General features: G+C 71.4%; 50 protein-coding genes, 1 tRNA gene and 3 pseudogenes (2 of these 54 cut by a window edge). 34 read left to right on the top strand and 20 right to left on the bottom strand.

Features of this window, described 5'->3' with window-relative positions:
* Positions 1-190, bottom strand: the 5' end (the start) of a protein-coding gene (gene frc / locus IE153_RS03885) for a formyl-CoA transferase (protein ID WP_189588333.1). The gene continues 1,046 nt to the left of window position 1, outside the view; the window shows 190 of its 1,236 coding nt (coding positions 1-190); it begins with the start codon at positions 188-190; the stop codon falls past the left edge of the window.
* Between the two features lie 10 nt (positions 191-200).
* Positions 201-1,883, bottom strand: coding sequence for a thiamine pyrophosphate-binding protein (locus IE153_RS03880; RefSeq protein WP_189588332.1), 1,683 nt, complete (start codon positions 1,881-1,883; stop codon positions 201-203).
* A gap of 176 nt (positions 1,884-2,059) precedes the next feature.
* Here IE153_RS03880 and sucC point away from each other — a divergent pair, with 176 nt between their 5' ends.
* From sucC to IE153_RS03865, 3 genes are all read left to right on the top strand, one after another.
* The gene (gene sucC, locus IE153_RS03875; protein ID WP_189588331.1) at positions 2,060-3,190 is read left to right on the top strand and encodes an ADP-forming succinate--CoA ligase subunit beta; all 1,131 of its coding nucleotides are present in this window, start codon (positions 2,060-2,062) and stop codon (positions 3,188-3,190) included.
* Between the two features lie 14 nt (positions 3,191-3,204).
* A complete protein-coding gene (gene sucD / locus IE153_RS03870) occupies positions 3,205-4,086 on the top strand; it encodes a succinate--CoA ligase subunit alpha (protein ID WP_189588330.1) in 882 nt (293 codons plus the stop codon).
* 230 nt (positions 4,087-4,316) lie between these two features.
* On the top strand, positions 4,317-5,858 hold the full coding sequence (locus IE153_RS03865; RefSeq protein WP_189588329.1) for an aldehyde dehydrogenase family protein: 1,542 nt from the start codon (positions 4,317-4,319) through the stop codon (positions 5,856-5,858).
* Between the two features lie 263 nt (positions 5,859-6,121).
* Here the strand turns inward: IE153_RS03865 and IE153_RS03860 are convergent, their stop codons facing one another.
* Positions 6,122-7,453, bottom strand: coding sequence for a DUF2254 domain-containing protein (locus IE153_RS03860; RefSeq protein WP_189588328.1), 1,332 nt, complete (start codon positions 7,451-7,453; stop codon positions 6,122-6,124).
* Positions 7,454-7,595: 142 nt separating this feature from the next.
* Between IE153_RS03860 and IE153_RS03855 the strand changes: the two genes are divergently transcribed.
* A tRNA-Leu gene (locus IE153_RS03855) sits at positions 7,596-7,680 on the top strand.
* A 99-nt stretch (positions 7,681-7,779) separates the two neighbouring features.
* Here IE153_RS03855 and IE153_RS03850 read toward each other — a convergent pair.
* Positions 7,780-9,498 carry a sigma-54-dependent Fis family transcriptional regulator gene (locus IE153_RS03850; RefSeq protein ID WP_229828707.1) on the bottom strand — a complete coding sequence of 573 codons (1,719 nt, stop codon included), beginning with the start codon at positions 9,496-9,498 and terminating at the stop codon, positions 7,780-7,782.
* 317 nt (positions 9,499-9,815) lie between these two features.
* On the opposite strand from IE153_RS03850, the gene IE153_RS03845 reads away from it, so the two are divergent.
* The 5 genes from IE153_RS03845 (at position 9,816) to IE153_RS03825 (ending at position 15,587) form a co-directional block, all read left to right on the top strand.
* Positions 9,816-11,564 (top strand): FAD-dependent oxidoreductase, encoded by a 1,749-nt coding sequence (locus tag IE153_RS03845; RefSeq protein ID WP_189588327.1) that lies wholly within the window; start codon positions 9,816-9,818, stop codon positions 11,562-11,564.
* Positions 11,565-11,709: 145 nt separating this feature from the next.
* Complete coding sequence (locus IE153_RS03840) at positions 11,710-12,579, top strand: intradiol ring-cleavage dioxygenase (protein ID WP_189588326.1); 870 nt, start codon at positions 11,710-11,712, stop codon at positions 12,577-12,579.
* Complete coding sequence (locus IE153_RS03835; protein ID WP_189588325.1) at positions 12,576-13,682, top strand: maleylacetate reductase; 1,107 nt, start codon at positions 12,576-12,578, stop codon at positions 13,680-13,682. The genes IE153_RS03840 and IE153_RS03835 overlap by 4 nt, the downstream gene beginning before the upstream one ends.
* Before the next feature lie 9 nt (positions 13,683-13,691).
* Entirely contained in the window at positions 13,692-14,534 is an 843-nt protein-coding gene (locus IE153_RS03830; RefSeq protein WP_189588324.1) for an NmrA family NAD(P)-binding protein, read from the top strand.
* Between the two features lie 138 nt (positions 14,535-14,672).
* The gene (locus IE153_RS03825; RefSeq protein WP_189588323.1) at positions 14,673-15,587 is read left to right on the top strand and encodes a YceI family protein; all 915 of its coding nucleotides are present in this window, start codon (positions 14,673-14,675) and stop codon (positions 15,585-15,587) included.
* Positions 15,588-15,663: 76 nt separating this feature from the next.
* Here the strand turns inward: IE153_RS03825 and IE153_RS03820 are convergent, their stop codons facing one another.
* Complete coding sequence (locus tag IE153_RS03820) at positions 15,664-16,047, bottom strand: DUF6083 domain-containing protein (RefSeq protein WP_189588322.1); 384 nt, start codon at positions 16,045-16,047, stop codon at positions 15,664-15,666.
* Positions 16,048-16,555: 508 nt separating this feature from the next.
* On the opposite strand from IE153_RS03820, the gene fusA reads away from it, so the two are divergent.
* A complete protein-coding gene (gene fusA / locus IE153_RS03815; RefSeq protein WP_189588321.1) occupies positions 16,556-18,598 on the top strand; it encodes an elongation factor G in 2,043 nt (680 codons plus the stop codon).
* Positions 18,599-18,668: 70 nt separating this feature from the next.
* Here fusA and IE153_RS03810 read toward each other — a convergent pair whose 3' ends face one another.
* On the bottom strand, positions 18,669-20,471 hold the full coding sequence (locus tag IE153_RS03810) for a pectate lyase-like domain-containing protein (protein WP_189588320.1): 1,803 nt from the start codon (positions 20,469-20,471) through the stop codon (positions 18,669-18,671).
* Between the two features lie 255 nt (positions 20,472-20,726).
* Between IE153_RS03810 and IE153_RS03805 the strand changes: the two genes are divergently transcribed.
* From IE153_RS03805 to IE153_RS03785, 5 genes are all read left to right on the top strand, one after another.
* Positions 20,727-22,043, top strand: a complete 1,317-nt coding sequence (locus IE153_RS03805) for an ABC transporter substrate-binding protein (protein ID WP_189588319.1) — start codon at positions 20,727-20,729, stop codon at positions 22,041-22,043.
* 5 nt (positions 22,044-22,048) lie between these two features.
* Positions 22,049-23,038, top strand: a complete 990-nt coding sequence (locus IE153_RS03800) for a carbohydrate ABC transporter permease (RefSeq protein WP_189588318.1) — start codon at positions 22,049-22,051, stop codon at positions 23,036-23,038.
* An 11-nt stretch (positions 23,039-23,049) separates the two neighbouring features.
* Positions 23,050-23,889, top strand: coding sequence for a carbohydrate ABC transporter permease (locus IE153_RS03795; protein ID WP_189588550.1), 840 nt, complete (start codon positions 23,050-23,052; stop codon positions 23,887-23,889).
* 29 nt (positions 23,890-23,918) lie between these two features.
* Positions 23,919-25,277 carry a GH1 family beta-glucosidase gene (locus tag IE153_RS03790; protein ID WP_189588317.1) on the top strand — a complete coding sequence of 453 codons (1,359 nt, stop codon included), beginning with the start codon at positions 23,919-23,921 and terminating at the stop codon, positions 25,275-25,277.
* A 302-nt stretch (positions 25,278-25,579) separates the two neighbouring features.
* Positions 25,580-26,461 carry a DUF262 domain-containing protein gene (locus IE153_RS03785; RefSeq protein WP_308432134.1) on the top strand — a complete coding sequence of 294 codons (882 nt, stop codon included), beginning with the start codon at positions 25,580-25,582 and terminating at the stop codon, positions 26,459-26,461.
* Positions 26,462-26,559: 98 nt separating this feature from the next.
* Here IE153_RS03785 and IE153_RS03780 read toward each other — a convergent pair whose 3' ends face one another.
* From IE153_RS03780 to IE153_RS03765, 3 genes are all read right to left on the bottom strand, one after another.
* A complete protein-coding gene (locus tag IE153_RS03780) occupies positions 26,560-27,093 on the bottom strand; it encodes an SMI1/KNR4 family protein (RefSeq protein WP_189588316.1) in 534 nt (177 codons plus the stop codon).
* Complete coding sequence (locus IE153_RS03775) at positions 27,090-27,542, bottom strand: SseB family protein (protein ID WP_229828701.1); 453 nt, start codon at positions 27,540-27,542, stop codon at positions 27,090-27,092. Before IE153_RS03775 ends, IE153_RS03780 begins: the two co-directional genes overlap by 4 nt.
* Before the next feature lie 562 nt (positions 27,543-28,104).
* Positions 28,105-28,776 carry an SMI1/KNR4 family protein gene (locus IE153_RS03765; protein WP_229828699.1) on the bottom strand — a complete coding sequence of 224 codons (672 nt, stop codon included), beginning with the start codon at positions 28,774-28,776 and terminating at the stop codon, positions 28,105-28,107.
* Between the two features lie 104 nt (positions 28,777-28,880).
* Here IE153_RS03765 and IE153_RS42545 point away from each other — a divergent pair.
* Positions 28,881-29,000: pseudogene (locus tag IE153_RS42545) on the top strand (LLM class flavin-dependent oxidoreductase); the annotation flags it as partial.
* A 244-nt stretch (positions 29,001-29,244) separates the two neighbouring features.
* On the opposite strand, the gene IE153_RS42540 reads toward IE153_RS42545, so the two are convergent.
* Complete coding sequence (locus tag IE153_RS42540; RefSeq protein WP_308432121.1) at positions 29,245-29,907, bottom strand: ATP-binding protein; 663 nt, start codon at positions 29,905-29,907, stop codon at positions 29,245-29,247.
* Between the two features lie 542 nt (positions 29,908-30,449).
* On the opposite strand from IE153_RS42540, the gene IE153_RS03755 reads away from it, so the two are divergent.
* The 3 genes from IE153_RS03755 (at position 30,450) to IE153_RS03745 (ending at position 34,283) form a co-directional block, all read left to right on the top strand.
* Positions 30,450-31,304 (top strand): hypothetical protein, encoded by an 855-nt coding sequence (locus IE153_RS03755; protein ID WP_229828695.1) that lies wholly within the window; start codon positions 30,450-30,452, stop codon positions 31,302-31,304.
* On the top strand, positions 31,289-32,506 hold the full coding sequence (locus IE153_RS03750; protein ID WP_229828692.1) for a hypothetical protein: 1,218 nt from the start codon (positions 31,289-31,291) through the stop codon (positions 32,504-32,506). Before IE153_RS03755 ends, IE153_RS03750 begins: the two co-directional genes overlap by 16 nt.
* 250 nt (positions 32,507-32,756) lie before the next feature.
* Positions 32,757-34,283 (top strand): hypothetical protein, encoded by a 1,527-nt coding sequence (locus tag IE153_RS03745; RefSeq protein WP_189588314.1) that lies wholly within the window; start codon positions 32,757-32,759, stop codon positions 34,281-34,283.
* 220 nt (positions 34,284-34,503) lie between these two features.
* Here the strand turns inward: IE153_RS03745 and IE153_RS03740 are convergent, their stop codons facing one another.
* From IE153_RS03740 to IE153_RS03730, 3 genes are all read right to left on the bottom strand, one after another.
* Positions 34,504-36,084, bottom strand: a complete 1,581-nt coding sequence (locus IE153_RS03740) for a hypothetical protein (protein ID WP_189588313.1) — start codon at positions 36,082-36,084, stop codon at positions 34,504-34,506.
* Positions 36,085-36,339: 255 nt separating this feature from the next.
* Complete coding sequence (locus tag IE153_RS03735) at positions 36,340-37,077, bottom strand: LppU/SCO3897 family protein (protein WP_189588312.1); 738 nt, start codon at positions 37,075-37,077, stop codon at positions 36,340-36,342.
* A 166-nt stretch (positions 37,078-37,243) separates the two neighbouring features.
* Positions 37,244-38,074 (bottom strand): SAM-dependent methyltransferase, encoded by an 831-nt coding sequence (locus IE153_RS03730; RefSeq protein ID WP_189588311.1) that lies wholly within the window; start codon positions 38,072-38,074, stop codon positions 37,244-37,246.
* Between IE153_RS03730 and IE153_RS03725 the strand changes: the two genes are divergently transcribed.
* Both IE153_RS03725 and IE153_RS03720 read left to right on the top strand, forming a co-directional pair.
* Positions 38,064-38,459: a hypothetical protein gene (locus IE153_RS03725; protein WP_189588310.1), complete on the top strand. Its 396-nt coding sequence runs from the start codon at positions 38,064-38,066 to the stop codon at positions 38,457-38,459. The two genes, IE153_RS03730 and IE153_RS03725, sit on opposite strands and share 11 nt — an antisense overlap.
* Before the next feature lie 65 nt (positions 38,460-38,524).
* A pseudogene (locus tag IE153_RS03720) lies at positions 38,525-38,868 on the top strand (hypothetical protein); the annotation flags it as partial.
* 78 nt (positions 38,869-38,946) lie between these two features.
* Here IE153_RS03720 and IE153_RS03715 read toward each other — a convergent pair.
* Positions 38,947-39,570, bottom strand: coding sequence for an HD domain-containing protein (locus tag IE153_RS03715; RefSeq protein ID WP_189588309.1), 624 nt, complete (start codon positions 39,568-39,570; stop codon positions 38,947-38,949).
* Between the two features lie 171 nt (positions 39,571-39,741).
* Between IE153_RS03715 and IE153_RS03710 the strand changes: the two genes are divergently transcribed.
* Together IE153_RS03710 and IE153_RS03705 are read left to right on the top strand one after the other, a co-directional pair.
* The gene (locus IE153_RS03710) at positions 39,742-40,284 is read left to right on the top strand and encodes a hypothetical protein (RefSeq protein ID WP_189588308.1); all 543 of its coding nucleotides are present in this window, start codon (positions 39,742-39,744) and stop codon (positions 40,282-40,284) included.
* A 76-nt stretch (positions 40,285-40,360) separates the two neighbouring features.
* Positions 40,361-41,227, top strand: a complete 867-nt coding sequence (locus IE153_RS03705) for an alpha/beta fold hydrolase (RefSeq protein ID WP_189588307.1) — start codon at positions 40,361-40,363, stop codon at positions 41,225-41,227.
* Here IE153_RS03705 and IE153_RS03700 read toward each other — a convergent pair.
* Positions 41,197-42,156 carry an ATP-binding protein gene (locus tag IE153_RS03700; protein WP_189588306.1) on the bottom strand — a complete coding sequence of 320 codons (960 nt, stop codon included), beginning with the start codon at positions 42,154-42,156 and terminating at the stop codon, positions 41,197-41,199. The two genes, IE153_RS03705 and IE153_RS03700, sit on opposite strands and share 31 nt — an antisense overlap.
* Before the next feature lie 151 nt (positions 42,157-42,307).
* On the opposite strand from IE153_RS03700, the gene IE153_RS03695 reads away from it, so the two are divergent.
* The gene (locus IE153_RS03695; protein WP_189588305.1) at positions 42,308-43,834 is read left to right on the top strand and encodes an ABC transporter substrate-binding protein; all 1,527 of its coding nucleotides are present in this window, start codon (positions 42,308-42,310) and stop codon (positions 43,832-43,834) included.
* A 9-nt stretch (positions 43,835-43,843) separates the two neighbouring features.
* On the opposite strand, the gene IE153_RS03690 is transcribed toward IE153_RS03695, so the two are convergent.
* Positions 43,844-44,245, bottom strand: coding sequence for a Rid family hydrolase (locus tag IE153_RS03690; protein ID WP_189588304.1), 402 nt, complete (start codon positions 44,243-44,245; stop codon positions 43,844-43,846).
* 127 nt (positions 44,246-44,372) lie between these two features.
* On the opposite strand from IE153_RS03690, the gene IE153_RS03685 reads away from it, so the two are divergent.
* Positions 44,373-44,753: a winged helix-turn-helix transcriptional regulator gene (locus IE153_RS03685; RefSeq protein ID WP_097221919.1), complete on the top strand. Its 381-nt coding sequence runs from the start codon at positions 44,373-44,375 to the stop codon at positions 44,751-44,753.
* A gap of 20 nt (positions 44,754-44,773) precedes the next feature.
* On the opposite strand, the gene IE153_RS03680 is transcribed toward IE153_RS03685, so the two are convergent.
* Positions 44,774-45,535: a CDP-alcohol phosphatidyltransferase family protein gene (locus tag IE153_RS03680; RefSeq protein WP_189588303.1), complete on the bottom strand. Its 762-nt coding sequence runs from the start codon at positions 45,533-45,535 to the stop codon at positions 44,774-44,776.
* Between the two features lie 108 nt (positions 45,536-45,643).
* On the opposite strand from IE153_RS03680, the gene IE153_RS03675 reads away from it, so the two are divergent.
* The 5 genes and pseudogenes from IE153_RS03675 to IE153_RS41430 form a co-directional block, all read left to right on the top strand.
* Entirely contained in the window at positions 45,644-46,624 is a 981-nt protein-coding gene (locus IE153_RS03675; RefSeq protein ID WP_189588302.1) for a zinc-dependent alcohol dehydrogenase, read from the top strand.
* A gap of 170 nt (positions 46,625-46,794) precedes the next feature.
* A complete protein-coding gene (locus IE153_RS03670) occupies positions 46,795-47,193 on the top strand; it encodes a 6-pyruvoyl trahydropterin synthase family protein (protein ID WP_030843501.1) in 399 nt (132 codons plus the stop codon).
* Complete coding sequence (locus IE153_RS03665) at positions 47,190-48,395, top strand: glycosyltransferase family 4 protein (protein WP_189588301.1); 1,206 nt, start codon at positions 47,190-47,192, stop codon at positions 48,393-48,395. Before IE153_RS03670 ends, IE153_RS03665 begins: the two co-directional genes overlap by 4 nt.
* Positions 48,392-49,564: a class I SAM-dependent methyltransferase gene (locus IE153_RS03660; RefSeq protein WP_229828690.1), complete on the top strand. Its 1,173-nt coding sequence runs from the start codon at positions 48,392-48,394 to the stop codon at positions 49,562-49,564. The genes IE153_RS03665 and IE153_RS03660 overlap by 4 nt, the downstream gene beginning before the upstream one ends.
* Positions 49,561-50,637, top strand: a pseudogene (locus IE153_RS41430) (lysylphosphatidylglycerol synthase transmembrane domain-containing protein); the annotation flags it as partial. The gene IE153_RS03660 and the pseudogene IE153_RS41430, both read left to right, overlap by 4 nt.
* A 152-nt stretch (positions 50,638-50,789) precedes the next feature.
* On the opposite strand, the gene IE153_RS03655 reads toward IE153_RS41430, so the two are convergent.
* Positions 50,790-51,518 carry a creatininase family protein gene (locus IE153_RS03655; RefSeq protein WP_189588300.1) on the bottom strand — a complete coding sequence of 243 codons (729 nt, stop codon included), beginning with the start codon at positions 51,516-51,518 and terminating at the stop codon, positions 50,790-50,792.
* A 41-nt stretch (positions 51,519-51,559) separates the two neighbouring features.
* Between IE153_RS03655 and ribA the strand changes: the two genes are divergently transcribed.
* From ribA to IE153_RS03640, 3 genes are all read left to right on the top strand, one after another.
* Positions 51,560-52,219, top strand: coding sequence for a GTP cyclohydrolase II (ribA, locus tag IE153_RS03650; RefSeq protein WP_184907658.1), 660 nt, complete (start codon positions 51,560-51,562; stop codon positions 52,217-52,219).
* A 142-nt stretch (positions 52,220-52,361) separates the two neighbouring features.
* Positions 52,362-53,423 carry a saccharopine dehydrogenase gene (locus IE153_RS03645; protein WP_189588299.1) on the top strand — a complete coding sequence of 354 codons (1,062 nt, stop codon included), beginning with the start codon at positions 52,362-52,364 and terminating at the stop codon, positions 53,421-53,423.
* The gene (locus IE153_RS03640; protein ID WP_189588298.1) at positions 53,413-54,567 is read left to right on the top strand and encodes a saccharopine dehydrogenase family protein; all 1,155 of its coding nucleotides are present in this window, start codon (positions 53,413-53,415) and stop codon (positions 54,565-54,567) included. Before IE153_RS03645 ends, IE153_RS03640 begins: the two co-directional genes overlap by 11 nt.
* Positions 54,568-54,573: 6 nt before the next feature.
* Here IE153_RS03640 and IE153_RS03635 read toward each other — a convergent pair whose 3' ends face one another.
* Complete coding sequence (locus IE153_RS03635) at positions 54,574-55,803, bottom strand: serine hydrolase domain-containing protein (RefSeq protein ID WP_189588297.1); 1,230 nt, start codon at positions 55,801-55,803, stop codon at positions 54,574-54,576.
* A gap of 221 nt (positions 55,804-56,024) precedes the next feature.
* Between IE153_RS03635 and IE153_RS03630 the strand changes: the two genes are divergently transcribed.
* Positions 56,025-56,435 (top strand): VOC family protein, encoded by a 411-nt coding sequence (locus tag IE153_RS03630; RefSeq protein ID WP_189588296.1) that lies wholly within the window; start codon positions 56,025-56,027, stop codon positions 56,433-56,435.
* Positions 56,436-56,566: 131 nt separating this feature from the next.
* Here IE153_RS03630 and IE153_RS03625 read toward each other — a convergent pair whose 3' ends face one another.
* Positions 56,567-56,834: the end of an MFS transporter gene (locus IE153_RS03625; protein ID WP_189588295.1), read on the bottom strand. It continues 1,091 nt past the right edge of the window; only the last 268 of its 1,359 coding nucleotides appear in the window; the start codon falls outside the window, past its right edge; the stop codon is at positions 56,567-56,569.

Here is a 56,834-nt window from a genome sequence, read left to right as displayed (position 1 = left end):
GCATCGTGAAGTAGAGGGAGTCGACGTCCGGCAGATCACGCAGCTGTTTGCGCGTGATGTCGCCGGTCGGAGCCTCCAGCTTGACGACGTCCGCGCCGAGCCAGGCGAGCAGCTGGGTCGCCGACGGCCCGGACTGGACGTGGGTCATGTCCAGGACGCGGATGCCTTCGAGGGCCTTGGTTCCTGTCATCGGGGGCACCTCACTTGTACATGGTCTGGTTCATGGTTCCGGGGGCGTACGCGTCCGGGTCGACCCAGACGTTGATGAGCGACGGTTTGCCGGACTCGCGGGCGCGCCGCAGGGCCGGGCCGATGTCGGCGGGGTCGCGGACCTCCTCGCCGTAACCGCCCAGCATCTGGGCGAACTTGTCGTAGTGGACGTCGCCGAGGGTGTTGCCGACCCGGTCGCGGTCCTTGCCGTACTTGGCGGCCTGGCCGTAGCGGATCTGGTTCATCGAGGAGTTGTTGCCGACGATGCCGACGAAGGGGAGGTTGTAGCGGACGAGGGTCTCGAAGTCCCAGCCGGTCAGGGAGAACGCGCCGTCGCCGAAGAGCGCCACGACCTCCTTGTCGGGCCGCGCCTGCTTGGCCGCGAGCACGAAGGGGACGCCGACGCCGAGCGTGCCGAGGGGCCCGGGGTCCATCCAGTGTCCGGGCGACTTGGGCTGCACGACCTGCCCGGAGAAGGTGACGATGTCGCCGCCGTCGCCGATGTAGATCGAGTCCTCGGTGAGGAAGTCGTTGATCTCGCTGACCAGGCGGTAGGGGTGGATGGGCGAGGCGTCGGACTTCAGATTCGGCAGCCGCTTCTCCAGAGCGGTCTGCTCGGCCGCCCGCAGCTCGTCCAGCCACTCCTTGCGCTTGGACGCACCGCCGTTGACGCGCCCGGAGGCCGCCTCGGTCACCGACTTCAGCACCAGCCCGGCGTCGCCCACGATGCCGAGGTCGATGTCGCGGTTCTTGCCGACGGTGCGGTAGTCGAGGTCGATCTGCACGACGGTCGCGTCCGGGGAGAGCCGCTTGCCGTAGCCCATGCGGAAGTCGAAGGGCGTCCCGACGATGACGATGACGTCGGCGCCTGAGAAGGCGTACCGGCGTGAGAGCTGGAAGTGGTGCGGGTCGCCGGGTGGGAGGGTGCCGCGTCCCGCGCCGTTCATGTAGGCGGGGATGTTGAGGGTCCTGACGAGCTCGATGGCCGACTCGGTGCCCCGGGTCGTCCAAACCTGGCTGCCGAGCAGGATGGCCGGCTTCTCGGCGTGCACCAGCAGGTCGGCGAGCTTCTCGATCGCCTCGGGGTCGCCGGCCGAGCGGGTCGAGGCACGGTAGGCGCCCTCCTGCGGCACGCGCGCCTTGGACGCGGGCACCTTGGCGTCCAGCACGTCGCGCGGGATCTCCAGGAAGGAGGGGCCGGGCGCGCCGTGGAAGCACTCGCGGAACGCCATGGACACCATGTCCGCCGCGCGCGCCGTGTCGGGCACGGTCGCCGCGAACTTGGTGATGGGGTTCATCATGTCGACGTGCGGCAGGTCCTGGAGGGAACCCATCTTGTGCTGGGTGAGGGCCCCCTGACCGCCGATCAGCAGCATCGGGGACTCCGCGCGGAAGGCGTTGGCGACACCGGTGACGGCGTCGGTCGTCCCGGGTCCCGCGGTGACCACCGCGCAGCCGGGCTTGCCGGTGATGCGGGCGTAACCGTCGGCGGCGTGGGCGGCGACCTGCTCGTGGCGTACGTCGACGACCTCGATGCCCTCGTCGACGCAGCCGTCGTAGATGTCGATGATGTGGCCGCCGCACAGCGTGTAGATGCGGTCGACCCCCTCGGCCTTCAGCGCCTTGGCTACGAGATGACCACCGGAAATCAAGTCCTGGGTGTCGTCGGGCATGGCGAAGTCCTGTCCCTTCGTAGGGGGTTGGAGCGGCTCGCAGTACATTGCATACAGTCGACGAATACTGTATGAAGCTTGTTATCCCGCATCCGGTGGGTGGTGTCCAGGGGGCGTGCGGCATTTTCGGGGGACTGGGGGTCGCTCCCCAGAAGACACGGCAGTCAGGAGCCGAAATGGACCTGTACGAACACCAGGCAAGGGAACTCTTCGAAGAACACGGCATCTTGGTGCCGCGGGCCGAGGTGACCGACTCGCCCAAGGAAGCGCGCGAGATCGCGCGCCGGCTCGGTGGCCGAGTCGTGGTGAAAGCCCAGGTGAAGACCGGTGGGCGCGGCAAGGCCGGCGGTGTGAGGCTGGTCGCCGACCCGGCCGCGGCGGAGCTGACCGCACGCCAGATCCTCGGCATGGACATCAAGGGCCACACGGTCGGCAAGGTCATGCTGGCCCAACCCGAGGACATCGAGAACGAGTTCTACGTGTCCTACGTGCTCGACCGGGCGGCCGGCCGCTTCCTGGCGATCGCCTCGGCCGAGGGTGGCATGGAGATCGAGAAGGTCGCCGCCACGAGGCCGGAGGCGGTCGCGCGCATCCCCGTCGACCCGGCCGAGGGCGTGACCTCGGCCAAGGCCACGGAGATCGCCGACGCGGCCGGGTTGCCGTCCCAGGCCGTCGAGGTCCTCGTGCGTCTGTGGGAGGTCCTGGTCCGCGAGGACGCCGTCCTCGTGGAGGTCAACCCGCTCGTCCGCACCAAGGAGGGCCGGATCCTGGCTCTCGACGGCAAGGTCACCCTCGACGACAACGCCCGCTTCCGGCAGGCGCGCTGGGGCGCGGACGACACCGAGCACGACGACCCGCTGGAGGCGGCCGCCGCCGCGAAGGGCCTCAACTACGTCAAGCTGGACGGCGAGGTCGGCATCATCGGCAACGGCGCGGGGCTCGTCATGTCGACGCTCGACGTGGTCGCGGGGTGCGGTGCGCGACCCGCCAACTTCCTCGACATCGGCGGCGGAGCGAGCGCCCAGGTCATGGCGGACGGACTGTCGGTCATTCTCTCCGACCCGGCCGTGAAATCCGTCTTCGTCAACGTCTTCGGCGGCATCACCGCCTGCGACGCGGTCGCCGACGGCATCGTGCGGGCCCTGGAGACCGTCCGGTTGACCAAACCGCTCGTCGTGCGCCTCGACGGCAACAACGCGGCCCGGGGCCGGGCCATCCTCGACGAGCACGCGCATCCGCTGGTCCAGCAGGTCACCACCATGGACGGCGCAGCCGCCCGTGCCGCCGAACTCGCCACCACGGCCTGAAAAGAGGGAACGCCATGGCCATCTACCTCACCACGGAGAGCAAGGTCCTCGTCCAGGGCATGACCGGCGGCGAGGGCATGAAGCACACGCGGCGGATGCTCGCGGCGGGCACCAACGTCGTCGGCGGTGTCAACCCGCGCAAGGCCGACCGCACCGTCGACTTCGACGACCGGGCCGTGCCCGTCTTCGGCTCGGTCGCCGAGGGGATGCGCGCCACCGGAGCCGATGTCACCGTCGTCTTCGTGCCGCCCGCCTTCGCCAAGGCGGCCGTCGTCGAGGCCGCCGACGCCGGCATCGGCCTGGCCGTCGTCATCACCGAGGGCATCCCCGTCCACGACTCCGTCGCGTTCACCGCGTACGCCAAGGACAAAGGCACCCGCATCGTCGGCCCCAACTGCCCGGGCCTCATCACGCCCGGCCAGTCCAACGCCGGCATCATCCCGGCCGACATCACCAAACCGGGCCGCATCGGCCTGGTCTCCAAGTCCGGCACGCTGACGTACCAGCTCATGTACGAGCTGCGCGACATCGGTTTCTCCACCTGCGTCGGCATCGGCGGCGACCCCGTCGTGGGCACCACGCACATCGACTGCCTCGCCGCCTTCCAGGACGACCCCGACACCGAACTGATCGTCCTCATCGGGGAGATCGGCGGCGACGCGGAGGAACGCGCGGCGGCGTACATCCGCGAGCACGTCACCAAGCCGGTCGTCGGCTACATCGCCGGGTTCACCGCACCCGAGGGCAAGACCATGGGGCACGCCGGCGCGATCGTGTCCGGCTCCTCGGGCACGGCCGCCGCGAAGAAGGAGGCCCTGGAGGCGGTCGGGGTGAGTGTGGGCAGCACACCGACCGAGACGGCGAAACTGGTGCTCGCGCGACTCGAAGGCCGCTAGCGGGCCACTCACGCCGAGTCCTTGGCCGACTGCCGGCCCCCCCCCGCGTCGATTCCTCGGCCGACTGCCGGCCCATCCGCGTCGATTCGTTGGCCGACTGCCGGCCCACCCGCACCGAGTCCCTGGCCGATTGCCGGGGTGGGCCATCCCATGCCTTCCCCGGCCGGTCAACGGGCCACCCCACACCGCATTCCCCGCCCCCGACCGTGCACCGAGAGCGGAGCAATCCCATGGCACCCACCCTCACCCTCAAGTCCGGCACGTCCTGGCCCGACGCGTGGCGGCGCTGCCTCGCCGTCGCCCCCGAGGCCTTCCGCCACGACCGGGTCCTCAACCTCTGGAACGGCGCCTGGCAGGAGGACGGCCGGGCCCTGCCCGCCGTCAGTCCCGTCGACGGCAGCCCGATCGCCGGGCCGCCCCGCCTCGACGGAACCACAGCCCACCGGGCCGTGTGCGCCGCCCTCGACCAGCACCGTGCCTGGCGTCACCTCCCCCTGGAGGAGCGCCGGGCCCGGGTCGCGGCCACCCTCGACGCCCTCGCCGAACACCGCGGCCTGCTCGCGCTGCTGCTCGTCTGGGAGATCGGCAAGCCCTGGCGGCTCGCCCAGGCGGACGTCGACCGGGCCATCGACGGGGTCCGCTGGTACGTCGACGGCGTCGAACCGATGCTCGCCGGCCGCTCCCCGCTGGACGGCCCGGTGTCCAACATCGCCAGCTGGAACTACCCGATGAGCGTGCTCGTTCACGCATTGCTGGTCCAGGCACTGGCAGGCAACGCGGTCATCGCCAAGACCCCGACCGACGGCGGTGTCGCCTGTCTGACCCTGGCCTGTGCCCTCGCCGCCCGCGAGGGAGTTCCCGTCACCCTCGTCAGCGGCAGCGGAGGCGAGCTGTCGCAGGCGCTGGTGCGGGCGCCCGAGATCGGCTGCGTCTCCTTCGTCGGCGGCCGCGACACCGGAGCCGCCGTCGCCACGGCCGTCGCCGACCTCGGCAAACGACACGTACTCGAACAGGAAGGACTGAACACCTGGGGCATCTGGAACTACTCGGACTGGGACACGCTCACCGCGGTGATCCCCAAGCTCTTCGACTACGGCAAGCAGCGCTGCACGGCCTACCCGCGCTTCGTCGTCCAGCGACACCTGTTCGACGCGTTCCTGGCGGCGTACCTCCCGGCGGTGCGCACGCTCAGGGTCGGGCATCCGCTCGCTGTGGAGCAGCCTGACGACCCGTACCCGGAGCTGGACTTCGGGCCGGTGATCAACGCGGCCAAGGCGAAGGAGCTGCAGGACCAGGTCGCCGAGGCGATCGAGCGCGGCGCCGTACCCCTGCACCGCGCCCTGCCCGACGACGCCCGCTTCCTGCCCGGCCAGGACACCTCCGCCTACGTCCAGCCGGTCACGCTCCTCAACCCGCCCTCGTCCTCTCCGCTGCACCACGCGGAGCCGTTCGGCCCGGTCGACACGATCGTCCTGGTCGACACGGAGGCGGAGCTGCTGGCCGCGATGAACGCCTCCAACGGCGCGCTGGTCGCCACGCTGTCCACGGACGACCGGGCGACGTACGACCGGCTCGCCCCGCAGATCCGCGCGTTCAAGGTCGGCCACGGCGCGCCCCGCTCCCGCGGCGACCGTGACGAGCTGTTCGGCGGACTCGGCGCGTCCTGGCGCGGTGCGTTCGTCGGCGGCGACCTGCTCGTGCGCGCGGTGACGCGAGGACCGCAGGGGGAGCGGCTGCCGGGCAACTTCCCGGAGTACCAGCTGCTGCCCTGACGCAGGGGGCGCGTCCGACGCCGGTTCCCGCGGGGTTCGCGATGAGGGGGCCGGCGTCGGACGCCGTGGCGGTCCGACGGCCGGCAGCGGGCCGGCACGTGGGCGGCAGCAGGCCGGCACGTGGGCGCGGTGTGCCGTGTCCGTGTGGTGCGCGGTGTCTGTGCGGTGCGCGGTGTCTGTGCGGTGCGCGGTGTCTGTGCGGTGCGCCGGTCCGCGCGGTCCGACGTGGCGCGGCCCGGCGCCTCGCAACGTCGCGACGTCGCTCAGCCGATGCCCTGCCGGTCCGGGCGCAGGGCGAAGTCGCGGTCCGACGCGGTCTGTGCGGCCTGGTCGACGGCCTGCCGGAGCAGTTCGCGATGGCGCAGCAGCGGCTCGCGGCGTTCCGGCGGTGCGAGCAGGAGGAGGTCGTCGAGACCGGCCAGCATGCGTCGGGAGACCTGCGGGCTCCCGACGGCGCAGCCCCGTACCTCGGTGAACCCGAGATCCACCAGCTCGGTCCAGTCCGGCACGGGCTGTACCAGCCGCACCGCACCGGTCCGGTCCCGGTGCAGGGCGGCGTCCAACGGACGCCGGCTCAGCGCGGCCAGGAACTGGACGACGCGGTCCAGCGCCTGGACGGCGGTCGTCGGATCGTTGATCGCGGGGGACAGGGCGCGCAGCGCGATGTCGGACAACTGCCGCAGCCCGAAACCGAGATCCTGGTGGTAGGTCCGCTCCACCCCGACCGAGATCGCGTAGTGCAGAGCCCTGCGCGGTGGGACGGGCCCGCCGTGCACCGCCAGCACCGGCATGCCGGGCACCACGAAGTCCCCGATCCGCGGGATCAGCCGCAGCACCACCCCGTGTTTGCGCGCCACCCGCACCAGTCGCGCGATGTGCACGTCCCGCAGCACACCCGCCCGGCCGTCGTGCGGCACCCACGCGGTCTCCGTGCCGTGGGCGGGAGCCGCCTGCCCGCTCACCGGGACGGGCATCGAGGCGGGCACCCGGAACGACTCCGAGGCGATCCGCGCGATCACATGGCTGATCCGCATCAGCCGCAGGGTCGCGTTCACGTACAGGACGAAGAGCAGCAGGCTCAGCCCGACCATGCAGAGCGTGAGGACGGACTGCACCAGGGGCACCGTCGTGACGGCCCGGGGGTCGTCGACGCTGTCGAAGCTCGTCAGCACCAGCAGGGTCAGTACGAAGGTCGCCAGGAACACCGCGAAGGTCGCCTTGGTGATCCGGCTCCGGACGAAGAGCCGCACCACGCGCGGGGTGAACTGCCCGCTCGCCATCTGCACGGCCACCAGCGAGATGCTGAAGACCACACCGATGAAGGTCATCATCGCCGAGCCGACCGCGCTCACCACGGCCTTCGCGTCCTCCGCGAACCGCAGCAACTCGTCGAGCGTCTCGTAGTCCTTCTCCCGCTGGAGCGCGTCGACGATGGCCGTGTCGAGCGCCTCCGCCCCCACCCAGACCACGAAGACGCCCACCATCGCCGCAGTGGGGGCGAACCAGAACGTGTCCCGCAGATGCTCCCTGAGCGGTGACAGCGCACGCGGACGACGTCCCGCCGAAGAGCTCTGCGTAACCATCCAGTCACTCATGGTGTGACCCTAGAGGTATCGGGCCGCGAGGTCCCGGACCCCCGCCAGGCGGACGGAAACGCAGGTGAAAGGCACTCCGAAAGCTTGGTATTGTTGTCCATGTCGCCGCGGGGAACACCCCTGGCAAGGCGACAGACACCTGGTCCGGGTGGCGGAATGGCAGACGCGCTAGCTTGAGGTGCTAGTGCCCTTTATCGGGCGTGGGGGTTCAAGTCCCCCCTCGGACACAGAACAGATCAGCTCGGGCGGGTCGAGATCTTCTCGACCCGCCCGAGCTGTTGTGCGTCATCCCACCCGCGCCGCAGCCCTGAGTCTCAGCCTTCGCCTCAGCGCCGGTACTCCCGCAGCTTGCGGTACAGCGTCGCCCGGCCGATCCCGAGTGCGACCGCCGTACGTGCCTTGTTGCCGCCGTGGCGGCGCAGCGCCTCAAGGATCGCGGCACGCTCGGCGTGCTCCATCGGGCTGAGCGGGCGGGCGGCCGGTCCTTCCCGGACGGCGTCCGGCAGCTCCGCGCGACGGACCGGCCCGGACACCCGCCGGTGCTCCGCGAGGGCCCGTACGGCATGGGCCAGCTCGGTGACGTTCCCGGGCCACGGGTACGCCTCGAGCGCGCGCAGGGCGTCCAGGGTCCAGGTCAGTGGCGGTTGCCCGGGCGCCGGGCGGGGGGTGAGCGCGGGCAGGAGTTCCCGGATGTCCTCGGTGCGTTCCCGCAGGGGCGGCAGGGTCACCGAGCGGGCCGACAGCTTGTCCAGCAGGCGCTGGAGGCAGGGGCCGACCGGCACGCCGGGTGTGTAGGTGACCAGCAGTCGGGAGTCCGGGTGCTGTTCGAGCAGGGAGTTGAGCGCGGCCACCCCGGACTGCGCGAGTCGCTCGGCGTGACGCAGCAGGAGGAGCCGGTCGGGCTGCCACGCGGACAGCGCCTGGTCGAGGCCGGCGTCCTGTGCCGCGTCGGCCACCTGGACGGGGTCCGGGCCGAACAGCTCCCGCGCCAGTGCGGCCTTGCCGGTTCCGCGTTCGCCGGTCAGCAGCAGGGGCTCCCCGGAGCGGACCAGCTCGACTGCACGCCCGACGGCGTGCCGCCAGGAGACCGAGGAGCCGGTCAGGGCGACCGGTGGGGGCGGGGCCGGCGCAGCGGGCGCCGGATCGTCGAGCGGTTCCAGGGCGGCCACGATCCCGATGGTTGTGCCGTCCAGCCGTACCGGGGTGACGTGCGCCGTACACCCGGCTCCCTCCGGCAATCGCGCGACTCCCGTGACATCCCGGTGCCGCGCGTCGGCCGCCGTGCGTTCCAGCACCTCGAGCACCTCGGGCGTCAGCAGCCGCTGCGCCGCGTCGCTGACCAGCCGGTTGCGGCCGTCGAGTGCCGCCACGGCCCGGTCCGGCCCGCGCGCCGCGCGCACGTAGGCGTCCAGCAGCGCCCGCTCGCCCCGCCCGGCCCGGGCCCGCAGCTCCGTCTCGACCGCCGCGACCGTCGCCTCGGCGAAGGCCGCCTGAGGATGCGGCGGTCCGGCGGCGCACAGCCGTGACGCGACCGTCAGGGTGCCCAGCACCCGTCCGCTCTCCGGCCCGAGCACCGGGACGCTGACCGCGGAGACGTCCTGCCACCGGTCGAGGAAGTGCTCGGGTCCGTGCACCTCGGCCCGGCCCCGCATTCGCAGGGCGAGAGCCGCGCTGTTGTGGCCGACCTCCTGCTCCGACAGACCGCTGCACGCGCCGAAGCCGGGTACGCTCCCGGCCGTCCACAGCACGCGCAGCCGCTCGTCGGTCAGGACGAGCAGCGACCCGCCCGCGCCCAGGGCGGGGACGATCCGGTCGAGGACCGGACGGGCGGCGCCGAGCAGAGCCGACTCCCCGGGGAGCGGAGAACGCGCCACCGGCTCCTCCAAGTCGTGTGGCACGCCGAAGAACCGGGCCCGCCGCCACGCGGCGACGACCTCCTCCGGCACGCTCTGGGGCAGCGGACGCCCCGACAGGAACCGCTCGCGGGCGACGCGCAGTGAGGGCCGGGCGGTGGTGGCTGTGGGGGAGGGGTCTGTGGTGGTCACGGCACAGCCCACCGTAGCGGGTTCAGTTGAACAGGAAACAACCGCGGGTCCCGCTGCCGCGCTTCGCCGACCATCCGGTGTGTCGTAACGGGGTGCCCGAGGCCGCCGCTCGCCGACCATCCGGCGTTGCGCCATGAGGCACCCCGAGTTCGCCGACCATCCGGCGTTGCGCCATGAGGCACCCCGAGACCCCGCCCACCCGCCCTTCGCCTACACCCCCGTGTCTCGTAATGAGACACCCGCGCGCAGTGGAAGACCTCCATGATCATGCACGTCCCGCGTCCCGCCGCCCGAACCCCCTTCCGCAGGAGCGCCCCGTGTCCACCGTCGTCGAGACCGACGTCCTGATCGTGGGCAGCGGCCCGGCCGGTGCCTCGGCCGCGCTGGCCCTGAGCACCTACGGCGTCCCCACCATCGTGGTGACCCGCTACGCGAGCCTCGCCGACACCCCCCGCGCGCACATCACCAACCAGCGCACCATGGAGGTGCTGCGCGACCTCGGCGTGGAGCAGGAGGTCGTCGCGCAGGCCACCCCGCAGCACCTGATGGGCAACACGACGTTCTGCACGAGCCTCGCGGGCGAGGAACTGGGCCGGGTGCGCTCCTGGGGGAACGACCCGCTCGTGCAGGCCGAGCACGAACTCGCCAGCCCCACGCGCATGTGCGACATGCCGCAGCACCTCTTGGAGCCGGTCCTCGTGAACGCGGCCGTCGCCCGCGGCACCCAACTCCGCTTCCAGAACGAGTACCTGTCCCACACCCAGGACGCCGACGGCGTCACCGCCACCGTCCGCGACCGGCTGCGCGGGGACACCTACGAGATCCGGGCCAAGTACCTGATCGGCGCCGACGGCGGACGGTCGAAGGTCGCCGCGGACGCCGGACTGCCGATGGGTGGCCAGATGGGTGTGGCCGGCAGCATCAACATCGTCTTCGAGGCGGACCTGAGCCGGTACACCGCCCACCGCCCGTCCACCCTCTACTGGGTCCTCGCCCCGGGCGCGACGGTCGGCGGCATCGGCGCCGGCCTGGTGCGCTGTGTGCGCCCCTGGAACGAATGGCTGATCGTCTGGGGCTACGACGTGAACGCCGGCGCGCCCGACCTGACCACCGAGTACGCGGAGTCGATCGTCCGGGCGCTCGTCGGTGACGACGACATCCCCGTGACCGTCAAGTCGTCCTCGGCGTGGACCGTCAACGAGATGTACGCCGAGACGTACGCCACCGGCCGGGTCTTCTGCGCCGGCGACGCCGTGCACCGGCATCCGCCGTCCAACGGCCTCGGCTCCAACACCTCGATCCAGGACGCCTACAACCTCGCCTGGAAGCTCAAACTGGTCCTCGACGGCACCGCCCACCCCAGGCTGCTCGACAGCTACACCGCCGAGCGTGCCCCGGTCGGCCGGCAGATCGTCACCCGCGCCAACCGGTCCATCCGCGAGACCGCCCCGGTCTTCGAGGCTCTCGACGGGCTCTCCCCGCAGACCCCCGAGCAGCTGTGGGCCAACATTGCCGCCCGCAAGGACGCCACCGAGGCCGCCGAGAAGCAGCGGGCCGCACTGCGCGAGGCGATCGCCTTCAAGGTCTACGAGTTCAACGCCCACGGCGTCGACCTCAACCAGCGCTACGACGCCGGGGACTGCGCCGCGATCGTCCCGGACGCCACGCCCGACCCCGGCTTCGCCCGCGACCCCGAGCTGCACCACCAGCCGTCCTCCCGCCCCGGCGCCCGGCTCCCGCACGCCTGGATCACCTCCGGCACCCGTACGCTCTCGACCCTCGACACCATCGGCCGGGGCCGCTTCACCCTGCTGACCGGCATCGGGGGAGAGGCCTGGGTGCGGGCGGCCGAGGCACAGGAGGTGGAGATCGCCACGGTGGTGATCGGCCCGGGGCAGCAGTACGAGGACCCGTACGGAGACTGGGCGCGGCTGCGTGAGATCCCGGACGCGGGCGCCCTCCTGGTACGCCCGGACGGTTTCGTGGCCTTCCGGCACGCCTCCGCCGGCCCGGACGCCGAAGAACTGCTCACGGACGCGCTGCGGCGAATCCTCGGGCACGCCTGACCCGCGCCATCATGGAAGCAGCGGAAGCAGCGGAAGCAGCGGATGCAGCGGAAGAGCTGTAGGAACCGGAGGATCTGGAAGCAGCGGAAGAGCTGTAGAAGCCGAAAGATCTGGAAGAAGCGGACGTAGACGACGAGGAGCCGGGATGACCACCGATGCGACCAGGGCCGGCGTCACCGAGCAGGCCCTCGCCGGCCTGCGCGGGACCGCCGACCCGCGGCTGCGTGAACTGCTCACCGGCCTCGTCCGCCATCTGCACGACTTCGCGCGCGAGACCCGTCTCACCCAGGAGGAGTGGGAGCGGGCGATCGCCTTCCTGACCGCGACCGGGCAGATGTGCACCGACACCCGGCAGGAGTTCATCCTCCTGTCGGACGTGCTGGGCCTGTCCATGCTGGTGGAGACGCTGAGCGGCGATCGCGCGGCGGGCGCCACCGAGTCGACCGTGCTGGGCCCCTTCCACATGACCGAGTCGCCGGTCCGTGCGCTCGGCGACGACATCGACCTGGTCGGCGGCGGCGAGAAGTGCGTCGTCAGCGGACGGGTGCGGTCCGCCGACGGCACCCCGCTGCCCGGCGCCGTCGTCGACGTCTGGCAGGCCGACGACAAGGGCTTCTACGACGTCCAGCAGCCCGGCGTCCAGCCCGCGGGCAACGGACGCGGGCTGTTCACCGCCGACGCCCAGGGCTGCTTCTGGTTCCGCACCTGCGTCCCGGCGGCGTATCCCATCCCCACCGACGGTCCCGTGGGCGGGCTGCTGCGCGCGACCGGACGGCACCCCTACCGCCCCGCGCACATCCACTTCATCGCCACGGCCGAGGGCCACACGCCCGTCACCACGCACATCTTCGTGGCCGGCGGCGACTACCTCGACTCCGACGCGGTGTTCGCCGTGAAGCGGAGCCTGGTCCAGGACTTCGCCGAGACCGACGACCCGTCCCTGGCCCGGGAGTTCGGCGTCGAGAACCCCTTCCGGCACGCCCGCTTCGACCTCGTCCTGGAGCAGGCCGTATGACGTTCCAGGAGGAGTTCACGTACGAGACCCGGCCCGTGCGGGTCGTGTTCCGGCCCGGCGCGGCCGTCACCGCGACTCCGGACGAGGCGGCGCGCCTGGGCCTGAGGCGGCTGCTCGTCGTGTGCGGCAGCCGGGGCGAGCGCGTGGCCCGGGCGGTCGCGGACGCGCTCGGCGACAGTTGTGCGGGAGTGCACGCCGAAGCCCGGATGCACGTGCCCGTCGAGGACGCCGACCGGGCCGTCGCGGCCGTCCGGGCGGCCGGGGCGGACGGCTGTGTCGCGGTCGGCGGCGGCTCCGCGATCGGGCTCGGCAAGGCGATCGCCCTGCGCACCGGACTTCCGCTGATCGCCGTGCCGTCGACCTACTCGGGTTCCGAGATGACCCCGGTCTGGGGCCTGACCGAGGACGGCACCAAACGCACCGGTCGCGACCCGGTCGTCCAGCCCCGCAGCGTCGTCTACGACCCCCGGCTCACCCTCTCCCTGCCCGTCGCGCTGACCGTCACCAGCGGGATCAACGCGCTCGCGCACGCCGTCGAGGCGCTGTACGCCCCCGACGTCTCACCGCTGGTGTCGGTCATGGCCGAGGAGGGCGTCCGGGCCATGGCCGAAGCTCTGCCGCGACTGGCCGTCGACCCGGACGACCTCGACGCGCGCAGCCGGGCGCTGTACGCGGCATGGCTGTGCGGGGCGTGCCTCGGCGCGACCACCATGGGGCTGCACCACAAGCTGTGCCATGTCCTCGGCGGCACCTACGGCCTGCCCCACGCCGAGACCCACACCGTGGTGCTGCCCCACGCCCTCGCCCACAATGCCCCCGCGGCCCCGCAGGCGTTGACCGTCCTGCGCCGCGCCCTCGGCACCGACGACGTGCCCCGCGCCCTGTGGGACCTGGCCGGCCGTCTCGGCGCCCCGCGTTCCCTGGCCGAACTCGGCCTCACGGAGGCCGACGTGACCCCGGCGGCGGAACGGGCCGCGGGCGAGCCGTACACCAACCCGCGCGAGGTGACGGCGGAGGGGGTACGGGGCGTACTGCTCGCGGCGTTCGAAGGAAGCCCGCCGGGCTCCGGCTCGCGGACAGAAGGTGACCGCAAGCCTTCCTAGGGTCGGGGCATGACTCAGACGCAGAGGATTCTTGTCACCGGCGCCACCGGCACCGTCGGCCGGCAGGTCGTCGCCGCGCTGCTCGACCGGGGGCACGAGGTGCGTGCCCTGACCCGCGACGCCGCGAAGGCCGCCTTCCCGGCCGGGGTCGATGTCGTCGAGGGTGACCTGACCGAGCCGGACGGCCTGGTCCCGGCCCTGGAGGGCGTCACCGGTCTCCACCTGATCACCTTCGGCGGTGCCGCCTTCAGCCCGCTGGAGACCGGCCCCCGGATCCTGGAACTCGCCGAGTCCTCCGGTGTCCGCCGCGTCACCGTGCTCCACGGCGGTGGCCCCACCTCGCTGGAGGACGCGGTACGGGCCGCCCACGGTGTGGACTGGACGGTGCTCATGCCGGTCGAGTTCATGGCCAACGCTCTGGAGTGGGCGGACGGAATCGTGACCGCGGGGGAGGTGCGGGAGCCTTTCGTGGACCGGCTGAGTGCCATGGTCCACGAGGCGGACATCGGCGCCGTCGCGGCCGTCGCGCTCACGGAGGAGGGGCACGCCGGCCAGGAGTACGTGATCACCGGTCCCGACGTGCTCACCGTCGGCGACAAGGTGAAGACGATCGCAGCCGCCGTCGGCCGGGACATCACCCTGGTCGAGCTGACCGAGGAGCAGGCTCTCGCACAGTGGCGGGCGGCGGGTCTCCCGGAGGACACCATCGACTTCCTGTTCATGGCGTACGGAGACACCCCCGAGGTGGGCCGTACGGTCTCCGGCACCGTCGAGAAGGTCACCGGGCACCCGGCACGCACCTTCGCCCGGTGGGCGGCCGAACACGCGGACGCCTTCACGGAACAGTCCTGACTGTCTCGTATTGAGACACCCGGCCCGGAATCCGGTCCGTCAAGATCGACAAGGGGGTGTGACCGCAGCAAGGTGCGGCCGTCGGCATGCGCTGAATCGCCGACCGCACGGCCGCACACCCGAAGAAAGGTGACCACCATGGCCCTCGCACTGCTCCGGCGCCGGTGGCTCAGGAACACCTCCGCCGCAGCGGCGGGCCTCGCCCTCCCCCTCCCCGACGGCGCGGGCGCGGTGGCCCGCGAGGTCGTCGACCCGATGGGCTCGCCCCTGGCGGCCGCGGACGTCACCGTCACCGCCCTGGACACCCACCGCGTCGCCGCCCGCGGCACGACCGACCCCTACGGCTACTTCCTCGCGACACTGCCGCCCGGCCGCTACAGCCTGCTCATCTCGGCGGAGGGCCTGCGGCCGCACCGCGAGACGATCGAGACGGGCCCGGGCACCCCGACGGCCACCGAGCGCGTCTGGCTGCAACCCGCCGAGGCGCTCCAGCTTCCGACGCCCGGCACCTGGCTCTTCGACCCGCCGCACACGGCGATCCGGTTCATCGCCAAGCACGTCGGCATGGCCCATGTCCACGGCCGCTTCGAACGCTTCGAAGGCGGCATCCGCATCGCCCCGGACATGGCCGACTCCCGCGTGCACGTCAGGATCGACGCCTCCAGCATCACCACCGGCAACACCACCCGCGACAACCACCTGCGATCCGCCGACTTCCTCGACGTCGAACGCTTCCCGTACATCGACTTCACGAGCGCGCGCTTCGCCTACCGCGGCGGCTCCAAGTGGACGCTCCAGGGCTCCCTCACCATGCACGGCGTCAGCCGCTCGGTGTCCCTGGACACGACGTACCTCGGCACCGTGAACGGCGGCTACGGCCAGGAACTGCGCTGCGCGGCCCTGGCGACGGCGGAACTCCACCGCGAGGACTACACGTTGAACTGGCGTTCCATGCTGGCCCGCGGCATCGCGGTGGTCGGCCCCACGGTCCAACTGGAACTCGACGTCCAGGCGATGTACCGCACCCACGACACGCCCACCCCGCCGGAGTAGTGATCCGACCTGGGCTTCCACAGGAGGCCCAGGTCAGGCTCCGTCGCATCGGCCGCGTCATACGGACGAGTTGCGCCTACCCGGCGTCCGGCCACACCTCCGGCGGGCGGGGTGGTTCCGGGTCGGTTCGCCGCTCCGCCGCCCGCGCGTTCTCCCGCCGCAGGGCCGTCAGCCACGGCCAGAGATCCGGCAATGGCTGTGCCGAGCACGCCAGCCGGTGCTCGATCCGGCAGCGCTGCGATCCGTCCGGCGGGCACACGCCGTACAGCGCGACCCGGCCGTCCGACAGAGTGATCCAACGGTGCTGCGAGGGCACGAGATGCGCCGGCACCTCCACCCCCGGCTCCAACAGAATCCAGTCCTGCTCCAGCGTCGCCACCCGATCCTGCGGCAACCGGCAGAGCGGACACGCATATGGGCCGACCTGTAATCGGCGCAGCCCGTCATCAACAGCCCCCATAAGGCCAGAGTGGGCAGTCACCGGCACAGCGGACAGGGCGCGAACCGGACGAGACGCCTGAGCCACGTTGCCGCCATCGGGGCGCAGGGAGACTCGGCAGGTTCGACCGGCAACCATCGCTGGATCCTCCGGCGGCCGGGATGCGACGAAACCGCGACCAACCGCGCCCGAGGTACACCGCCAAAAATCCCTCGCTTCGTTCCCCTCGGCCTCCCTACACTCACCCCCATACCCGCGCCGCCCACGATCCCGGCGGTGCACCGATGTGACGAACGAAGGGAGACCGCCATGCGTGACCACACCGCTGTCGCCGTCTCCCTGCCGCAGCACGAGGTGATCCTGGTGTCTTCGTCGCCCCGGTGTCCGCTGCGCGGCGGCACCGGCTGACCGGGACGAACACCCGGCGATCCCCGGCAATCTGATGTGACGTCAGGTTTCGGAGGCTCCTGCCTGTTCCGCCCGGGAATCGCGCTGCCCCTTTTCTGATCGCATCGAAAGGCCCTGGGCCGTGCGCACCCACCTCAACCCGCTCGCCGTCGTCCGCAACCTCGGCATCCTCGCCCACGTCGACGCCGGCAAGACCACCGTCACCGAACGGATCCTGTTCGCCACCGGCACCACGCACAAGCGCGGCGAGGTCCACGACGGCACCACCGTCACCGACTTCGACCCGCAGGAGCGCGACCGCGGCATCACCATCTTCGCCGCGGCGGTGAGCTGCGCCTGGGACGGTCACCGGATCAACCTCATCGACACTCCCGGGCACGTCGACTTCGCCGACGAGGTGGAGCGTGCGCTGCGGGTGCTCGACGGGGCGGTGGCCGTGTTCGACGCGGTCGCCGGGGTGGAGCCGCAGAGCGAGTCGGTGTGGCGGCAGGCCGACCGGCACGGCGTGCCGAGGGTCGCGTTCGTCAACAAGATGGACCGCGCCGGGGCCGACCTCGACGCGGCCGTGGCGTCGATCCGGGAGCGACTCCACCCGGCGCCCCTGGTCGTGCAGTTGCCGATCGGCACGGAGGACACCTTCACCGGCGTCGTCGACCTGGTGCGCATGCGGGCACTGCTGTGGGACGACGGCGGATCCGTCGAGGAGACGCCGGTGCCGGAAGGCATGCGGGACGAAGCCGCCGCTCGCCGCCGGGCGTTGGAGGAGGCCGTGGCGGAGCTGCACCCGGGCGCGCTGGAGGAGTTCTGCGACACGGGCACGCTCTCCGAGGGCACCCTTTCCTCGGCGTTGCGCGGGGTGACCCGGGACGGTGACGGCGTGGTCGTGCTGTGCGGCTCCGCGTACCGCAACCGCGGTGTCGAGCCGCTACTCGACGCGGTCGTGGCCTATCTGCCGTCGCCCCTGGACGTGCCGCCGGTCCGCGGTACGCACGAGGGCGAGGAGCAGGCGCGGCCCGCCGATCCCGCGGCACCGGCCGCCGCTCTGGCGTTCAAGGTGCACGCCACCCCGACGGGACGGCTGACCTATCTGCGGATCTACTCGGGCACGATCGAGAAGGGAGACACCCTGTGGGACGCGACCGCGCGGCGCACGGAGCGGATCGGACGGATCCTGCGCGTCCAGGCCGACCGGCACGCCCCGCTGGACCGGGCCGTCGCCGGGGACATCGTCGCCGTGGTCGGGCTGAAGTCCGCCCGCGCCGGCTCGACCCTGTGCGCACCGGGCGCGCCCCTCGTCCTGGAGCCGCCCGGCGTGCCCGAGCCGGTCGTGTCGGTCGCGGTGGAGTCCCGCCGCGCCGGTGAGACGGACCGGCTGGCGTCGGGGCTCGCCCGGCTGACCGAGGAGGATCCCTCGCTGGTCGTGCGAACCGACCCGGAGACCGGGCAGACCGTGCTGTCCGGCATGGGTGAGCTGCACCTGGAGGTGGCGGTGGAGAAGCTCCGGCGCGAGCTGGGGCTCGAGGTCAACGTCGGCCGTCCCCGGGTCAGTTACCGCGAGACCGTCGGCCGGGGCGTGTCCGGTCTGGTGTTCCGGCACGTCAAACAGGACGGCGGGGCCGGGCAGTTCGCCCATGTCGTCCTCGACGTGGAGCCGCATGAGGAGGGAGGTTTCGAGTTCCGCTCCGCGGTCGTCGGCGGGCGGGTGCCGCAGGAGTACGTCCGGGCGGTCGAGGCGGGCTGCCGGGACGCCCTCGCCGAGGGGCCGCTCGGCGGGCATCCGGTGACGGGCCTGCGCGTCACGCTCACCGATGGGGCGACCCATGTGAAGGACTCCTCGGACACGGCGTTCCGCACGGCCGGCCGCCTCGGTCTCCGTGAGGCCCTGCGCGCCTGTGCGATGGTCCTGCTGGAGCCGGTCGTCGAGGTCACGGTCACCGTGCCCGAGGACGCGGTCGGCGGTGTGCTCGGCGATCTCGCCGCCCGGCGCGGCCGGGTGACCGGCTCGGTCACCCGCGCGGGCGCGGCGGTCGTCACCGCCACCGTGCCGCTGGCCGAACTGTTCGGCTACGCGACCCGGTTGCGCAGCCGCACGCAGGGCCGCGGCACCTTCACGGCCCGTCCCACCGGCTACGCGCCGGCGCCGGTCGCGACGCAGGTGCGGTAGCGCACGGGGCGGCGGCCCCTCCCTTCCTCACCCGAAGGGAGGGGCCCGCCGGTCCGCCCCGTCCTGAGAGCTACGGGTACGACACCACCGTCGACGGCACCGTGGACGTCCCCGACGTCGGCGACCCCGTGTCGTTGATGACCCGCTCGTACTGCCCGTTGCCGCCCAGCGAGACCACGAGCAGGTCGTGGAAGCGCACCCCCGGCCGGTTCGGCGCGGCGAAGCCGTGGTGCTGCACGATGCCCGGGTCGACGTTGTAGTAGCAGTAGCTGCCCAGGCCCCAGCCCTCGTGGGTGGTGACGGCGTCCCCGACCCGGTAGGCGGCGTAGCCCTTGATCGAGCCGTTCTGGATCGCGGCCTGGTTCGGGGCGTCGTAGGCCTTCTCGTTCTGGTAGAAGATCGTGCGGCCGCGCTCGCCGAACCACTGCACGTCGTACTTGTTGAAGTGCTCCACGAACAGCCCGGTCGCCAGCACGTCGTGGCCGTTGACGACGACCCCGTAGTCCGCGCGGTTGGTCTCCCAGCCGACCCCGTCGCCGTGGTCGGCGCGCCAGACCCAGGTGTGGTCGACGATGGTGTGCCGGCTGTTGACGACCATGCTGGTGGTGGCCTTGCCCGGGCCCGCCCCGCCGATGCGGACGAACACGTCCTGGACGGTCGTCGGGTTGGCGGAGTGGTCTCGCCAGGCGCCGCGCGGGCCGATCTCCAGCAGGGTGGCGGAGTTGACCGGCCCGGCGTCGACGAGGAACCCGGCCAGGCGTACGCCGTCGACGTCGGCGACCTTCAGCGCGGTGACGCCGTCGTCGGGGATGAGCGTGGCATATCCCAGACCCAGCACCACCGTGCCGGCCCGGTCGACCCGCACCGGCTGGTCGAGGTGGTAGATCCCCGGCGTCAGCAGCAGGTGGAGTCCCTCGGCGAGGGCCTGGTTGAGCGTGGCCGCCGAGACGCCGGGCTTGGCGACGTAGAAGCGCGACAGGGGCAGCGAGGTGCCCCGCGGGGTGCCGTTGCCCCAGGTGACGCCCCGGGCGTTGGTCCGCTTCTCGGGCAGGAAGACCCGGTACTCGCTGCCGCTGAGGTACAGGAACGGCTTCTCGCGGGAGACCGGCGTCGTGGCCAGGGTGGTGTACGGCGGGTTCGGGAAGCCCTGCGCGGGGGCGCCCTCGACACCGGAGAACACCATGTTCCACACGCCGTTGAGCCAGCCGCCGATCGCGCTGTCCCGGGTGTACCACTGCTGCTGGGAGTAGGGCTGCACCTGGCCGTCGATCCGGCTGTCGGCGATGTAGCCGCCGCTGGACCAGCCGTAGCCGGTCGGGGCGAGGTTGAGGTTGCCGCGGATGTGCATCCGCCGGAACGGGGCCGCCTGCGAGACCGCCCAGCGGTTGGTGCCGTTCACGGGGACGACCGCGAGGTTCTCGGCCGAACGCCAGAAGTTCTGCGTGGCGTTGCCGTTGAACCAGCCCGCGTCGACCGTGATGTCGCCGTTGATGGTGGTGTCGTCGGGGGAGAGGCCGAGACCGGAGATCGAGGTGTAGAAGCCGATCTGCGCGTTGAGGCCGTGATAGGTGCCGGGTTTGAACAGCAGCTGGTAGCGGCCGGTGCCGAACTGGGCCGACTCCTGCTGCCGGAAGATCTCGTCGAGTCTGCCCTGGATGTTCGGGGTGGCCGGGTCGAAGACCAGCACGTTCGGGCCGAGGTCACCACCGCCGGGCAGGGCGCGCGGCTTCCTGCGCACGGGCGTCTTCCGTGTGTCGGGGGCGGCCGAGGCGGTGCCGGGCAGCGCGGCGAGCGCGGACGCGGCCGCGGCGGCGCCGAGGACGGCCCGGCGGCCGGGCGCGGGCAGGCGGGATGACGGGGAGTCAGGGTGCATGGGGCGGCTCTCCTGGTTCAGGAAGTGAACGGAGTGGGGTGCGGGGAGCGCTCTCTCGCCGCTGAATGGTTCATCCGTGGAACAGATGCGTCAAGGGGTGCGGCGAGACTTCCAAGAGTGTGTCCAGCCCCTTGACGGGACTGCCTTCCGAGGATTAACTCACGTCCTAAATTAAGCCATGACGGCTTCCCTCTCGCCCAGGCTCTCGCCCCGGCGGAAGGGGGCCGTACTCCCGGAAGAGAGCCAGGAGCAGCCATGCGCAGCATCCGAGCCGCGGCGGCAGGCGCCGTCACACTGTCACTCGCCCTCGCGGCCACGGCCTGCGGAGGAGGCTCCGCCACCGGCGGCGGATCGAACGATTCACCGAAGACGCTCACCTACTGGGCGTCCAACCAGGGCGCCAGCATCGAGGTCGACAAGAAGGTCCTCCAGCCCGAACTCGACAAGTTCGAGAAGCAGACCGGGATCAAGGTGAAGCTGGAGGTCGTCCCCTGGTCGGACCTGCTGAACCGCATCCTCACCGCCACCACCTCCGGCCAGGGCCCGGACGTGCTGAACATAGGCAACACCTGGAGCGCCTCGCTCCAGGCCACGGGCGCGCTGCTGCCGTGGGACGCCGAGAACTTCGGCAAGATCGGCGGCCGGGACCGGTTCGTCGACTCGGCACTCGGCTCCACGGGCGCGCAGGGCAAGGACCCGGCGGCGGTGCCGCTGTACTCGATGTCCTACGCGCTCTACTACAACAAGAAGCTGTTCGCCGACGCGGGCATCTCCAAGCCCCCGGCCACCTGGGACGAGCTCGTCGCCGACGGCAAGAAGCTGTCCAAGGACGGCAAGTGGGGCCTGGGCATGGAGGGTTCGAACCCGTCGGAGAACATCCACCACGCCTTCGTCTTCGCCAAGCAGCACGGCGCCGACTTCTTCACCGCCGACGGCAAGGCCGACTTCACCGGGGACGGGACGGTCGCCGCGGTCAAGCAGTACGTCGACCTGATGGCCAAGGACAAGGTCATCGCGCCGGGCAACGCCGAGTACGCGCAGAACCAGTCCGTCAGCGACTTCGCCAAGGGCAAGACGGCGATGCTGCTGTGGCAGTCCGCGTCCGCCAACCTCGAGTCGCAGGGCATGAGCAAGGACGACTACGGCATCGCCCCCGTGCCCGTCCAGTCCGGCACCCCCGGCACCGGCAAGCAGGTCAACTCGATGGTCGCCGGCATCAACCTGGCCGTCTTCAAGAACACCGACAACACCGACGGCGCCGCCAAGTTCGTGAAGTTCATGACGAGCGATGCCGAGCAGAAGATCCTCAACAAGGCCTACAGCACGATCCCGCCCGTCAGGTCGGCCCAGGCGGACGCCGCCTTCGCCACCCCGGCCAACGGCGTCCTGAAGGACACCCTGGCGAAGAGCGCCGTGGCCCTGCCGCAGGTCGCCGACGAGTCCCAGTTCGAGACGGCGGTCGGCACCGCCATCAAGGGCCTGTTCGCCGACGCGGCCGCCGGCCGCCCGGTCACCACCGGCTCGGTGAAGGCGGCCCTGGAGAAGGCCCAGCAGCAGATGCCGGCGGCCTGAGCGACATGACGACCACTGCCCAGGCCGAGAGGCCGGCGGTCCGCAAGAACCCGCCCGGCACGGCGCGCGGCCCCCGCCGCCGCACGGGGCGGATCCACCGCGTGGGCCTGCCCTACCTGCTGCTCCTGCCCGCCCTGCTCCTCGAACTCCTCGTCCACCTGGTGCCGATGGTGATCGGCATCGTCATGAGCTTCAAGGAGCTCACGCAGTTCTACATCCGCGACTGGGGCGCCGCCCCCTGGTCCGCCCTCGACAACTACACGGTGTCGGTGGACTTCGACGCCCCGGTCGGCGAGGCACTCCTCCACTCGTTCCTCGTCACGATCGCCTTCACCCTGCTGTCGGTGGGCCTGTGCTGGCTGATCGGCACGGCCGCGGCGGTCTTCCTGCAGGACGCCTTCCGGGGCCGCGGCCTGCTCCGGGCGCTCTTCCTGGTGCCCTACGCGCTGCCGGTCTACGCGGCCGTCATCACCTGGGTCTTCATGTTCCAGCACGACAACGGCCTGGTGAACCACGTCCTGCACGACCAGCTCGGCCTCACCGACAAGCCGTCCTTCTGGCTCATCGGCGACAACAGTTTCATCGCGCTGCTGACGGTGTCGGTGTGGAAGGGCTGGCCGTTCGCCTTCCTCATCGTCATGGCGGGTCTGCAGAACATCCCGGGCGAGCTGTACGAGGCGGCCGCCCTGGACGGGGCCGGCGTCTGGCAGCAGCTCCGCCGGATCACCCTGCCGTCCCTGCGGCCGGTCAACCAGGTCCTGGTCCTCGTCCTCTTCCTGTGGACGTTCAACGACTTCAACACGCCGTTCGTGCTGTTCGGCAGGACCGCGCCGGAGGCCGCCGACCTCATCTCGGTGCACATCTACCAGGCGTCGTTCGTCACCTGGAACTTCGGCACCGGCTCCGCGATGTCCGTCCTGCTGCTGCTGTTCCTGCTGCTGGTCACGGGCGGATACCTGGCGCTCACCTCGCGCGGACGGAGAAAGGCCTCATGACCACGTCCCCCATGGCCCCGCCCCGCTCCTTCCTGTGGTCCCGGCGGATCTTCCTGACGCTGCTGACGGGCTTCGTGCTGGTCCCGGTCTACGTCATGGTCTCCAGCTCGCTGAAGCCCCTGGCCGACGTCACCGGAAAGTTCCGCTGGCTGCCGAGCGAGCTGACGATCCGCCCGTACATCGACATCTGGTCGACGGTCCCGCTGGCCCGCTACTTCGTCAACTCCCTCGTCGTGGCCGGGGCGGCGACGGTCTGCTCGGTGGTCATCGCCGTCTTTGCGGCCTACGCGGTCAGCCGCTACGACTTCCGCGGCAAACGCGTCTTCACCGTCACCGTCCTGTCCACGCAGATGTTCCCGGGCATCCTCTTCCTGCTGCCGCTGTTCCTGATCTACGTCAACATCGGCAACGCGACGGGCATCGCCCTGTTCGGTTCGCGCGGGGGACTGATCCTCACCTATCTCACCTTCTCCCTGCCGTTCTCGATCTGGATGCTGATCGGCTACTTCGACTCGGTGCCGCGCGACCTGGACGAGGCGGCCCTGGTCGACGGCTGCGGACCGCTCGGTGCGCTCTTCCGGGTCGTCGTCCCCGCGGCCGTGCCCGGCATCATCGCGGTCGCGGTCTACGCCTTCATGACCGCCTGGGGCGAGGTGTTGTTCGCCTCGGTGATGACCAACGACACCACCCGCACCCTTGCCGTCGGCCTCCAGGGCTACTCGACCCTCAACGACGTGTACTGGAACCAGATCATGGCCGCCTCGCTGGTCGTCAGCGTGCCCGTGGTCGCGGGCTTCCTGCTGCTCCAGCGCTATCTGGTGGCCGGCCTGACGGCGGGAGCCGTCAAGTGACCGACTCGCCCGTTCTCGAAGGGACTTCCGTGACCATCGACCTCGCCGCACTCCCGCACGACTTTCTGTGGGGCACGGCCACCTCGGCGTACCAGATCGAGGGAGCCGTGGCGGAGGACGGCCGCTCGCCGTCGATCTGGGACACGTTCTCGCACACCCCCGGGAAGACCGCCGGCGGCGACCACGGCGATGTGGCCTGCGACCACTACCATCGCTGGCGCGAGGACATCGCCCTGATGCGCCGACTGGGCGTGAACGCCTACCGGCTGTCCATCGCCTGGCCGCGCGTCGTCCCGGGCGGCGACGGCCCCGTCAACCCCAAGGGCCTCGCCTTCTACGACGAGTTGATCGACGGTCTGCTGGAGGCGGGCATCACCCCGTCCGTCACCCTCTACCACTGGGACCTGCCGCAGGCGCTCCAGGACCGGGGCGGCTGGCCGGAGCGCGACACCGCGTCGGCGTTCGCGCACTACGCCTCGGTCGTCGCAGAGCGCCTTGGCGACCGCGTCTCCCACTGGGCCACCCTCAACGAGCCCCTGTGCTCGGCGTGGATCGGCCACCTCGAGGGCAAGATGGCACCCGGTCTGACGGACCTCACGGCCGCCGTCCGCGCCTCCTACCACCTGCTGCTCGGCCACGGGCTGGCGGCCCGGGCCATCCGCGCGGCCGCCCCGGAAGCGCGGGTCGGCATCGTCAACAACCTCTCCACCATCCACCCCGCGACCGACCGCCCCGAGGATCTCGCCGCCGCCCGCCGCATGGACGGCCACACCAACCGCTGGTGGCTCGACCCGGTGCACGGCAGGGGCTTCCCGTCGGACATGCGCGAGCTCTACGGCGTCGAACTCCCGGAACGGCCCGGCGACTCGGCGGCCATCGCCGCCCCGCTGGACTGGCTGGGCCTGAACTACTACTTCCCGCAGACCGTCGCCGACGATCCCGAAGGCCCCGCGCCGTACGCCCGGGCCGTACGCCGTGACGGCGTCCCGCGCACCGGCATGGACTGGGAGATCGACGCGAGCGGCATCGAGTCACTGCTCCTGCGGCTCACCGACGACTACGGGGCCCGCCGGCTGTACGTCACGGAGAACGGCTCGGCCTACCCCGACGTCGTCCGCCCCGACGGCACGGTCGACGACCCCGAGCGGCAGGAGTACCTGCTGGGCCACCTCGCCGCCTGCGCCTCCGCGGCCCGCAAGGGCGCTCCGCTGGCGGGCTACTTCGCCTGGTCACTGCTGGACAACTTCGAATGGGCGTACGGCTACGAGAAGCGGTTCGGGCTCGTGCACGTCGACTACGCGACGCAGAAGCGCACGATCAAGGGCACGGGGCATCGGTACGCCGATGTCGTCCGGGCTCATCGGAGTCAGGTGCGCGAGGCGGCCTGAAAAGCTGGGCCGCCGGAACCCATGCCCGGGTTCCGGCGGCCCATGGTCGCGGTGCGACGACGAGACCGGTGCATTCGGCGCGACTCCTGTGCGCAAGACGGTGGGCGGCCGACGACAGTTATCGTGTGTGCCGTAGATCACTCGCACGTTGGGGGCGGCAGCATGGGGCTGGCAAACGACAAGATCATCACTCAGGTCGAGAACCTGCTGCAGGGCAGTGTCGTCATTCCTTCCATCCAGCGAGTCTTCGTCTGGATGAGGCCCGATGTACGTGATCTCTTCGATTCTCTCTACCGAGGCTACTGGTCGGTGCTCTGCTGCTGTGGAAGACCAATCTGACCGTCCCCTCCAAGACCGCTGCGGTCGTCCAGACCGACAAGTCGATGCACCAGCCGCTTTATCTGCTGGACGGACAGCAGCGGTTGACCTCCCTCGCCTGGGTGTACCGACCCGAGTCCAAGGCTGACGGCCGGCTCATCGATCTGCGCTTCGACGTGCGCACCGAGGAGTTCGTCAACCCGAGCGCCGTACAGCGCAAGGACCCGTTGCTGATCCCGGTGTCGACGCTGCTGCGAGAGAACGTGCAGTTCTATCAGGTCCTGCTCCAGGCAGGGGTCCCGTTCGACGATCCGAATTTCGATGCGTGGACTCAGCGGATGCAGAGGGTGAACAACATCCGGCACCACCAGATCGCGGTCATCACCTATGAGTCCGACGACTACGAGGAGGTCGCCGAGCTCTTCGCCCGGTTGAACAAGGGTGGGCGACGGCTGTCCAAGGGCGATCTCGTGTACAGCGCCATCGCGGCCCGCTGGGCCGACGGCCTGGACACCATGGACTCCTTCCACCAGGAACTGCAGGACAGCAACTTCGCCTTGAACAGGGAAGCCGTCCTGCGCCTCATGAGCCTCCTCGCGGGAACCGGCGCCCATCACATCAAGCTCATCGGGGCGGAGGTGGACGAAGCCGCGCTGAAGGAGGCCTGGCAGGACACCGAGAGGGCCCTGCGCTTCGCCATCGACTTCCTGAAGGGCGAGTGCTCGATCCCCCGATCCGAGGTTCTCTCGTCGCCGAACGTCACGATCGTGCCCGCACTACTGCTGCACCACCGCGACGGCAAGCTGCGTCCGGGAGAGGCCCAGCTGACGACGGCAACGGCCGGGGGGTGTGGTTGCAGGCGATGATGCTCGCGAGGCGGGAGCTCATCGACGTGCGTGCTGCCCGTGTGATTCTCAGGCGGGGCGCGTCCCGCCCAACCCGATTTCTGCCCCGCGTCGCATCGTCATACGGCACCGAGCTGACGGAATTCATGTGCAGCACGGGGGAACGACGACGAGAGGATGGTCGAATGTAGCTCTCCATTGAGGGAGGATACGAGGAATTGCGTGCAGGACACGGAGAAATGCTCCCACCGATCGCCGCGCGCTTCGTTCACCATGACGGTCCACTCGTCCGGCTTATGGCCTGGCCGGACAAGCCAGTAGAGGCATTCTCCGTTGTCCGTGGTTGCCCATGGGATGACCCGGGACCCTTCGACTTCCAGTTCCGCCGGCTTCCTCTCGAATTCCCACAGATCTTCCAGGTCTTCGGCCTGGTTCTGTGCCCATTCGAGGAGGTCGTAGTTCTCGTTGGGGCAGCCGGGCTCCAGGACGTACAGATAGTCGTCCCAGTTGCTGCCTCCGTAGACGTGGATGAACTCCTTGTAGTCGGCGGGGAGCTCAACCTCAAGGCTGCGCTCGACCTCGTGCCAATCCTTCCGGCGGGGCTCGCTCGGCGCTGGGGCGATGTCGAGCAGACGCGCAAGGGCGTTGGTCATGGCTGGGTTTCCAGCGCCACGCCACCCGGCCCGGGCAGCCTCGGCGCCATCACGTCCAGCAGTCGCGCACCCAGAATCGTCCGGTACGTCCACTCACGCCCCGCCTCACCCCGCGCTACCGCGAACCGCGCCAACGCCGCCTCGCCCGAGAACGCGCAGATCCACCGCACGCCGTTGAAGTCCGCGGTCCACAGACTTCCCTGCGCATCGAACGGCACCAGCACCGCCGAACGCCGGAACTCCCCGAGTAAACGAGCAAACTCCCGCCGCGCCCGCGCCCCCTCGTCAGGCGACTCCGCATCCGGCGCTGTCCGTGCAGACGCGAGCGGCCCCAATGGCTCCTCGACCGGCTCGGTAGCCGGCGCGCCGCTCGGTACCGACGCAGCCGCTAACTCGGTCAATTTAGAAGCCCATTGAGGCTTCGGTATGTCATCCCCGTTGTCATTCACGAAAGTATGCTGCCATGTGATCATTCCGTGAGAACCGGCAGGCCCCGGTTGTCGAGGTCCGGGCGCCGCACCGCCTCGGGGCAGGCGCACCGCGATCTCGTAGCCGGCGGAGCGCATCCGCAGGCCGGCACCGTGGCCGTCCGATCCGGCCGGTGAGACCGATGCAGGATGAAAGAGGCGCCGTCGACGGGCGCGGCAGCGAAGGGCCATCGCTTCCGGTAAGGAATGCGCACAGCGCTACACCAAGCCCATGACCGGCGGCACGTGGGGACTGCTTGCCGAGAACCGTGACGGCTACACCGGCCCGAAGTGGAACGAGAAGTGTGGCCGTGCCTCCGTTCCCACGGATCAGAACACCGGCGCCTTCCGTGACCTGGGCATCAAGTTAGTTCCCCCAGATGCGGCTGCTCGACAAGGACGGGTTCTTCATCAGCGATCCTGGTTTCGAGCACTGCAAGAACGCCGACACGGTCTGCGCGTGGAAGAAGGTCGGCTGAACTGACCTGACCTCTGACTGACCAAGCATGTGGCCGGAGCACCCTGTGGTGCTCCGGCCACGGTGCTATGCGAAGCGCGTCCAGTCCGGATCCCGCGGGTGTGCCGGCCCGTCCCACACCAGGGCCTGATCGACGAGACCGGGCACCTTCGTGTCCTGGTGTCCGTCCGCGTACTCCACACCCCGGTTCTCGTACAGGGCGTCGGCGACTTCGATGAGGTAGTCGGCAAACGACGGCCACACGCCCAGCTTGGGAATGCCGGCCTCTTCGAAGGTTCCGATCCGTCCGTACCCCGGCCCTGGCGTGCAGTCCGTGAACAGCCCGTACAGACCGCTGCGGTCGGTCGCGGCGAAGGCCAGGTACCGCACCATGGGGTCGTCCGGCATACCGATCGTGTGAGGGCCTTCATCCCAGTACGGCAGATGCTCCACGGGAGGAATCCCCTGCTTTCTCGGCAACAGCCAGGCCGTCGCCTGACCTTGTGAGGGAAGTCCGGTCTCGGGTTCGGGTGCCCGGCCGAAGTCACCGGGATGACCCGTGCCGTTGCGGAGGCGATAGAAGGCCTTGAGGCCCGGTGGGACGGTGAGGTCGAGTTCCTGCTCGACCTCACGGATGTCGGCCTCCGGGACGGGCGGAGGAAGCATCCGGTAGGAGCGCGGAGCGTGCTGCTCCAGCCACTTCTCGATCCTCGCCCAGGCGCCCGCCACGGCCTGCTCCTGCTGCTGATCGTCCGTCATTCCCGTGACCTTACGGGTCTCATGCCGCTCCTCGGCAACCTTGCGAATCTCTCCCGCTGTGCAAAGCGGTGAAGCCGAAGCGCGCGGGCTTCGCTTGGACCTCGGGTCCGCTGCGTGACGCCGGCGCCACTTGGTGGGACGAGCGGCAGGTCCAGACGGGCCCCGATCTGGACAGCCTGCCCTCGGTAATGCGCCGGATCGAGGCGGGGCCGCCGGTGATCTGATCAGCCTTTCGAGGGTGTGCCGGGTTTGGCGGTGGGATTCTTCGGTCGTTTGTCGGGCCGGTAGCTGGGGCCGTTCATGGTGGCCCGGTGGCCGGCGCTGATCAGTCGGTTCAGCAGCGACTCGGCGACGACGGGGTGGGGGAAGAGGGGATACCAGTCGCTGGGCGCCCGGTTGCTGGTGATGATCAGGACCGGTTCCGTCGCTCGCTGAAGAGTTCGTAGAGGTCGTCGGCCTGGGGTGCGGTCAGCCGCCGCATCGCGAAGCCGTCGAGGGCGAGCAGGCCGGGGCGGATGAGTTCGCGGATGCGCTTGTCTCAGGTGCGGTCCGCGTGGCCGCCGGCGAGCTCAGCCAGGATGCGGCTGGTCCTGGCGAAGCAGTCGGTTTCGTGCACAGGGAGCGGCGCCGGCTCGACGCGGTGTTCAGTACCGCCCACACCGTCTTGCCGGGACCGGGACCGGGACCGGGACCGGGGCTGGGGCCGGAGCCGCGGCCGGTGATGCCCCAGGCGTCGGCCAGGGCGACGACGAGGAGGAGGCAGCGGCCGGACTCGGACTCGACGTCAGGGTCCGTGGGGATGATGGCGACGGGCCGGCGTCCCGCGCGGGTGTCGGATACCTCCAAGCGCAGCCGCCGACCGTCCGCCTCGGCGGCCGGCCGGACGTGGAAGACCCGTCCGGGAACGCGTCCGTGCTGGACGGCGTTGGCACACAGCTCGGCGGTGATCAGAGTCAGTGTCTCGTTGGCATCGCTGCCGTAGGGGTGGCCCCAGGAGTCCAGGCACTGCGCGACGAAGAGCCGGGCGAGGCGGGCGTCGTGCGGGGTCGAGGTGAACGCCATCGCGAACTCGGTGGGGGAGGCGGGACCGGAGAGGACGGGCCGTTGCCGCTGGGGGGAAGGACTGTGCATGCGGCCGGCGTGGCGGCGGCGACCGGCGTGTCACCAGCAGCGACGCCTGTACGGGAGTGGGCTGTACATGGGGCGGGGTGCCGGTGTGGTGCTGGGATGGAGGACGTCAACTCTGCGGACAGGAACGGTCGTTGTCCCTATGGTGGGCTGTGAGGGACGGTCGTTGCTCGATGGGGCTTCTGTACGGGGGCTCCGCGTCGGGCCGCCGAGCGGGAACACCATCTATCACGTCGTGAGGGGACGGCATGACGGCGACCGCGCCAGCGGGCGGGACACCGGAACCCCGGCCGAACACCGCCGGGAACACCGGGGGAAGCACCACGCCGGGACCGGCAGAGCAGAACGGAACCTCGGACGGAACCTCACCGCCCGCCCCCGTACCGCCCCCGCCGACGCGCCCCCCTGACGTGCCGCCTCCGCCCCCGCCTCCGGCCTCCTCCGGCGCGGGCAGCGGGGCCGACGACGGTCTCCGGACGGTCCTCCCCGAAGCGCTCGGCGTGCCTGCCGGAGCGTCCCGGCGCAAGAGGAGGCTGTGGTTGTCGGTGGCGGCGGTGAGTGCCGTGCTGGGAGGTCTGGGCGGGGCACTGCTCGCGTACGCCATGATCGGTCCGAGCGTCACCAAGGAGAACGACTCCAACAAGGCGTACGACGCATCCCAGCCGCCGTTCACGGTGTCGGTGCAGCCCGAGCACAGTGAGCCCCGGGAGTGGGCGATGGTACTCGACCGGACGCTGACCGACGAAGAGATCCGGAAGATGAAGGCCAGTTCGGACGTCTTCTCCTACCTCAAGTCCCTGGGTGGCCGTCCGCTCGCCTACGCGCCGTTCCTGGAGCACGCTCCGCAGCGGTACCTGGAGAAGCAGACCGCCAGTGGGGGCATGGAGTTCTCGGACACGTTCAAGATGACCGTGATGAGTACACGCCAGTACGCGGTGACCATCAACGACTGGAAGGTCACCGACCTGACGTGCCGGAAGAGCACCGCGCAGGCCGTCGTCGGCCTTCCGCCGCAGGGCGGGGTCGCCTACGAGGGCATCCGGCTCCATCTTCCGCCCCGCGCCGACGAACCGGTGCTGACCGACGACACCGAGGGACAGGGCGAGCCCTATTTCGACAACCGCTTCGTCGAGGTCGGCAACGGCCAGTCCTCGGGCGGGCTGCGGGCGGAGGTCATCGCGCCGCGGGGACGGACGTGCGAATGGGGCCTTCAGGTCCACTACAACGACACCCACCGGCCGGAAGGGCGGTGGGTCCAACTGAAGGACGACAAGGGCGAGCCGCTGCGCATCCGTACGGAGTCCGTCCCGGAGAATCCCCGGCAGAGCTGGGTCTTCGGGGCCATGCCCTGGACGTCGTGTGACGACATGCCGGAGGAGGGGCAGTGTTACGGGCTCTGACGGGCAGGGCCGCGGTCCTGGTCGCCGTGCTGGCTGTCCTGTGCGTCCAGGGGTGCGGCTCCTCGCAGTCCAAGAAGGAGGCCGGGCCGGCGCCGGGTCCCTCGGCGCCCTACTGGGGCAATCGCGGGTATGCCCTTCCGGACAGCCCGTTCACTCGCGAGGGCACGGTTGTCACCGCGACGTGCAGCATGGGCGCGCGCTACGCCGGGGTCAACGTGCAGGCCTGGGATCCCGAGCGGTGGCAACTGCGAGAGACGCGGAACTTCTTCATCCCGACCGACGCCGCGTTCACCAACTACAAGGACGCCAAGAACGTCAACAGCCCTCTCGTGGACCTCTGCGGAGTGAGTTCGGACAGTCCGTCGCCCTACGCCGTGGACGATCTGGAGTACGTGACTCCCCGGGTCCGTGCCCTGTTCGACCTGGCGTACACGCGCATGGCGGTGGTGCTCCGGGACGCGGACGGCGGGACGACGCACGCCGGCTACGTACAGAGCGGTGGCAACGCCGACGACTTCGTGAGCCTGAGCGACGCGAGGGGCGACGACGAGCAGAACGCGGTGATGGCGCCCGACGGGCGGAGCGTGTGGTTCACGTACATCACCGCCGACGGTGAGCGCAGGATCGGTTCGCGGCCCGCGCAGGGAGATCACCGGCTGTCGGACGAGGGCCCGGCGATCGGACACGACCTCCCCCTGATCGTCACCGGGAAGCCCCCGCGCGCCGTCCAGGCCAACATGGCCCACCTCGCCCCCGACGGCCGCCGCCTCACCGCGACCGCACCGAAGATCTACGGGCACGTCTTCCACACCCTGGACTCGTCAGGACCGCTCACCGCGGCAGCGGGCCGCTCCGCCACCTTGCTCAGTGGATGCGTCGGCATCGTCGGCTGGGTCGGGGACGAACGGGTGCTGTGCCGCTCCCAGTTGGGCAACTTCCGAACCATGGATGCTCGTAGCGGCCGTCCCGAGGGGAACGCCGTCGCCGTGGTCCGCGAGGACGACGGGAGGGTCGCCGAGGGGATGGTGGTCTCGGCGGACGGTGAGAAGTTCATCGCGTCCGTTCACTCACCCAACGACCGTTCGGGGCAGCCGTCGGGCCTGGGTGACTTCCGGGTGGTGTCGACCTCGGGGGAAGGGGCCGCGGTTGCTGTCTCCGCTGAGTCCTTGACCAACGACACGGTGTTCCTGGAGTGGCGGTGAAGCGCGGGGGTGTGGGTGTACAGGCGGGTGCCGTACGGGGGGCGGGGCGTTCGTACGCGGTACGGGTAAGCGGGCCGAAGCAGCACGAAAGTCATGGTGCGTGCCCGGACCGTCCACGCGGCTGCCACCGCCGACGTACCCCCGTCGGGGCGAACGCCCGAACCGCCGGCCATGACCGCACCCCCTGTCCGCATGGCCTCCTGCAGGGGCCGCGAGTCCGCGGTCAGTGGACGGTGTTACTTTCCGCGACATGACCGATCACGCGCTACGGCTGCTGCGGCAGGACCGCCGCCTGGCTGAACTGGCCGCCTTTCCCTTCGACTTCGATCTGGACCGCGCCGCCCACGGTCATGTCGAGGAGGTCCGCCTCGCCTCGGGCGGGCCGCTGGAGACGGTGGCCGGGGACGACACCGGCGGCACGTACTTCGTGTGCGCGGACGGCTCGGTGCTCTACGCCGACTCGGAGGGCGCTGCAGGGATCATCGGCTCCAGTGTCGACGAGGCCCTGGAGCTCGTGATCGGCCTGCCCGGCTGGCGTGGCTACGCACGTCTGTCGCCGGACGACGGCGAGGAGAAGATCCTGGTGTGCGTCGCGGAGACCGAGGACGAGATCCGTGAGTGCTACGGGATCGACGAGGAGCGGGCCGAGCTCCGTGCGGCGCTGGGCTTCCCGGAACGCTCCCCGGTCGAGCTGGTGGGCAGACTGCGTGCCGCGCTGCTGCGCACCGAGCCGGACTTCGTCCTGCTCAACGCGGATGAGGGGTGCGCGTACGACCTGTTGGGCCCGGTCGGTCCACCGCTGTGGGAGACGGTGCTCGCGGCGGGCCGCACCCATCTCGCCCGTCTGCGGGAGGGCGACCCCACGGCATGGCGTGATGTCGCCGAGGACCCGGTCCGGCGCCGGATCACCCTGCGGGCCGCGCAGTTCGACCGCGCCGAGGGCGATCTGGAGCTGCTGCGGCATCTGCTGCGGCACGAGACACGGTCGTCGATGACGGACGAACTGCGGCTTGCGGCCGTACTGGTCGGGCTGCACGGGGACACCGGAGATCTGCCGCTGCTGCTCGAGGTCCGGGAGACGGACTTCGACACGGCGTGCGGCCTGGGCGGTGTGCCGGAACCGGGTGCGAGCGCGGACGAGTTGCGCCAGTGGGCGCGGGAACTCGACGAGTCGATGGTCGGGACGGACCCGTCGGACGAGCCGGTCTCCACATGGACCGACCTGGCGCGGGACCAGGGGATGACGGACCTCGCGCGGGTGACGCTGATCCGCGAACTCGACAGCATCGTCATGGACCAGAGCAGACTCCGCCGCCCCGGGGCGCCCCACACCCTGGCCACGGCTCCGCTGAGCGGGCTCGCCCGGGACTTCGAGGAGCTCGGCGACCTTCCCCAGGCGCTGCGCGCCCAGCGCCTGTACGCCGCCCTTCAGGAGACGGCATGGGACCGGGCCTCGGCCCGGCACACCCTCGCCCGCCTGGAGCGGGAGGCGGGCCGGCTGCCGCAGGCGGTGGACAGCCTGGCCGCCGTGCGCGACGCCCTGGCCACCCCGGGCGACGACTCACTGCGCCACTGGCAGCGGGTCAACCTCGGCCGTTTCATCACCGAGGAGCACTACCGGCTCACCCTCGCCCTGGCCGACGCGGGCCGCCCCGAGAAGGCCCGCGCCCTCCTCACCGCCGCCGACGCCGTACTCGGCGAACTCTCGGACAACGCCGCCAAGGGCGTCCGCGAACTCGCCGAGCGGACCGCTGCACGCGTGCGGGAGGTCGACTGAGGAGGGGCAGGGCGGGCGGCCGGCCCGCCAGGAAGCAGGGGCTGCCGAAGCAGCCTCCTCGGCCGCTGCTTCGAGCAATGCACCACCGTCAGCGTGGCATTCTCCGAGCTCGCCGACGGGGAGAACGCCCGGACCACCGACGTGGAGTGGTGGTGAACCCGTGGGCGGGGCGACGGCTCCCCGCCCACGGGTGCGGTCGCGGACGAGGGTGGGCGGGAGCTCAATCCGGCAGGGGGCAGGTGAGGGGGAGGACGCGTTCGGTCAGCCGGCCGGTGAGGTGGGTGTCGGTGAGGGCGGCGTCGGTGAGCCAGTCCGCTGCGGTCAGCCGGTCGATCAGGTCCCGCAGTTCGCCGGAGCCGACCGGGACCCGGGTGGCGAGGGCGTTCAGGGTGACGCCCTGGCCGCCGCGTCCGAGGCGCCCCACGTCGTCCGTCCACGTGGCCAGCGTCACGGCGAGCAGCCGGGCGCCGGCGGGTGCCTTGGCCTTGCGGAGCTTCTTGTCCGAGACGACTCTCTGGGCCCAGCCGGAGAGCTTGGGCCGTGTCTTCCTGCCGAACGTGAACGGGCCCGTCCCGTCCTCGTCGGGCACCAGGGAGGGGACGGTGATCGGGGTGGGGTTCTCCGGCCGGGAGGCGAGCAGGTCGCCGACGGTGCCGGGGAGGGACAGCCAGCCGCAGCCGGACAGCTGCTCGACCAGGTCCTCCGGGTCGGTCAGGCCCAGCGCGTTGACGTCCTGGCCGACGAGGTTGCCGGTGCCGGTGTGCGCGGTGCGCAGGGTCAGCATCAACGCCAGCAGCCGTGCTTCCGCTCCGGGCAGCGGTGTGTGGCCGGCCACGTGCGCGAGGACGGAGCGCGCGTACTCCCACTGCGCCGATACGGGCAGCAGGCGCGCCACGCCCGATTCCTCGCCCTCCGGGACACGGCCGGTGCGGTGCTGGTGCTGACGTCGGATGACGGCGGCGGCCTGCTCGGCGCGCTGGGCCTCCAGCCGCAGGGTGACGTCGCAACTGACATCGGACCAGGTGAGGAAGGCGCGGGCCTTGCGTTCCTGGAGATCGGCCAGCAGCGCCAGGTCGGGCTCGGGGCGCTTCTGGTAGGCGCGGAAGAGGTCGCCGAGCTCGGTGAGTTCGTCCCGCAGGGACACGGGCCGCAGGTCGCGCGGAATGACACGCCGGCCGATCCTCGCCTCCGGCGGGCGGCGGCGCCGCGCGGGTACGGGGCGGGGTGCGGGTACGGGGAGGGGTGCGGGTACGGGGAGGGGTGCCGGACATCCCGTCCGGGTGGTGACCTGCTGGTCGGAGAACTGCGGCGTGCCCGCGCCGGTGCCCGCCGCCGCGGGGGTCGGGCGGCCGGCGGTCCGGGGTGCGGACGGAGGGGAGGTGGCCGTGGTCCGGGCCCCGGGAGTGGCGGCGGCACACTGTGAACAACACTCCAGGGCCTGCCACCAGCGTCCTGCCCGGTCGGTGATCACGGCCAGGACGATCGGTCCGCCGCACCGCCAGGGTTGTTCGGTACGCGCATGCCTGCCGGTGTCGGGGAGGTGGGCGCGGCAGCCGTCGGCCCGGCAGGCGCAGTAGGTGTCGGCTCTGGGGGCGGGGGTGGCGCGCAGGTGCGCCTTCAGATGGGCGACCGCGGCCGTACGGCCTGCCGCCGCGGAGGGCAGACGCCGCTCGGCACAGGCGGGTCGGCCGCACGAGACGCGCACCTCCGCGCTGCCTCGGCCGACGGGGTCCAGACGCACGATCCACCGGCGGCCCGGCACCCGTTCGTCCAGCTCGCTCCCTGCGGCGGCCTGTGTCATCCCGTTCTTCCTCCGTCTCCCGTGACCTGCGTGTCGCCGCCGCTTCCCGTTGCGCCGAGAGGTGGTCGGGCGGCGGGTTCACGGTATGCGGCACAGGGGTGAAGGGGGATGAAATCGCACAGGGTGAGGGCTTTCGGGTGACAACGCCGTCCGTGTCGGTGAACCCGGGCGCGACGGCCGTCACGACGACGGAGACGGGTCTGAACCGGCCTTTCCGCGAGCGTACTCGGGCGGCTGGGGGGACCGAGCTGTCGGTCAGCTGCCCTGGTAGATCGTGGTGCACAGCAGCGTGGCGCCGTCGTCCACCAGGGCGGCCCAGTAGCGCGTCTGGTCGCCTGCCGCCCGGCGGCAGTTGTTCGCGTCGGCACCCGCCGGGGCGCGGTAGACGCCTGTGATGTGCATGATCTGGTTGTACGGGACGGGTACCGGCTCGCGTCGGCAGGCCACGGCCGTCATCAGTGCGAGGGAGATCGAGTCGCCGGACTGCCGGCCGAGAATGCAGTAGTTGGCGTGGTAGACGCGGGTGAGGCAGAGCTTCGTGGAGTCGCCGGTGGTGGCGGACCGGTAGCTCCAGTACGACTTCCCATAGCCGGTGGGGCAGGCGGTGTTGATGGCGGTCACCTGGACCTGCGCCTGCTCGCCGGCGCAGGACACGGGGTCCGGCGGAGCACCGACGCTCCAGTCGACGCTGGTGGTGCCCCCGCGGCCCGTGTCGTAGACCGCCAGGCAGTCGCCGGCCGAGATGGCCTCGAACGCCTCTTCGGTGGGATCCGGAGCGGGCGTCGAGGGCTCGGGGCCGGACTCGTCAGTGCTCCCCTCACCGGTGTCGGAGTCATCGGGGATGCGGTCGCTCGGCGAAGACGTGTACGGGGCCGGGCTGGAACTGGAGGGGGGCGAGTCGGCCAGCAAGTCCTTCAGCTCGCCGACGTTGTTCAAGCCCAGCCAGCCCAGGATCGACAGCACGGATGCGATCCCGCCGATCAGTGCCCACACCCTGGCAGCGGAATGGTCACCGGATGCGCCTGCCACCATGCCCTCCCCCGCGGAGACTCAGGCGATATTAGCCGTCTTGGCGCCGTCGAGAGCCCAACTCCCTTGTCCCGCCCCTGTTGACCCCCGCCCGGGTCCAGCACCCATGGATCGCCGCCCGCCGGGGCCACTACGCCTTGCGGGCCAGCCCGGCGACGATGAGGTGCTGCCAGACGCTGAGCTCCGGCTGCGCGCCGCCGGCGCTCCAACGGTTGGCGGTCGTGTCGGGACGCCACAGGGGCGCGGGAACGATCCCGGGGTCGAGGATCTCCAGGCCGTCCAGCAGGGAGGCGATCTCCTCGTCGGTGCGCCACCGGCCGCGGCCGAAGGTCTGCTGGAGGACCCGCTCGGCCTCCGCGGTCTCCGGGTTGTCGCCGGAACGGAAGTGGCTGACGAAGAAGTGGCTCCCGGACGGCACGTGGTCACGCCAGTGGCGGACGATCCCGGCCGGGTCCTCCTCGTCGTTGACGTGGTGGAGGACGGCGCTGAGGACGACGGCGACGGGGCGGTCGAAGTCGATCAGTTCCAGGGTGTCCGGGTGGGTGCGGACGCCATCGGGGTCGCGTACGTCGGCCCGGACGACCCGGGTCCGGTCGTTCTGCTCCAGCAGCGCGCAGCCGTGGACCAGCACCTGGGGGTCGTTGTCGACGTACACGATCCGGGACTCCGGGGCGTGCCGCTGCGCGACCTGGTGGACGTTGTCGGCGGTCGGCAGACCGCTGCCCAGGTCGATGAACTGCCGTACGTCGGTGGTCGTCACGATCTGCGTGATCGCCCGCGTCAGGGCCGCGCGGTTGGCGAAGGCGATGGCCACCGAGCCGGGGAGGTCGCGGAAGAACACGTCGCCGACCTCCCGGTCCACTGCGTAGTTGTCCTTGCCGCCGAGCAGGTAGTCGTAGACGCGGGCGATGCTCGGCCTGGTGGAGTCGATGGAGGGGCCTTCAACCGTCATGCCGGCCATCCTCCCCCGCGAGGGCGCCTGCCCACCGGCGTTCCGGGATCCCCGGGCGGACGGATTCCGAGGCCGCCCGGCGCCGCGGCGACGGGAGGTCGCCCTCGGCCTGCTCGGCGATGCGGCGACCGGCCCCTTCATCGAGCCCTACCTGGAGAGCCCGACCGCCGAGTTGCGCTGGGCCTCCGCCTTCGCGTTGACGCGGTTCGCCATCGCCGGCCCGGCCGTCGTCGACGTACTGGCGCAGGTGGTCGCTCGGCCGCCCGAGAGGACCGGGACGATGGCGTTCCTGAGCGGCTCCCACGGCGGCCTCGCGGCGATGGCCCTGGCCGAGACGTCCGCGGCCACGACTCTCCGGACGGTCGCTCAACCCTCAGGCCCGGCCCGGACCTGAGGGTTGAGCGACCGTGATGAAGTGTGGGCCTCTGAACAATCCGACAGCAGGGAGCGTTTCCTCCGATGACCGCACAGTCCGCACGCCCTGAGCGCAGCGGTCCCGAGACCGCCTCGGTCATGGATGTCCCGCCGTTCAAGCCTCCACTCGTGAAAGCGGTGTTCAGGGACGTGACCCCGATGCACGTCTCCCGGTCGGCCGCGCGGGCCGGCGCGTCGGTGACGCGGACAGTGCTGACGGAGATCATCGACGGCGCGAGGAGAGCGGCGGCGGAGGAGTCCCGGAAAGGCTGGTTCCCGGGGACCTTCTCTCGGCGATCGACCGGAACGTCGAGCTTGAGGTCGGGAGTCAGTGGTACAACCACAGCCCGACGTTTCAGGGCCCGACCGGTAATGAGGCACGGGGCGTTCGTCGTGTTCGGTGCCTTCACCGAGCCGCCGTGAGAGCACAGGAACGGGTCGCCACGGCCTTCCGGCCATGCGGCCTGCTAGCCCCGAACCGCGGCAGCCGTCGCGTCTTCCTCCGTCCCGAAGCCCGGCACGGGCCCGGTGAGGTCCGGCTCGCCGAACTCCGCGCGCAGTGCCTGGAAAGCGATCACCTTGTCCTCGCCGAACCGGCGGACATGGGCGGCGTACTCGTCGGGGGAGAGGAACGTTGACGGCCGGGACTTGGTGTGGAACTTGTCCGCGTACATCACCAGCCTCTCCTCCTGCGTCACCGCCAGATAGTCGGCGGGAGGGAGAGGCAGTCCCTGGCGCACGATGTCGTGCCGCGTGAGTCCCACTCCGGTGTGGTGGGAGCAGAAGCGGCGGAGGGTCTCGGGGAAGCCCTCCGCTTCGAGGATCTCGTGGCCGAGCAGTCCGTGCCGGATGTAGTTCCCGTGGTCAAGCCGCCCGTCGTCCCCGTAGAGGCGGTAGACCCCGATGTCGTGAAGGAGGCAGCCGGCGCGGACCAGTTCGGCGTCGAGATGAGCCAGGTGGGGCGCGGAGAGGAGCTGCTCGGCGATCCCCCAGACGATCTCGCAGTGCGTGTGGACGAGCGTGAACGCCTCGGCGGTGGGCGCGTGCTTCTCGTGCAGAGCCTGGATCTCTGCGGGGCTCGGAATCCTCACCGGGGGAGCGTAACAACGCCCCATCCCGCCGAAGTCGGCCAGTTCCCACGCCACCGGATTTCACGCGATCGGGTGGGGCTCAGGAGAATGGGCACGGGTCGGCTTCGCGGGCCGTTCGAGCTGGTGACGGGGGATTCTCGTCCATCGACATCACGGCACCGGGAGCACACCATGGGCCTGCACTTCCACCGCAACCCCGACGGCACGACGACCGGGCGCAACGAGGCCAACGGCTTCACCGTGACGCATGCCGAAGAAGAAGAGGTGAAGCGGCAGTTGTACGAGGACGCCGGGTGGGAGTACACGCCTCCACCGCCTCCGGTTCCGTCCGGGTTCCATCGGTTCTCTCTGGTGCACGACGAGTTCCGGGCCTCCGGGTTCGGGGACGAGAGGTATGCAGGGCTGCGGGCGCGTCCGCCGGAAGGCTGTGTGCCGGTCGACTGGGGTGACTTCGCCCTGGAGTGCGAGCGGCCGGGGAAGACACTGATGGATGCGGTCGCCGGTACCGTCGCGGAAATCCGGCGGGAGCACGGGCTGGTGATGAACAGTCTGGGTGTCGAGAAACCCCAGGAGTGGTTCGACGCGGACAACAAGGACGGCTACGCGGCGAAGATCGTCGCGCACCTGGTGCTGATGGCTGCTGATCGCGCCCGACTGCTCGGGTACGGGCGCAAGGACGTGGTCCGGCTACTCGATGCCACAGGGATCGAGTAGCCGGGGCCACCGTCACCGGACTCCGGCGGTGGAAATCCCGTTGTACAAAACGCCACCTCCTGACAAGGTCGCGCCCATGCCCACCTTCTCCGCTCCCGACGGCACGGTCCTCACCTACCACGTGACCGGAGAAGGCCCGCCCTTGCTCTGTCTCCCGGGCGGTCCCATGCAGGACTCCGTCTACCTGGGGGACCTGGGCGGCCTCACGGCCCACCGCACCCTGATCCGCCTGGACCTCCGGGGCACGGGCCAGTCCACGGTGCCGCGGGACCCGGGGTCGTACCGCTGTGACCGGCAGGTCGGCGACGTCGAGGCGCTGCGTGCGGAGCTGGGCCTGGAGCGGGTCGATCTGCTCGGGCACTCCGCCGGGGCGAATCTGGCCGTGCTGTACGCGGCCCGGCATCCGGAACGGGTAGGGCAGCTCGCGCTCGTCACGCCCAGCGTCTTCGCCGTCGGCCTCGACATCACCGCCGAGGACCGGCTGGAGACGGCCCGTCTACGCCGGGACGAACCGTGGTTCGTCCCGGCGTACGCGTCGTTGGAGGCCGTCACCTCCGGCCGCGCGGCGCCCGCCGACTGGGATGCCGTCGCCCCGTTCTGGTTCGGCCGGTGGGACGACGAGGCGCGGGAGTTCCGTGTGACGGAGCAGCGGCAGCGCAACGACGAGGCCGCGGCCCTGTATGCCGCGGAGGGCGCCTTCGAGCCCGAGGGCACGCGTGCCGACCTCGCCGCGTTCACTGCGCCGGTCCTCGTTCTCGCCGGGGAGTACGACGTGGCTGCGCCAGTGCGCGTGATGAAGGAGTACGCCGACCTGTTTCCGCACGTCGATCTCGTCGTGCAGAGCGGAGCGGGGCACTTTCCGTGGCGGGACGGGCCGGAGGCGTTCGTGACGACGTTGGCGGCCTTCCAGGATCAGCTGTTGGCCGGCCCGCCCGGCACATAGTCCGGGTCCACCTGCGCCGCCAGGTCCTCGCCCGTGCGCGCGTCGGCCCAGGCCCGGACGTTGCGCAGATGGAACTCGACCGCGTGGCGGTGGAGGCGGTCCCAGTCGCGCGGGTGGGAATCAACCGCCTCGCGCAGGACCGTAAGGGCGTGGCGGTTGTGCGGCTCCAGGGAGTTCAGGGCATCCGGTCCAGCACCCGTGCGGCCCTGCTCGGCCGCACGGACCCAGGGGGAGTGCACCAGGTGGGTCAGGAGGTCGTCGCCCACCTGTTCCTTGAGGAAGAGCAGATCGTCCTCGCAGGTCACCTTGTTGCCTACGACCGCGATGCGGATTCCGAACTGTTCCGCGTGGTCGCGGTACTGGCGGTAGACCGAGACTCCCTTGCGGGTGGGTTCGGCCACCAGGAACGTGATGTCGAAGCGGGTGAACAGGCCCGAGGCGAAGGCGTCGGCGCCCGCTGTCATGTCGACCACGACGTACTCGCCGGGGCCGTCCAGCAGGTGGCTCAGATACAGCTCCACCGCACCCAGCTTGGAGTGGTAGCAGGCCACGCCCAGGTCCGACTCGTCGAACTCGCCCGTCACCATGAGGGGGACGCCGCCCGCCCGGCCGACGTGCCGCGCGTGCAGGTCGTCGTCGCCGAGCGGACGCAGGAGCCGTGAACCGCGGCCGGGCGGGGTCGTCTTGATCATCGCGTCGGGGGAGGTGATGCGGGGGTTGTCGCCCCGCAGGAATTTCTTGATCTCGGACACGTGGGTGCCCAGGGGAGGGGCGGGCACCTCCTCGCCGCCGAGCGCCTCGGCCAGGTGCTGGTTGATGTCGCCGTCGATGGCGAGGACCGGGGCGCCGGAGCGCGCCAGGTGACGGGAGAAGAGTGCGGACAGGGTGGTCTTGCCGCTGCCGCCCTTGCCGACGAACGCGATCCTCACGACCGCCCCACCTTTTTGAAAATGGATGTCATGTACTTAGGTTTAGGGAGTGCGCCATGTCGGTGTCAAATCGCTTACTCCGTATGGGATTTGGTGGCCCTTTCGGGTGGATCACCCGGTTGAACGGCGTGTTCCACTTGATGCCTATGCTGTGCAAGTGCGTCTTCAGAGCATCAAGAGCCGCCTCCGGTTCCTCACCGCCCTTGCCCTCGTGCCGTGTCTGACCGGCTGCTTCGCCTCTCCCGGCGGGGAGTCGCCGGCGGGCGGCGGGCCGTCGGGGCCGCGGCTGCGGGTCGCCCTCGCCTTCCCGCCCGCCGAGAACTTCTCGCCGTACGGAGCCGACGCCACGCTGCTCAGCCGGCTCGGCGTCACCGAGGGGCTGACCGCCCTGGACGCCAACGGCGCCGCGGCCCCCGCGCTGGCCCGGTCCTGGCGCCGGGAGGACGACCGCACCTGGCGGTTCACCCTGCGCGAGGCCACCTTCCAGGACGGCACGGACGTCACCCCCGCCGCCGTGGCCGCCGCGCTCACCCACGCCACGAAGGCCCGGCCCGCTCCCACCGCCCTCGCCGGAGTCACCCTCCGCGCCGAGCCCGACGGCGACAGCGGCGTCCGCGTCACCACCGCCGCGCCCGACCCCGTCCTGCCCATGCGCCTGGCCGGTCCGAGCCTGGCGATCCTCTCCCCGAAGGCGTACGGCAAGAAGGGCGGGCGCCCGGGCGCCCCCACACCCCTCGGCACCGCCACCGGGCCCTTCGAGATCACCAAGGTCAACGGCGGCGGTTCCGCCACGCTCGACCGCCATGACGACTACTGGGGCGGCCTTGCCCACGCCTCCGGCATCGACGCGCGCTTCGTCAAGGACGGCACCGCACGCGCCAACGCCGTCCGCACCGGCGACGTCGACATCGCCGAGGCGATCCCCGCCGCCCAGGCCACCACACTCGACAAGCCCACCCTCAAGGAAGCCGGCACCACCCGCACCACCAGCCTGCAGCTCAACACGCGGACCGGGCCCTTCAAGGACCCGGCGCTGCGCGCCGCCGCCCGCACGGCGATCGACTCCTCCGCCCTCGTCAAGGGCGTCTTCGAGGGCTACGCCGACCCGGGCGCCGGCATCTTCGGACCCGCCGTCACCTGGGCCGAGAGCAAGCGTGTGAAGCCGGCCGGGCGCGCGAAGGCCGCCCGGCCCGACAGTGCGTCGATCACCCTCGCGACCTACGACAACCGGCCCGAACTCCCCGAGGTCGCCCAGGTCGTGCAACAGCAGCTCCAGAAGGCGGGCTTCACGGTGAAGCTGGAGGTGCGCGAGTACTCACGACTGGAGAGCGACGCGCTCGCCGGGAAGTTCGACGCGTTCATCGGCGCCCGCAACAGCCTCCTGGACACCGGCGACCCCGTCGGTGTCCTCGGCAGCGACTACACCTGCGACGGCGGCTACAACCTGGCCCGACTGTGCGACGAGAAGGTCGACCGGGCCGTCGCGGAGGCCGTCAGGACCGACGGCACCGGTGAGCGGCAGGACGCCGCCATGGCCGCCGAGGCCGCGATCCTCGGCACGGACGCGGTCGTGCCGCTGGCCCACCAGCAGATCGTCGCCGGCGTCTCCGCCAAGGTCCGGGGCGTTGTGCTCGACCCCTACGAGCGGGCCCTGGTGGGCACCGGGACGCGTCGCTGACGGGCCGGTTCAGGCGGGCAGCCTCATGTCGATCACGCAGCTGATCTCGACGAGCTGCCCGGGGAAGGTCAGTTCGGTGACACCGAGGGCCGTGCTGACCGGACGGTGGGTGCCGAAGTACGCCCGGTTGCCCTGGGCGACCACCTCGGCGTTCCGCACGAGGTCCACCGCGTACAGCGTCTGGGAGACGATCTGGTTGCGGGTGGCGCCGTAGTGGGCCAGGACCCTGTCGAGGTTGACGTAGGTCCGGTCGAGCTGGGCGGCGACGTCGTCCTCGGGGTCGAAGGCGCCCGCCTCGTCGAACGAGAGCTGCCCCGAGACGTGGACCAGGTCACCGGACCTGATCGCCTGGGCGTAGCCGAAGTGGCCCTCGGCCGGTATGCCGTGGTCGTAGACGTCGAGCGTGGTCATGGTGCGTGTTCCTTCCGTCGGGCACGGACCGCGGGCAACGGCCCGTGCTCTCTTGCGGTTACTCGGAAACCGTAGGAGAGTGAACGCCGACCTGGAAGAACGCACTTTTCGGTGACTGGGGAACCAGATGGTGACCAAGCAGTTGAGAGACCTGCCCGAGAACGCGGACCTGCGGCGGGCGGACTCCCTGGCCCGGGAGATCTTCTCCGACGTGGCCAACAAGTGGGCTCTGTTGATCATCGAGGCGCTCGGGGAACGCACCCTGCGCTTCAGCGAGTTGCGCGACGAGGTCGAGGGCGTCAGCCACAAGATGCTCACGCAGAACCTGCGGATGCTGGAGCGCAACGGCCTGGTCGACCGGAAGGTGCACCCCACCGTGCCGCCCAAGGTCGAGTACACGCTCACCGAACCGGGCCGCGCCCTGCGTGCCACGGTCGACGCGATCTGCGGCTGGACCCACCAGTACCTCCCGCACATCGAGGCGGCCCGAGGGCGCTTCGGCACCTGATCGGCGAGGGCGGCCGGGCGTCAGCTCGCGACCAGTTCCCGCACCTGACGGGGAGCAACCTGCTCCTCGGCCCGCGAGGTCCGGTACAGCCACAGCACGTCACGCCCGAACGACCAGACCAGCAGGCCCAGCGCCAGGGCGGCGACCCCGAAGTTGGCCGCGTACGGCAGCAGATCGGCGCCCGCCAGGAGCAGCAGCACGCCCTGGAGGGCGGCGACGGTCTTGCGGGCGGTGCTCGGCGGGAGCGCGGCGGTCAGCCAGGGCCACACCTTGGCCGCGGCGACGAAGACGTAGCGCATGCCGCCGATCAGCAGCACCCACGGGCCCAGTTGCATCGACACGTACACGCTCAGCACCAGGATCAGGAACGCGTCGACCTCCATGTCGAAGCGTGCCCCCAGCGGGGTCGAGGTGCCGGTGCGGCGGGCGACCTTGCCGTCGACGCCGTCGAGGATCAGCGCCACCGCCGTCAGGCCGACGAACAGCGACACCGGCGGTGAGCTCTGGAAGGAGTCGGCGACCAGGGCCGTGACCCCGCCGACGAGGGTGGCCCGGCCCAGGGTGACCCGGTTGGCCGCGCCGAACGAGCGCAGCCGGGAGCGGTGCAGGGCCCGGGAGAGCACCGCCCAGGTGGCGATCGCGAACGCGAGGCCGCTCAGCCAGCCCGCCGGCCCCATCCCGATCGCCGTGCCGATCAGGGCCAGCAGCAGGACCTGCACACCCGCCCCCAGGGCGGTCTCCTGCTGTACGAGCCTCGCGTCGTAAGTGTTGTTCAGGGCCACCGAACACCCTCCGGCCGTGTGACAGAGTCGATCAAGGCCGCTACGTTGTGCGCGGCCTGTGCACCCCTCGGTACGCAAGCCGCTTCCCGATCGTTCAGGAGGACTTCGATGAAGCACACCGGACGCGCGTTCTGGATCGACTCGCCTGGGCGAGGCGGCATCCGGGACGTCGCCCTGCCGGCGCCCGGCGAGGGCGAGGTGCTGGTCCGCACGCTGTTCTCCGGTGTGAGCCGCGGCACCGAGACGCTCGTCTTCCGCGGCGGGGTGCCCGTCAGCCAGCACACGGCGATGCGCGCCCCGTTCCAGGAGGGCGAATTTCCCGGCCCGGTGAAGTACGGCTACCTCAACGTCGGCGTGGTGGAGGAGGGCCCTGCGGCGCTCAAGGGCCGCACCGTGTTCTGCCTCTACCCGCACCAGACGCGCTACGTCGTCCCCGCCACCGCGGTCACCCCCGTCCCGGACACCGTGCCCGCCGAACGGGCCGTGCTCGCCGGGACCGTGGAGACCGCCGTCAACGCCCTGTGGGACGCCGCGCCCCTGGTCGGCGATCGGATCGCCGTGGTCGGCGGCGGCATGGTCGGCTGCTCGGTGGCCGCCCTCCTTGCCCGGTTCCCCGGCGTCCGCGTGCAGTTGGTCGACGCCGACCCGTCCCGCGCGAAGATCGCCGAGGCGCTCGGCGTCGGATTCGCCACACCCGAGGACGCCGCCGGGGACCGCGACCTCGTCGTGCACGCCAGCGCCACCGAACGGGGCCTCGCCAGGTCCCTGGAACTCCTCACCGCCGAGGGGACCGTCCTCGAACTCAGCTGGTACGGCGACCGGCGGGTCAGCCTCCCGCTCGGCGAGGCCTTCCACTCCCGGCGGCTCGTCATCCGCAGCAGCCAGGTCGGCACCGTCTCCCCGGCCCGCCCGAACCGCACCTACGCCGACCGGCTCGCCGTCGCCCTGGACCTGCTCGCCGACCCCGCGCTCGACGCTCTCATCACCGGCGAATCCCCCTTCGAGGAGCTGCCGGACGTGCTGCCCAGGCTCGTCTCCGGCGAGGTCCCCGCGCTGTGTCACCGCATCCGTTACGACGAGAGCGATTGACGCATCGACCGACGATTCGTTCCATCCGGTACGAGTTGGCCACGACAAGAGCGCCTGACCTGAGAAAAGACGTACGACAGGCTGAACAGGGGAAGGCAACGGGCCGTACTACTCGGCATCCCCGGCACCGAGAGCGGGGAACAGACGCGCCGCACCTGGAGGGTCGTCCGTTGTTCAGCATCACCGTCCGCGATCACATCATGATCGCCCACAGCTTCCGTGGCGACGTCTTCGGACCGGCCCAGCGCCTGCACGGGGCCACGTTCCTCGTGGACGCCACGTTCCGGCGCGAGCAGCTGGACGAGGACAACATCGTCGTCGACATCGGGCTGGCCACCCAGGAGCTCGGCGCGGTCGTCAGCGAGCTGAACTACCGCAATCTCGACAACGAGCCCGACTTCGCGGGGGTCAACACCTCCACGGAGTTCCTCGCCAAGGTCATCGCCGACCGGCTCGCCGAGCGCATCCACAAGGGAGCGCTGGGCGAGGGCGCCAAGGGCATCGCGGGCCTCACCGTCACGCTGCACGAGTCGCACATCGCCTGGGCGAGTTACGAGCGTGCGTTGTGACCGACACGACGATCGAACGGCCCGGGCAGCCCGGACCGGCGCCGGCGCGGCTGAACTATGTTCCCGTGCAGCACGCTTCCCTGAAGAACGCCGAGATCATCCCCATGTCCCTGCGCACCGTGCACTTCGTGCTGCCGGGCGGCGTCGACGACCCGACGGCGCCGAGCGGCGGCAACGCCTACGACCGGCGCGTGTGCCTGGACCTGCCCGGCTTCGGCTGGCAGGTGACCAAGCACGCCGTGGCCGGCGACTGGCCCCGGCCGGGAGCCGACGCCCGAACGGAACTGGCGGGCGCCCTGGCCGCGTTGCCCGACGGGGCCGTCGTGCTCCTCGACGGGCTGGTGGCCTGCGGCGTGCCGGAGATCGTGGTGCCCGAGGCGGAGCGGCTGCGCATGGCCGTCCTCGTCCATCTCCCGCTCGGCGACGAGACGGGGCTCGACGCGGAGGTGGCCGCCGAGCTGGACGCCAAGGAGCGGGCGGTGCTGCGGGCGGTGCCGGCGGTGATCGCCACCAGCGACTGGGCGGTCCGCCGCCTGGTCTCCCACCACGGCCTTCCCCCCGAGCGCGTCCATGTCGCCGCCCCCGGCGCCGACATCGCGCCGCTCGCGCCCGGCACCGACGGGGTGTCACGCCTGCTGTGCGTGGCCGCCGTGACCCCGCGCAAGGGCCAGCACCGGCTGGTGGAGGCGCTGGCCGCGGTGCGCGAGCTGCCGTGGAGCTGCGTGTGCGTCGGGAGCCTGACCCAGGAACCGGAGTACGTCGCCCATCTCCGGTCCCTCATCGAGAAGCACGGCCTGCAGGACCGGCTTGAGCTGGCCGGGCCGAAGTCCGGCCCCGCGCTGGACGCCGCCTACGCGACCGCCGACCTGATGGTCCTCACCTCCTATGCCGAGACGTACGGCATGGCGGTGACCGAGGCCCTGGCCCGGGGCATCCCGGTGATGGCCACGGACGTCGGAGGGCTGCCGGAGGCGGTCGGCCGCGCGCCCGACGGCGGCGTGCCCGGCATCCTCGTCCCGCCGGAGAACCCCGCCGCCATCGCCGCCGAACTGCGCGGCTGGTTCGGCGAGGCGGACGTACGACGCCGCCTGAAGTCCGCCGCCCGCAGCCGCCGCGCCGCCCTCGACGGCTGGGCGACGACCGCACAGAGCCTGGCCGCGGTCCTGCGCCGGCTCCCGACCGAACCCCGGAGGGCCGCATGACGAACCCGGCGACGACGACCCAGCAGGGCGGGGCGATACCGGCGCAGCCCGGACCGAGGGAGGTCACGGGCGTGACGGACAGCGCGGTGCCGGGCACGAAGCCCGGCTCGGGGCAGGCCATCGCAGCGGGCGTTCAAGGTGTGGTTTCCGGCGGGCAGTCCGGGCGCATCGGCGGCGAGTCCGCAGCCCGGTCGACCGAGCACGCCGCGGTCCCCGGTCTCGGCTCCAGCGTGGCGTTCGGCCCGGGGCACGTCCCCGGCGCCGTCATCCCCGGCGCCGGCCCGAGCGGCAAGCCCGGCTCGCGGCCGACCGTCAAACTGCGTGAGGCCGACCCGGACGATCCGCCCCGGTACGCGCCCGAGTGGCTGGAGCTGCGGGAACCGGCCGACGCCGCCGGGCGGGCGCACGACCTGCTCGACCCGCTGCGGATCCGGCTCGCCAACATGCCGGGCAAGTCGGGCGTCGTCATCCACGACCTGGGCTGCGGCACCGGCTCGATGGGCCGCTGGCTCGCGCCCCGGCTGGACGGCGCCCAGCACTGGATCCTGCACGACCGCGACCCCTACCTGCTGCACTTCGCCGCCGTCTCCTCACCGCGCTCGGCCGCCGACGGCAGCCGGGTCACCGTGGAGACGCGCCGCGGCGACGTCGCCCGACTCACCCCGGACGCCCTGCAAGGCGCGTCCCTGGTGACCGCGTCCGCCCTGCTGGACGTCCTCACCCGGGAGGAGATCGACACCCTCGCCGCCGCGTGCACCGGCGCCGGCTGCCCCGCCCTGCTGACGCTGTCCGTCGCAGGGCGGGTCGAACTGACCCCGTCCCACCCGCTGGACGCCGAGCTGACCCAGGCGTTCAACGACCACCAGCGCCGCGACGGCCTGCTCGGCCCCGACGCGGTCACGGCGGCGGCGGAGGCGTTCTCCGAGCACGGTGCGACCGTACGGCTGCACCCGAGCCCCTGGCGGCTGGGCCCCGAGCAGGCCGCGCTGACCGAGCAGTGGCTGCGCGGCTGGGTCGGCGCCGCCGTCGAGGAGCGCCCCGAGCTGCGCGCCGAGGCAGACGTCTACCTGACCAACCGGCTGGCCGCCCTCGCCGCGGGCGAGCTGCGCGTCACCGTCCACCACGTCGACCTCCTGGCCCTGTCCCGGCCGGGGGGCGGAGCGTCATGAGCCCCCAGGCGACGGGAACGCGCCCGCGCACCACGCCCACGGACAACCCCCGGGTGCCCGCGAACGCGGGCGGTGTCCGGGTGCCCGCGGCATCCGGTGCGGCGGTCACGGGCCGGGCGGACGCGGTCGTGCCGCGCCCGGCCGCCGGCGACAGGAGCGAGCCCGCCGCCCTGGGCCGAAAGGCCGAAGCCCCGGTCGGCACCACCCCGGTGGGCACCCGTGCGCCCGGCCCCCTCCGTACGGCCCTGGCCCGCCTCGGCTCTCCCAAGGTCCGTACGCACCTCGGCACCGTCGCCGGAATCGCCATCCTGGGCGTGCTGTTCTGGCGGCTCGGCACCGGTGTCTTCCTGGACGGGCTGCGGCGGATCGACGGGATGTCGCTGCTGCTCGCGCTCGGCATCGGCCTCGTCACCACCGTGTGCAGCGCGTGGCGGTGGGCGATCGTGGCCCGGGGACTCAGGATCCGGCTGCCGTTCGGGCCGGCCGTCGCGGACTACTACCGCGCCCTGTTCCTGAACGCGGCCCTGCCCGGCGGCGTCCTCGGCGATGTGCACCGGGCCGTGCGGCACGGGCAGAGTGAGGGGGACGTGCGGCGGGGCGTGAAGGCCGTCGTCCTCGAACGGGCCGCCGGGCAGATCGCGTTGCTCGCCGTCGGGGCCGTCGTCCTGCTGACCATGCCGTCCCCGGTGCTGACCGAGGCCCGGCACATCGCCCCGCTCGCGGCCCTGGCCGTCCTCGGGGCACTCGCCGTCGTCCTGGCCCTGCGCATGAACCGCACGGCACCCTCCCGGCGTGGCCGCAGGCTGCGCGCAGCCCTCGCCGAAACCCGCCACGGGCTGTTGTCACGGGAGAACGGGCCCGGAGTGGTTGTCTCCTCCGTGGTGGTGCTGGCAGGTTACGTCGCGATGTTCGTACTCGCCGCCCGTGTCGCCGGGACCGCCGCCTCCGTGGCCGTCCTGCTGCCGCTCGCCGTTCTCGCCCTGCTGGCGATGGGCCTGCCGCTCAACGTCGGCGGCTGGGGGCCCCGGGAGGGCGTCACCGCCTGGGCGTTCGGCGCCGCCGGCCTGGGCGCCGGCCGGGGGCTGGCCGTCGCGGTCGTCTACGGGGTGCTCAGCCTCGTGGCCAGCCTGCCCGGCCTGATCGTGCTCGTCGCCCGCTGGTACGCGGGCGTGCGGGCCGGGGCCACCGCTCAAGCCCCGGCACCCGCCCCTGCGCCGCAGGGTGACTACGCGTCGGAGGTCAGCATCGAGAAATACGCCCCGAAGGAATCCGCGAGGCTCGCCAGGAGTTCCTTCCCTTTTTCCGCCGAACCCAGCGAAGGACGGCCGATGACACCGGAATCGGTATAGCCGGACATGCCGAGGGTGAGCAGATGACGCCGGTCGTCAGCGACGAAATCGGAAGTCTCATAACCGGGTCGGAGCATTTCGGGATGAGCGTGCAGAAGGATGGAGGTCTCGATTTCCCCCGCGTGCATGTCGGTGAGCAGCGAGGTGAACACACCCGCCCGCTCGCGCGCCGCCTCCCAGTCCTCCGCGGCCGGGAAGAGCGCCATCCGCTCGCCGCGGGCGGAGGATTCCTGAACCACGTTGCCCAGTACGTAGTTGCCGCCGTGCCCGTTGACCACCACCAGGGTGTCGACCCCGGACCGGCGGAGCGAAGCCGCAATGTCCCGTACCACCGCATGAAGGGTCACCGAGGAGATGCTGACGGTCCCCGGCCAGGCCGCGTGCTCGTGCGAGCACGAGATCGTCACCGGAGGAAGGAGGTGCACCGGGTACGCGCCGGCTATCTCCCGCGCGACGGCACAGGCGACGAGCGTGTCGGTCGCCAGCGGGAGGTACGCACCGTGCTGCTCGAAGCTCCCCACGGGAAGCACCGCGACCTGCCGTGAGACACCGGCGCCCCGCGTCCGTACGTCTTCCGTGGTGTCCGCCGGCACCAGATCACTCATAACGTCACGGCCTTTCGTCTCTGCTTAGGAACTCGAGAATCATGACAGAAAAAGTTGGCGTACTCGGCAAGAAGTCGACGCAGCGGACCGGCGTGGAACGCGTCGTGAATGCCCCCCTGCCCACCGTGTACGGGAAATTCCAGGCGGTCGGTTACCTGGACCACGACCGCGGTGACGAACAGGTGGCGCTGGTCTACGGGGAGATCGGCACGGACGACGTCCTCATCCGGCTGCACTCGGAGTGCCTGACCGGCGACGCCTTCGGCTCCCAGCACTGCGAGTGCGGCGACCAGCTCGACGCCGCCCTGCGCGCGGTCGTCGCCGAAGGAGCCGGTGTCGTGGTCTACCTCAGAGGGCATGAAGGCCGCGGCATCGGCCTGCTCGCCAAGCTCCGCGCGATGGCCCTGCAGGCGGAGGGCCTGGACACCGTCGAGGCCAACCTCGCCCTCGGCCTGCCGGTCGACGCCCGCGACTACGGCGTCGCCGCCCGGATCCTGGACGACCTGGGCGTGCGGTCCGTGCGGCTGATGTCCAACAACCCGCGCAAGCGCGAGGCGCTGGTGGACCACGGCATCACCGTCGCCGAGACGGTGCCGCTGCTGATCCCGCCGTGCGAGAACAACATCACCTATCTGCGCACCAAGCGGGAGCGGCTGGACCACCACCTGCCCCACCTGGACGCCGTGGTCAGCTCCTCCTGACCCCTCGGCCGGTTCCGGTTCCCGACGTGACCTGGGCGAATCCGTGCGCGACCCGCAGGCGGGCCGCGTACGCTTCGTGGGTGTCCGCCCCTTGAGCGTCGGCCCCCAGCGGCCGACGCCTCACGCCGGAGGCCCACCAGGTATGACCGAGCTGCATCTGTGGCTGCGCCACGAGGCCCGCACGACCGAGCGACGCACTCCGATCGTTCCCGACGACGCCCGGCGGCTCGTCGGGAACGGAGTGGAACTGACCGTCGAGGAGTCCCCGCAGCGGGTCTTCCCGATCGAGGAGTACGAGGCGGCCGGCTGCCGCGTCGCCCCAGCGGGCTCCTGGGTGACGGCACCTCGGGACGCCGTCGTGCTCGGCCTGAAGGAACTGCCCGAGGACCCGGCCGAGCTGACGCACCGGCACATCTTCTTCGGCCACGCCTACAAGGACCAGCCGGGAGCGGCGGAGCTGCTGGGCCGGTTCGCCGCCGGGGGCGGGGCGCTGTTCGACCTTGAGTACCTGGTGGACGACACCGGACGACGCCTGGCGGCCTTCGGTTTCTGGGCCGGCTATCTGGGCGCCGCCCTCGCCGTGCTCCGGCAGCGGGGCCGGCTGCGGGCGCCCCTGACGCCGACCACCAAGGAAGACCTGGACGAGGCGCTGAAGCCCGCCGCCGACGACGCCGCGTTCACGGGCCTCGTCATCGGCGCCCTGGGCCGCAGCGGCCGCGGTGCCCGCGCGGCCTTCGCCACCGCCGGTGTCGACCCCACCTGCTGGGACCTCGCCGAGACGCGGGACCTGGACCGGCCGGCCCTGCTGCGGCACGACGTGATGGTGAACGCGGTGCTCGCCACCACTCCCGTCCCGCCCTTCCTGCGCGAGCAGGACCTCGACACCCCGGACCGCCGCCTGCGCACCCTGTGCGACGTGACCTGCGACGTCGGTTCCCCGCTCAACGTCCTCCCGGTGTACGGCGACACCACCTCCTGGGACGAGCCCGTACGGCGGCTGCGCGACGCACCCCCGCTCGACCTCATCGCCATCGACAACCTGCCCTCCCTGCTGCCGCTGGAGTCCAGCACCGACTTCTCGGCCGCCCTCCTGCCCCACCTGCTCGACTTCGGCGTCTTTGGACTTTGGGGGCGCTGCCTGGACCGCTTCCGCGACGCGTCCCGCGCCCACGGCCTCGACAAGGGGGAGCCCCTTGAGCACTGAACCGGCGGCGAGCGGCACCGTTCACTGGATCGGCGCCGGCCTGTCCACGGGCAGCGGTCTCGCGGCGCTGTGCGACACGGCCGAGCGGGTCCGGCTCTGGCACCGCACCGAGCGCCGGGCCGCCGACGCCCTCGGCCGGCTGGGCCTCACCGGACGGGCCGAGCCCCGCGCCTACACCCTGTCCGCGCTCGCCGCCGAACTCACGCCGGGCGATGTCGTCGTGTCGATGCTGCCCGCCCCCGAGCACGCCCCACTCCTCGCGGAGTGCGTACGGCGGGGGGCGCACTTCGCGTGCTCCAGCTACGTGTCGGACGCGGTGCTGGAGCAGGTGCCGGCCGCCGGGAAGGCCGGGCTCGTCGTCCTCACCGAGGCCGGGCTCGACCCGGGCATCGACCACCTCTTCGCCCACGCCCTGGTCGCCCGGGCGCGGGAGGTCATCGGCGACGACACACCCGCCTCGTACACCCTCACGTCGTACTGCGGCGGAGTCCCCGCCGTCCCGAACGACTTCACCTACCGGTTCAGCTGGGCACCCGCGGGAGTCCTGGGCGCCCTGCGATCCCCGGCCCGTTACATCGAGGACGGTGCCGAGACGGTCGCCGAGCGGCCGTGGGAGGCGACCCGGCGGCATCTCGTCGACGGGGAGACCTTCGAGGTCTACCCCAACCGCGACAGCCTCCCGTTCGTCGCGCAGTACGGGCTGCCGGACGCCTGGACACCGCGGACGTTCGTGCGCGGCACCCTGCGGCTGGAGGGCTGGCTGCGCGCCTGGGACGGTGTCTTCGAGGAGCTCAGGGCCGGTGACGACGACCGCATCGCCGCCCTGGCCCGGGAACTGGCCGCCGCCTACCCGACCACCGGCGACGACCACGACCGGGTCGTCCTCGCCGTGTCGCTGGACGTGCGGGCCGAGTCCGGGCGGACCTGGGCGGGCGGCTACCTGCTGGACCTGGTGGGCGACGCGGAGGAGAGCGCGATGGCCCGCTGCGTCTCGCGGACCCTCGCCCTCGGGGTCCGTCACATCCTGGACGGCTCCCTGCCGCCGGGCCTGAACCGCGCCGCCGAGACGGCCGCCCGGTCCGAACAGTGGCTGGGTGAACTCGCCCGAGAGGGAGTGGAGTTCACACTCCGCGTCGACCGGTAGCGGGCGTCAGTCCGACAGGGCCTCGTGGACCATCCGCTTGAGGTCCTTGAAGACCGAGTGGGAGGTCCTGGGCCGCACCTGCGTCATGAACTGCACCGTCAGATCGCGGCCCGGGTCGACCCAGAACGTCGTGGTGGCCACCCCGCTCCAGCCGAAGGCGCCGAGCCCGGTCGGCACCAGGGTGCGGGACGGATCGATCACCACGGAGCAGTTGAATCCGAAGCCGAGCCCCTCGTTGCCGGGCTCGTCGTGGGCGGGGCGGCTGCCGAAGGCCCGCAGGTCGGCTCCGCCGGGCAGGTGGTTGCGGGTCATCAGGTCCACGGTCCGCGGGGCGAGCAGCCGCATGCCGTCGAGTTCGCCCCGGCGGCGCAGCATCTCCATGAAGCGGTGGTAGTCGTGGGCCGAGCACACCATGCCGCCGCTGCCCGACAGGAACCGTGGCCGGCCGCGCAGCGGGAGCCCCGGGATGGGCTCGATGCCGCCGCCCTCCTTCTCCCCGTACATCTCGGAGAGCCGGGGCGCCTGCGCGTCCGTGACGTGGAAGCCCGCGTCCGTCATGCCGAGCGGCCCGAAGATCCGCTCGGCGCAGAACACGTCGAGCGGCTGCCCGGACACGACCTCGATGATCCGGCCCAGGACGTTGGCGGCCACCGAGTAGTTCCATTCGGTGCCCGGCTCGAACTGCAGCGGCAGGCTCGCGTACACCTCGACGGTCTCGGCCAGGTCCGCACCCGGCGGCACCGACGACTCCAGGCGGGCCTCGCGGTACAGGGCGTCGACCGGGTGGGCGTGGTAGAAGCCGAAGGTCAGGCCCGAGGTGTGGGTCATCAGATGCCGGACGAGTATCGGGCCGTCGGCGGGGCGGGTCTCGACGTCGGCCCCGGAGCCGCCGACGTAGACCCGGGGGTCGGCGAACGCGGGCAGGTGGTCGGCGACCGGGTCGTCCAGGGACAGCCGGCCCTCCTCCACGAGCAGCAGCGCGGCGACCGCGGTGACCGGCTTCGTCATGGAGTAGACCCGCCACAGGGTGTCGGGTTCGACCGGGAGCTTGGCCGCGATGTCGCGCCGGCCGTGCGTCGCGAGGTGAGCGACGCGCCCGCCCCGGGCGACGGACACGAGGAAGCCCGGGAGACGTCCTTCATCGACCAGCCGGGCGAAGTGCCGGTCCAGGCGACCCAGCACCTGCGGATCCAGCCCGGCCTCACCCGGATCGACCTCTTGTCGCAGCTGTGCCATGGCTCGTCTCCCGTCGCGCTCGTCGAGGTGAGATCCGGCATACCCCACCCGGACCGCCTCAGACCCCATCGGGGTGCAGGAATGGTTCATGATCGCGCAGGAACGCGTGAGCGGGGGCCTTGGGGCCGGGGGAGCAGGACCGATGGCCGATGGTCCGGTGGGAGCCGGTTCCCTAGGCTCGGGGCGTCGCCCAGGCCGGGACGCCAGGAGAAGAGGTCACGATGCCCGTGAACGGTCGCAGCCACATTCGTATCGCCCGTCCCTCCAGGGACCTCGCCGCGGCCGAGCGGTTCTGGGGCGGAGGGCTCGGGCTCAGCGTGGTGTGGCGTGCCGCGGGCGGGGACGAACCGGGGGAGCACGACCTGCTGATGCTCGGCTGGCCCGACGCCGACTGGCACTTGGAGCTCGTGCACGAGCCCGCCCGGCCGGTCGAGCCCCGCCCCACGGAGGAGGACCTGCTGGTCGTCTACGTGGACGGCCCCGTCCCGGACGACCTGGTCGGCCGGCTGGAGGAGCACGGCGGCACGAGGGTGGAGTCCCCCAACCCCTACTGGAACGAGTGGGGGGTCACCCTCGAGGACCCGGACGGCTACCGCCTGGTTCTGTGCCGGCGGGGCTGGTCCAACGGCTGAACCCATCGAGGCTCGGGGCAAGGCGCCCGAAGGGCGCGGGAACTGCGCGACCGGCCCCCACGCACCCGCACCCGACGCACAACCACAGGCTGCCGGGCCCTCGAGGGGCCCGGCAGCACGACATGACGACCTCAGGCCGTCACCCTCTCCGGCTGCACAGCCCCGGGTTCGGCGTGCTCTCCCAGCGACTCCGTGGGAACCCGGTGGGTCTCCCGCGCCGACACCGCCGCGATCACCGGCGGCACGCACAACGCCGCCGTGAACAGCGCCACCGCCGACCAGTCGTCACCCCCCGGCCCCGCGATCTGAGCCGCGAACGTCACCGCGAACCCGGCCGCCGCGAACCCGATCTGCGTACCGATGGCCACGCCGGACAGCCGGACCCGGGTCGCGAACATC

This window comes from Streptomyces massasporeus (assembly GCF_014648995.1).
Classification (GTDB): Bacteria; Actinomycetota; Actinomycetes; order Streptomycetales; family Streptomycetaceae; genus Streptomyces; species Streptomyces massasporeus.
This window is presented reverse-complemented; position numbering and strand designations above follow the sequence as displayed.

Bases quoted from the DNA above. Each gene is read 5' to 3' on its own strand.
- IE153_RS03880 (WP_189588332.1), bottom strand. From the start codon at position 1,883: ATGCCCGACGACACCCAGGACTTGATTTCCGGTGGTCATCTCGTAGCC.
- sucC (WP_189588331.1), top strand. From the start codon at position 2,060: ATGGACCTGTACGAACACCAGGCAAGGGAACTCTTCGAAGAACACGGC.
- sucD (WP_189588330.1), top strand. From the start codon at position 3,205: ATGGCCATCTACCTCACCACGGAGAGCAAGGTCCTCGTCCAGGGCATG.
- IE153_RS03865 (WP_189588329.1), top strand. From the start codon at position 4,317: ATGGCACCCACCCTCACCCTCAAGTCCGGCACGTCCTGGCCCGACGCG.
- IE153_RS03860 (WP_189588328.1), bottom strand. From the start codon at position 7,453: ATGAGTGACTGGATGGTTACGCAGAGCTCTTCGGCGGGACGTCGTCCG.
- IE153_RS03840 (WP_189588326.1), top strand. From the start codon at position 11,710: ATGACCACCGATGCGACCAGGGCCGGCGTCACCGAGCAGGCCCTCGCC.
- IE153_RS03835 (WP_189588325.1), top strand. From the start codon at position 12,576: ATGACGTTCCAGGAGGAGTTCACGTACGAGACCCGGCCCGTGCGGGTC.
- IE153_RS03830 (WP_189588324.1), top strand. From the start codon at position 13,692: ATGACTCAGACGCAGAGGATTCTTGTCACCGGCGCCACCGGCACCGTC.
- IE153_RS03825 (WP_189588323.1), top strand. From the start codon at position 14,673: ATGGCCCTCGCACTGCTCCGGCGCCGGTGGCTCAGGAACACCTCCGCC.
- IE153_RS03820 (WP_189588322.1), bottom strand. From the start codon at position 16,047: ATGGGGGCTGTTGATGACGGGCTGCGCCGATTACAGGTCGGCCCATAT.
- IE153_RS03810 (WP_189588320.1), bottom strand. From the start codon at position 20,471: ATGCACCCTGACTCCCCGTCATCCCGCCTGCCCGCGCCCGGCCGCCGG.
- IE153_RS03805 (WP_189588319.1), top strand. From the start codon at position 20,727: ATGCGCAGCATCCGAGCCGCGGCGGCAGGCGCCGTCACACTGTCACTC.
- IE153_RS03800 (WP_189588318.1), top strand. From the start codon at position 22,049: ATGACGACCACTGCCCAGGCCGAGAGGCCGGCGGTCCGCAAGAACCCG.
- IE153_RS03795 (WP_189588550.1), top strand. From the start codon at position 23,050: ATGGCCCCGCCCCGCTCCTTCCTGTGGTCCCGGCGGATCTTCCTGACG.
- IE153_RS03780 (WP_189588316.1), bottom strand. From the start codon at position 27,093: ATGACCAACGCCCTTGCGCGTCTGCTCGACATCGCCCCAGCGCCGAGC.
- IE153_RS03765 (WP_229828699.1), bottom strand. From the start codon at position 28,776: ATGACGGACGATCAGCAGCAGGAGCAGGCCGTGGCGGGCGCCTGGGCG.
- IE153_RS42540 (WP_308432121.1), bottom strand. From the start codon at position 29,907: ATGCACAGTCCTTCCCCCCAGCGGCAACGGCCCGTCCTCTCCGGTCCC.
- IE153_RS03745 (WP_189588314.1), top strand. From the start codon at position 32,757: ATGACCGATCACGCGCTACGGCTGCTGCGGCAGGACCGCCGCCTGGCT.
- IE153_RS03740 (WP_189588313.1), bottom strand. From the start codon at position 36,084: ATGACACAGGCCGCCGCAGGGAGCGAGCTGGACGAACGGGTGCCGGGC.
- IE153_RS03725 (WP_189588310.1), top strand. From the start codon at position 38,064: ATGCCGGCCATCCTCCCCCGCGAGGGCGCCTGCCCACCGGCGTTCCGG.
- IE153_RS03730 (WP_189588311.1), bottom strand. From the start codon at position 38,074: ATGGCCGGCATGACGGTTGAAGGCCCCTCCATCGACTCCACCAGGCCG.
- IE153_RS03710 (WP_189588308.1), top strand. From the start codon at position 39,742: ATGGGCCTGCACTTCCACCGCAACCCCGACGGCACGACGACCGGGCGC.
- IE153_RS03705 (WP_189588307.1), top strand. From the start codon at position 40,361: ATGCCCACCTTCTCCGCTCCCGACGGCACGGTCCTCACCTACCACGTG.
- IE153_RS03690 (WP_189588304.1), bottom strand. From the start codon at position 44,245: ATGACCACGCTCGACGTCTACGACCACGGCATACCGGCCGAGGGCCAC.
- IE153_RS03685 (WP_097221919.1), top strand. From the start codon at position 44,373: ATGGTGACCAAGCAGTTGAGAGACCTGCCCGAGAACGCGGACCTGCGG.
- IE153_RS03675 (WP_189588302.1), top strand. From the start codon at position 45,644: ATGAAGCACACCGGACGCGCGTTCTGGATCGACTCGCCTGGGCGAGGC.
- IE153_RS03660 (WP_229828690.1), top strand. From the start codon at position 48,392: ATGACGAACCCGGCGACGACGACCCAGCAGGGCGGGGCGATACCGGCG.
- IE153_RS03655 (WP_189588300.1), bottom strand. From the start codon at position 51,518: ATGAGTGATCTGGTGCCGGCGGACACCACGGAAGACGTACGGACGCGG.
- ribA (WP_184907658.1), top strand. From the start codon at position 51,560: ATGACAGAAAAAGTTGGCGTACTCGGCAAGAAGTCGACGCAGCGGACC.
- IE153_RS03645 (WP_189588299.1), top strand. From the start codon at position 52,362: ATGACCGAGCTGCATCTGTGGCTGCGCCACGAGGCCCGCACGACCGAG.
- IE153_RS03635 (WP_189588297.1), bottom strand. From the start codon at position 55,803: ATGGCACAGCTGCGACAAGAGGTCGATCCGGGTGAGGCCGGGCTGGAT.
- IE153_RS03630 (WP_189588296.1), top strand. From the start codon at position 56,025: ATGCCCGTGAACGGTCGCAGCCACATTCGTATCGCCCGTCCCTCCAGG.